Origin of the sequence: Muribacter muris (assembly GCF_004569585.1) — a bacterium.
GTDB lineage: Bacteria > Pseudomonadota > Gammaproteobacteria > Enterobacterales > Pasteurellaceae > Muribacter > Muribacter muris.
Map to the genome: position 1 here is coordinate 57,672 of NZ_SPPA01000006.1, position 57,330 is coordinate 115,001.

Consider the following 57,330-nt stretch of genomic DNA (forward strand, 5'->3'; position numbering starts at 1 on the left):
AATCGCTGCCCAAGGGTCTTGACCTAATTGTTTTAAGCCTAAAGAAACACGGGTGCGATCTTTGTCAAACTTCAATACTTTAACCGTTACTTCATCGCCGACATTCACCACTTCGCTTGGGTGTTTAACACGTTTCCAAGCCATATCCGTGATGTGAAGTAAGCCGTCTACACCGCCTAAATCAACGAATGCACCGTAGTCAGTTAAGTTTTTAACCGTACCTTTAACTTCTGAACCTTCAACTAAGTTCGCTAATACTTCTTCACGATCTTGGCTGTTTTCAGATTCAATTACCGCACGACGAGAAACAACAACGTTGTTACGTTTTTGGTCAAGTTTAATCACCTTAAACTCTAATTCTTTACCTTCAAGGTTGATAGAATCACGCACTGGACGAGTATCAACTAATGAACCCGGTAAGAACGCACGTACACCGTTTAACTCAACAGTGAAGCCACCTTTTACTTTACCGTTTACTAAACCGACTACCGTAGCTTGTTCTTCAAATGCTTTTTCTAATGCAGCCCAAGATTCGTTACGTTTCGCTTTTTCACGGGAAAGTTTAGTCTCACCAAAACCGTCTTCAACAGCGTCAAGTGCTACATCAACAACATCGCCAACTTGAACTTCTAATTCGCCTTGAGCGTTTAAAAATTCTTCAGCTGGAATAGCAGATTCCGATTTTAAACCGGCATCGACTAATACATAGCCTTTTTGAATAGCAACAACAGTGCCTTTAACAATTGAACCTAAACGGGTTTCTTGACCTTTTAGTGATTCTTCAAAGAGTTGAGCAAAAGATTCAGTCATAATAAAAATTTCTTAAATAAATAAAACGTCCACCTAGCATCCGTCTAAATGGGGTTAGTAATAAAAACCTAACAATCCGTTGTTAAGCAATAACATTAACGATATTGACGGATATGATCCAATGCTTTTTGAATCACTTCATCAATCGATAAATAGGTTGAGTCTAAAATCAACGCATCTTTAGCCGGAATAAGCGGCGCAACTTCACGATTTCTGTCGCGAAAATCCCGTTCTTTTATCTCGGCTAAAATCTCGTCAAAGTTAGCATTAAATCCTTTTTCTTGCAACTGTTTTACACGCCTTTTTGCACGTTCTTCTGCACTGGCGTCTAAAAAGAATTTAATTTCCGCTTCCGGAAACACAATTGTACCCATATCTCGCCCGTCGGCAATCAAACCTCGCTCACTGCGGAAATCCCGCTGGCGTTGCAATAGTGCTTTACGCACATTAGGAAAAATAGCAATTTTTGAGGCATTTTGACCCGCTTGCGCCGTGCGAATGAGATCCCCGACATTCTGTCCGTTTAAGATCACCTCAATTTCACTGCCTACCAATTCAAATTTGACATCTAATCGGCGAGCCAACTCGGCAAGCTGTTCTTCATTGTCTAACGCAATATTTTCTTGTTGAGCTGCCAAGGCTAAAATCCGATAAATCGCACCGGAATCTAAAAAATCAAACCCCAATTCTGCGGCTAGTGCGTGGCAAAGTGTACCCTTGCCTGCGCCGCTTGGGCCATCTACGGTTATCACCATATTTGTCATTTTATCACCTGCTATTATATGTCCGGAAATTCACCGATAGTTACTTGAACTTCTCGTGTTTTACCGTCTCTCGAAATAAGCACATTCATTTTTGTCCCTGGAATTGCATCGGCAATTAACTCCATCATTTGTGCAGGACTTTCCGCATCAATATCATTGATACGTAAAATCAAATCACCTGTTTTAATGCCGGCAAGTGCCGCCGGCCCATAGTCGGCTACTCCTGTGATCAGCACACCGTTTTCTCCTAAACCGAGTTGTTTTGCAGAATAAAATAGCGAGCTGTTTACCCCAAAGTAGCCACGGATAACCCGCCCGTCTTTGATAATTTTATTCATCACTTTATTGGCGAGGTTAATCGGTATGGCAAAGTTAAGCCCTTCCGCTAATTCTTCGCTGGTTTTGCCTAATCTCAGCGTATTAATACCGATCAACTCCCCGGCTGAATTGACTAACGCGCCGCCTGAATTACCTTGATTGATCGAGGCATCCGTTTGGATAAAATTTTGTCTGCCGGTTTCTGATAGTGCATTTCGCCCCGTGGCACTCACAATACCCTGTGTAATGCTCTGCCCTAAATTCAACGGGTTGCCGATTGCCAAGACAACATCACCGATATTCGTCAGCCGTTTTTCATTTTGCGGGATCGTCGGTAAATTTTCCGCTTCAATCTTTAAAACCGCCAAATCTGTTAAAGCGTCCGAACCAACCAATACCGCACTATGAATTGCCCCTGATTGCAGCGCAACAATAATCTGATCGGCATTTTGAATAACGTGCTTATTCGTCAAAATATAGCCCGTTGGGGTCATAATCACCCCTGCGCCTAAATTATTGAGCTGCAATTCGCTGGCAATACCGGAACCATTCACATCAAAGGCTTGGTTATACACATTCACAACCGCAGGCGAAGCGGTACGCACAGCATTGTGAAAGCTAATGACATTATCGGTTTCATTACGATATTGCTGATTAAGCCAAGGGGCGACGTAAAGAACCAAGCCGGCACAAAAAAGCCCAAAACCTACCGCTTGCGCAACTTTCTTTATCATTTGTTTATCGCCCATTTCGTTACACTATAACGTTTTTGCCAATTTCTTAAGATAGGATTTGAAATCCTCTCCGCATTTGCTGTGGTTTAAACTGTACTCGACAAAGGCTTCCATATAGCCTAATTTATCGCCACAATCAAAGGTTTTACCCGTCATATGAAATGCTTCAACGTCTTGTTGCTGAATCAGCATATCAATGGCATCGGTTAATTGAATTTCATCGCCCACACCAATCGGTGTTTTTTCTAATAAATCCCAAATCGCAGCAGAGAAGACGTAACGACCGACAACCGCAAAGTTAGACGGCGCTTCTTCAATAGGCGGTTTTTCCACGACATTGACAATCTTTGCCGTGCCCGCTGGGGTAAGTTCTGCCCCTTGACAGTCCACGATACCATAGCTACTGACTTCCTCTTTTGCCACCGGTGCGACCATAATCTGGCTACTCCCAGTCTCTTTAAAGCGTTGAATCATTGCTGAGAGGTTTTCTGTTTTTTGATCGGCACTGAAATCGGCAAGTAACACATCGGGTAACACCACAGCAAAAGGCTCGTTACCAACCAACGCCCGTCCGCATAATACGGCGTGGCCTAAACCTTTTGCCTGACCTTGACGCACGTGCATAATCGTAACATCTTTTGGTACGATAGAACGCACTTCGTCTAATAATTGGCGTTTTACCCGTTTTTCGAGCATCGTTTCCAGCTCAAATGAGGTATCAAAATGGTTTTCGATAGCATTTTTTGAAGAATGAGTAACCAGCACAATCTCTTTAATCCCTGCCGCCACACATTCGTTTACAATGTATTGAATTAAAGGTTTATCCGCAATAGTCAGCATTTCTTTTGGGATAGCTTTGGTAGCAGGTAGCATACGAGTGCCTAAGCCCGCCACAGGAATGATTACTTTCATAAAAAATCCTTAAAATTAAAGAAAGACAAAACCGCCTGCCCTGTGCAAGCGGTCTGTTAAGTTAAAAAATAGGCAAATTACTGACGTAACAGTGCCAACACTTCGTCCGTTTTTTGTTGCATTAACGCTTTATCACCTTTCGTTTCAAGATTTAAGCGAACGACCGGTTCGGTATTTGAACTTCTTAAATTAAACCGCCAGTTGTCAAATTCAACACTAATCCCGTCTAAACGATCCACGGATTTTGCCTGATCTTGATACGCGTTTAAGACGCGATCTAATGCTACTTTGGCATCGGCTAATTTACTGTTGATTTCGCCCGGGGATGGGAATTTCTCTAAACGTTCGCCAACCAGCTCACTTAAAGTTTTACCGGTGGTGCAAAGTAACTCAAGGGTAAGTAGCCACGGAATCATACCGCTGTCGCAGTAGAAGAAATCACGGAAATAATGGTGCGCACTCATTTCGCCGCCATAAATCGCATCAACTTCACGCATTTTCTCTTTAATAAATGAATGGCCTGATTTTGACATTACCGCTTGGCCGCCGGCTTGAGAAACCAATTCTTCCGTATTCCAAATCAAACGTGGATCGTAGATAATTTTTGCCCCCGGATTTTTTTGAAGAAACGCCTGAGAGAGTAAGCCGACAACATAGTAGCCTTCAATAAAGCCGCCTTTTTCATCAAAGAAAAAACAACGGTCGAAATCACCGTCAAAGGCAATCCCCATATCCGCTTTATTGGCAAGCACAGCATCAATCGAATCTTGACGGTTTTCGTGCAGAATCGGATTAGGGATGCCGTTAGGGAAATTACCGTCCGGATTATTATGCACCTTAACAAAGGTTACCGGCACGTTATGGGCTTTAAATTGTGCTTCAATCGCATCAATGACTTTGCCTGCCGCACCGTTACCGGAATTAATCACCAAGGTTTTAGGCGTTAATTTGCTTAAATCAATGTAGGATAATAAGTGGCTAACATAGTCGCCCAATACACTTTTTTGCGTATAAGTTCCACGCTGGGCGATCGGTGGAAACTGATTTTCTTCCGCTAAGCGTTGAATATCCGCCAAGCCTGTATCTGCACTGATCGGGCGTGATCCCGCACGGACTAATTTCATTCCGTTATAATCCATCGGATTATGGCTTGCCGTTACTTCAATACCGCCGTCCGTTTTCAAAAATGATGTTGCAAAATAGACTTCTTCCGTACCGGTTTGACCGAGATCAATCACATCTACGCCAGAGTCCAACAAACCGTTTGTTACCGCACTTTTGAGTTCGTTACTGGTTAAACGGACATCCCCCCCAACAACGATACTTTTAGGTTTTAAAAACTGCCCGAAAGCACGCCCGATACGATACGCAATATCGACATTAAGCTCCGTACCTAATTGACCTCGAATATCATACGCTTTGAAACACGTGAGTTTACTCATAATATTTTCCTTATGTTGTTGAGTTAAATCCTGTATAAAGTGCTACCCTTGTTTTGTCTCTTCCGAGAGTGCTTTGATCCGTTGATAAATTTCTTCTCGATGAACGGAAATCTCTTTGGGGGCTTTTACGCCTAATTTCACTTGACTGCCACGAATACTGAGTACGGTAATTTCAACATCATCACCAATTAACAGGCTTTCGCCAATTTTCCTAGTCAGAATAAGCATTGTCATTTCTCCTTTTATTTTTATTGTAAGTGGTAAGGCATATCCTGCCTTACCTGAATGTCGTCATTATTAGAGTTTTGCCTGAATCCATTTCATCGCAATGTCTAACGCTTGCTCAATGTTTTCCGGCTGCGAACCGCCTGCCATTGCCATATCGGCACGGCCACCACCTTTACCGCCCACTGCTTGAGCCATTACCCCCACTAATTCACCCGCATTTATCGTTTTCGATAATGCAGACGTTACCCCAACAATAAGATTAACTTTATCTTGTGCCGGCACGGCAAAGGCAATCACCGCCGTTTCAAGTTGATTTTTTAGATCATCTACCATTGTTCGCAATGATTTCACTTCCACATTCTCTAAACGCTGTACAAGGACATTCACCCCATTAATTTGTTGCACCTGTTTAGCTAACTCACCGCTTGCTTGCGAAGCCAATTTATCTTTCAGCTGTTGCAGCTCTTTTTCGGTACGTTTGGTTTTCTCTTGTAACTGTTGAATTTTTTCAACTAAATTACTGCTATCCGCTTTCAGCAACTCGCTACTCTGTGCTAAAACTTGCTGTTGTTGGAAGATAAGATCCAGTGCATTCTCACCCGTTACCGCTTCAACACGGCGAACGCCGGCGGCAACTGCCCCTTCGGAAACAAACTTAAATAAGCCAATTTCACCGGTTTGCTTAACGTGTGTACCGCCACAAAGCTCCATTGAGAAATCGGACATACCGACTACTCGCACTTCATCACCGTATTTCTCGCCGAACAGTGCCATTGCACCTTTCTGTTTCGCCGATTCAATATCCATAATATCAGTGGTAACGTTAATATTTTCACGGATTTTACGGTTAATAATACGCTCAATTTCGTCTAATTGAGCTTTTGAAATCGCTTCCGGTTGAGAAAAATCAAATCTCAAGACACTTTCAGACACTAACGACCCTTTTTGTGCAACGTGATTACCCAGCACCTGACGTAATGCGGCGTGTAACAAGTGAGTCGCACTGTGATTTAAGGTAATAGCGTGACGGCGTGCCGTATCAACTTGCGCTGAAACACTGTCGCCGACCGAAAGTGAGCCGGAGACAAGCTGCCCGATATGCCCAAACACGTGGCCGTATTTTTGTGTGTCGGTTACGTTAAAATGGCAAATTTCCGTGCTGATCTGACCGCTATCGCCGATCTGACCGCCCGATTCACCATAAAATGGCGTTTGATCCAACACGACCACAGCATTTTCGCCGGATTGAATCGTATCAACCGCTTTGCCGTTACTGAATAACGCCACAACTTTTGACTCACACTGCGTAACAGTGTAGCCTTTGAAGAGTGTTTCACCCTCTACTTTGATAACATTGTTGTAATCCGTGCCAAACTGACTGCTTGCCTGTGCTCTGGCACGTTGTGCCTGCATTTCACGTTCAAAACCGGCTTCGTCAATGTTAATCTCACGTTCACGGCATACGTCTGCGGTTAAATCCAGTGGGAAGCCGTAAGTATCATACAGTTTGAATGCCACTTCGCCGGAGAGGGTTTCTCCGTCTAATTTTGCCAACGCCTCTTCCAATAGCGCTAAACCCCGTTCGAGTGTACGAGCAAATTGCTCTTCTTCCGCTTTTAGGGTTTTCTCAATGTGGGCTTGTTTTTCGGTTAAAATCTCACCCGCCTGCCCCATTGCTTTGGCAAGGGTCGGCACTAATTTGTAGAAGAATGCCGATTTTGCCCCTAAAATATTTCCGTGGCGAACGGCACGGCGGATAATACGGCGTAAAACATAGCCCCGCCCTTCGTTAGACGGCACAACGCCATCGGCAATTAAATAAGCACAGGAACGAATATGGTCGGCAATCACCCGCAGGGATTTATTGTCTAAATCCGCCACACTTAGTAATGTCGCCACTTCTTTGATGAGGGTTTGGAAAATATCAATTTCGTAGTTTGAATTAACGTGTTGCAATACGGCACTGATCCGCTCTAATCCCATTCCGGTATCCACGGACGGTTTTGGCAATTTTTCCATTGTGCCGTCCGCTTGACGGTTGAATTGCATAAAAACCACGTTCCAAATTTCGATATAGCGGTCGCCGTCTTCTTCCGCTGATCCCGGCGGGCCGCCCCAAATATGATCGCCGTGATCGTAGAAGATCTCGGTACAAGGCCCACAAGGCCCGGTATCACCCATTTGCCAGAAATTATCAGACGCATAAGGCGCACCTTTGTTATCGCCAATACGGATAATGCGTTCTGCCGGCACACCGACCTGTTTATGCCAAATATCGTAGGCTTCATCATCCGTCTCATAAACCGTTACCCACAATCTTTCCGCCGGTAATCCTAACCAGTTCGCCGAAGTTAAAAACTCCCACGCATACGCAATCGCATCTTGTTTGAAATAATCGCCGAAGCTGAAGTTACCCAACATTTCAAAGAAAGTATGGTGGCGCGCGGTATAACCGACATTTTCGAGATCGTTATGTTTACCGCCTGCACGCACGCAACGTTGAGAACTGGTCGCACGGCTGTAATGGCGTTTGTCCAGCCCTAAAAACACATCTTTGAATTGGTTCATTCCTGCATTGGTGAAAAGCAAGGTCGGATCGTTTTCAGGCACAAGGGAGCTACTCGGCACAATCGTGTGCCCTTTGCTTTGGAAAAATTCTAAGAACGATTGTCTAATTTCGGAAGTTGTTTTCATTCAAGTTACTCTAAATACATAAAAAATTGTGGTACGCTACTGTTAATCGGCTTAACAATAAATCCGGCATATTTTACACACTTTTTTAGATACTTTGTAGAGCCTATTATTTGGCGGCTTTATCTCCTTTGCAAATTTTGTCCGAAAAAAGACCGCTTGCATCTCAGCCGACGCAAACGGTTTCTTACTATTCGTCAATACCGAGCGGTACAACCAGCATATCTACCGACACATTGTTCATCACTTGACGGGTTGAAGACATAAACTTGCTCCAAAAGTCTTGGTGATGACCGGTAACCAAGAGATCGATGTGATATTTATCCACCGCTTCTTCCAAGACTTGACTGAAATCCCCGCTGCCGTTGAGGCGTTCTTCGACTGGGTAATCAATCTTTTCCGCCAAATCGGCTAACGCTTTGCCCGTTTCTTCGGAAACGGAATCTTGCACAGAAGACATATTAATATCAATCAATCCGGTATAGAGGTCGGAAAAATTCACATCAACATGAATAATCGACAGCTTCGCTTGGCATTTTGCTGCTAAACTTGCGCCTTTACGCAATAAAATCAAACTTTCCTCAGAAAGATCAACCGCCACTAAAATATGTTTATACATAATGAACTCCTTAGTCACCTATCTAGGATATTCGGATAGTACCACACTCTTTCCTTAGAAAATTTGAACTACTTCTCAATTTTGAACATTGCCCAAAAGAAAATGCGTAACCACCACAAGCAAGCGGTCGGTTAGCTGATAATTTTTGCAATATTACTCATCGAATAAATCGATTATCTTGATAAATCGCATTGGGAGAACAGCAGCAGATATTTGCACTTCTCGATGATTTCTTGCCCTTTAACGTGGAAAAAGGACGCCTTATGGCGTCCCAATAGCTTACATCATTACTCTTTATGAAAAGTGTAATCGACAAATTTTCAATATTATGTAGCAGTTGCACAAAGTTGTTTTTTTATTCTCTTGTAGGGACACACTGCGTGTGTCCGTATTTTAACCTATTGAAATACTTTGATTTTTATAAAGGACACACGCAGTGTGTCCCTACATTCTGTTAAAATGCATAGTACCGCAAATTTTGCTAAAAACCTCTCAAAACTCACCGCTTACTCACGATGACTGATTTTTTCAAATGCCTCAAAAAAGGTTGGAAAGGTTTTAGCGGTACATTGCGGATCTAGAATTGTTACCGGCGTAGGCGATAGCGCCACCAATGCAAAGCACATTGCCATTCGGTGATCGTTATAGGTTGCAATCTCGGCGTGTTGCAAATCGCCGATATTTGCCGGCGGTGTTACTCGGATAAAATCGTCCCCCTCCTCGACATTCACCCCCAATTTTCGCAACTCGGTCGTCATTGCGTTTAAACGATCGGTCTCTTTGACCCGCCAATTATAAATATTGCGGATCACCGTTTCCCCTTTGGCAAACAGTGCGGCGGTCGCAATCGTCATTGCTGCATCGGGGATATGATTCATATCCATATCAATGCCGTGCAACTCTCCTTGCTCCGCTTGGATAAAATCTTCGCCCCAAGTGATATTCGCCCCCATTTTTGCCAGTACATCCGCAAACAAGCGGTCGCCTTGAATAGAATGTTTACCAATCCCTGTTACTTTCACCTTACCTTTGATCGCACCGGCGGCGAGGAAATAAGAGGCAGATGAAGCGTCCCCCTCGACTAAAAACGTCTTGGGCGAAATATAACGCTGCCCGCCTTTAACGAAAAAGGTCTGGTAATTTTGATGACTGACCGCCACGCCAAAGGCTTTCATCATCGCTAAGGTAATATCTATGTAGGGCTTGGAGACCAACTCGCCGATAATGTGAATCGTCATATCCCCCTCCGCAAGCGGTGCTGCCATTAACAGTGCGGTTAAAAATTGGGAGGAAATCGAGCCGTCAATTTGCACGTTTCCGCCCGTTAAACCGCTATTACGGATTGCAATCGGCGGATAGCCTTCATTTTCCAAATATTGAATATCCGCACCCGCTTGACGTAAGGCATCGACCAAATGCTGAATCGGGCGTTCTTTCATTCTCGGTTCACCGGTTAAGATGACCTCCGCACTGCTCTCGCCTTTCAAACATAATGCGGCGGTTAAAGGCCGCATCGCCGTGCCGGCATTACCTAAAAAGAGCGCCAAGCCGTCTTGTCCCTTAAATGCGCCGCCTAAACCGGCTACCGTGCAAACGGTTTTGTCGTCCGATAGTTGATAATCTACGCCCAACGCTTTCAACGCATTGAGCATATGACGCACGTCATCACTATCCAACAGGTTATGAACCTGTGTTGTGCCTTCGGCTAAAGCCGCCAATAATAACGCACGGTTTGAGAGGCTTTTTGAGCCGGGTAGATTGATTTCTCCCTCGACACGAGAAATCGGTTGTAATGTGATTTTTTCCATTTTTACTCTATTTAAATAAATGAGAATGCGATCCCACACGGTATAATTTAATTTGTTTACGTTGCCTATCTCTTTGATATATCAGTAATAAATCGGGTTTTCCGTGGCACTCAAGATAGCCGATATAATCCCCGATTAGCTTATGCTCTTTATAGTGCGGCGGTAAGGGTTCTCCAGTCATTAAAAGATCAATGACATTTAAGATACACTGTTGAGCCGATTTATCATTGTGATAACGTTTGGCATCCTTTTTAAATTGGTTATGGGTAATAAGTTCAAACATTATTCCCACCCTAAATCGCGTTTAAGCTCCTTACTACTTTGATAATAACTGATATTGTTACCGCTTTCTAATTCATAAATAGCTTGCCAAGTCTCCTCTGTCGGTTCAAGTAATCCGGCTGGTAGTTTTGATGTCAAAGCAATATGTTTTAAGAGCATTTGCACAACTGTCGGGAGATCAAAACCCAGTTGTTTCGCATTCTGTTGAGCTAATTGCTTAATCTGATCATCAACTTCGATGGTTAAATGTGTATTCATTTTCTCTCCTGATTGAATTTGCAACGTTTCAATGTATTTTGACCGCTTGTTAAATTGGCAAACCTAATACACGACGTAAAGCCGCTAAACAACGCTCGTTTTCCGCCGGCAAACCAATGCTGATGCGTAGGTGATTTGGCATTCCATAACCGGCGATCGGGCGGACGATAATGCCCTCCCGCAGCAATGCGTCATAAATCGGCTGTGCCGGTCGGTTAAAATCAATGGTAATAAAATTACCCATTGAGGGAATATAGTTTAGCTGATGCTGTTGGCAAAATGCTTCGTAACGTTGCATTTCTCGGCGGTTATTTTCGGCAACGGCGGCAATAAACTGATCGTCTTGGATCACCGCAACGGCTGCCGCCAACGCAAGACTGTTACAGTTGAACGGCTGACGGACACGGTTCAGTAAATCGGCAATTTCCGCATTTGATACCGCATAGCCAATGCGTAACCCTGCCAAGCCGTAGGCTTTCGATAAGGTACGGCAAATAATCAGATTGGCGTGTTTTTGCAAAAGTCCGAACGAATCGACCCGCTTGCTCGGCTCGGTAAATTCAGTATAGGCTTCGTCCAACACCACAATCACCTGCTCCGGTACTTTGGCAAGAAACTCGGCAATCTGTTGGTGGCTTAAAAATGTGCCGGTCGGATTATTCGGGTTGGCGAGATAGATTAACTTCGTTTTGGGTGTGATCGCCTGCAAAAAGCCGTCTAAATCGTGTCCCCACGTATTTGCCGGAATTTCACGGGCAACCGCATTGATCGCCTTAGTAACCAACGGATAGACAATAAACGCATATTGAGAATAGATAATTTCATCTTCCTCACCGGCAAAGGTGTGGGCGAACAATTCTAACAGATCATTTGAGCCGTTACCGAGAGTGATTTGCGTTGGACTTACCCCAAATTTCTGCGAAATTGCTTGCTTAAGTGCAAAACCGTTAGCGTCAGGATAACGGGTGAGATCGTTAAGTTGAGCCAAAATTGCCTGTTTGGCACTGTCGGGCAAACCAAACGGGTTTTCATTCGATGCCAGCTTGACGATATTTGAAATCCCCAGCTCCCGTTCTAATTCCTCGATCGGCTTGCCCGCTTGATAAGGGGATAACGATTTTACCCCTTCGTTTACGATGTTGATGTATTGCATTTTTCATCCTTATTATAGTCCGATAAAGTGATAGTTAATCATATTTAAACAAAATTGGCTAGCTTACCGAGCGTGTTTTGGTCTATGATCACACTTTAAATTGTGTTAAGGATAGCGATGAAAATATATCAAACGGTTATATGTGCGCTGCTGAGAGGAATTTCCCAAATAATGTTGGTCAATTCGGCATTTGTAGGGTTACTGTTTATACTTGGCTTTAGCTATGGTGCGTGGCAAATCGGGCTTGCGGCACTGATTGGCAGTGGCGTGGGCGGACTATTCGCTTATGTTACCAAGCAAGATCCGAACGAGATTGAGCAAGGGCTATACGGCTATAACTCGGCGTTAAGTGCGATTGCCTTTGTAACGTTCTTCAACACACCTTGGTGGATAGCAATGGTTATTGCCGTTGCTCTCATCACTGTGTTGCTACAACAAGGTTTGCAACCACTGTTTCAGCGAACCAAACTGCCTATTCTCACGTTTCCTTTTATTCTTGCTACTTGGTTAATGTTTATTATTCACCCCTATTTACCGATGGTGGACGGTATTATCTTACATAGTACACCGCAAACCGGCACACTTTTAGATGCCTTCTTTTTACCCTTTAATGAAGTCTTTTTAGCGGCAAATAGAGAAGGCAGCCTTTTAATTTCATTAGGATTACTGATAGGGAATTGGCTTTACTTTTTAGCTGCCGTGATAGCACTAAGCTGTGCTTATTTAATGACGTTAGTATCACCGGAAGCACATTATTTAATTGCGGCAGGCATCTATGGCTTTAATGCGATCTTAATCGGCGTGGCTTTTGCTGCCTTTTTCTCTCTTAGACGCCCGCTTGTTTGGTTGGGGCTTATCATTGCTGCAATGCTTTCCACTTGGGTGATTGTCGGGTTAGATCATCTTTTTGCCCCACTCAATTTACCCTCATTAACATTTCCGTTTGTGGTGATTATCTGGGGCGTGTTTTTAGGGAAACGGCTGTGGAAAGCGAACTAAGTTATTAGAATACAATCACTAACAAGCGGTGAGATCCTGTTAATTTTCGGTATTATGTAGCAAATGCACAAAAATAGACATTTTAACGGAATGTAGGGACACACTGCGTGTGTCCTTTATAAAAATCAAATTATTTCAATCCGGACACACGCAGTGTGTCCCTACAAACGAACAAAAAACAACTTTGTTCAACGGCTACATAATATTGTTAATTTTTGACAGGATCTCACCGCTTGTTTTAAGAGACTACCCTCTGTTTTCCGCCTCAAATTTCCGCATAAACGCAATTAACGCTTCGACCCCTTCAATCGGCATTGCGTTGTAGATAGAAGCACGCATTCCGCCCAGCACTTTATGACCTTTTAAGGCTTGTAGGCCGCAAGCGGTCGCTTCAGCGATAAATTTTGCATTTAACTCGTCATTGTCGGTGGTAAAGGTAACGTTCATTAATGAACGATTGGCTTTGGCGACTTTGTTACGGTAAAACCCGCTTTGATCGAGATATTGATAGAGCAAGCCGGCTTTAGCGATATTCCGCTGCTCTACCGCTTTCACTCCGCCCAATGCTAAAAGATGCTTGAAGACGAGCGAACACAAATACCACGCGAATGTCGGCGGTGTGTTGATCATCGAGTCGCTTTTGCTTTGCACCGCATAATTCCAAATAGACGGCGTCGCAGGGCGGGCATTGCCGATTAAATCTTCACGCACAATAACAATCGTGATCCCCGCCGGTCCCAGATTTTTTTGCGCGCCGGCATAAATTAAACCGAATTTGTTGATGTCGATTTCACGGGAGAGAATATTAGACGACATATCCGCCACTAACGGCGTATCGCCCACGTCCGGAATATCAAAGATCTCTACACCACTAATCGTTTCGTTCGGGCAGTAGTGAACATAGTCGTATTGCGTGGCAATGTCACGCAAATCTAAGGCTTTAACTTGCAGTGTTTCGTCCTGTTCTAAAATATCTATTTCATCAATATCGCCGAACAGACGAGCCTCTTTGGCTGCCGTTGCCGACCAATGTCCGCCGTTAAGGTAGAGCGCTTTGCCCTTTTTATTGAGCAAATTCATTGGGATAGCAGCGAATTGTCCCCTTGCTCCACCTTGGAGAAAGAGAATTTTGTAATTATCGGGAATTGCGTAAAGTTGGCGAAAATCCTGTTCGGCTTGGGTGATCATTTCCATAAACAGTTTGCCACGGTGGCTGACTTCCATCACAGAGGTGTGTTGATCTTGCCAGTTAAGTAACTCTTGTTGAGCTTGCTCTAAAACGGCTTTCGGCATCATTGCCGGGCCGGCACTGAAATTAAATACTTGGGTCATTGTGTTTGTCCTTCCATAACATAGAAAAATTTATTCTAACCAAAAAGGCGGAGCGGTTAAAGACGGCTGTCTGCCATTATGGCTTCGATCTCGGCGATCTCTTTCGGGGCTGCTGAGGTTAAATTTTTATTGCCGTATTCGGTGATGAGCAAATTATCTTCAATCCGCACGCCTATCCCTTTATATTGCGGCGGCACATCGGCATCGCTCGGAATATAAAGCCCCGGCTCAACGGTTAACACCATTCCGATTTGTAACGGACGATCCCGCTCTACGCCGTAATCACCGACATCGTGGACATCTAAGCCGAGCCAATGCCCCAGCCCGTGCATATAGAATTGGCGGTAGGCTTTTTCTTCAATCAGCCTATCAACATCGCCGTTTAAAATGCCCAGACGCACTAATCCTTCCGTCATTATCCGTATGGCACAATCGTTCGCCACTTTAATCGAACTGTTTGGCACTAATAATTTCACTGCCGCTTTCATTGCATCTAATACGAGCTGATAAATTTCCCGTTGTGCCGTATTAAATTTGCCGTTAATCGGAATGGTACGGGTAATATCACCGGCATACATTGCAAATTCCGCACCGGCATCAATCAGCAACAAGTCGCCGTCTTTTAAGATTTGATCGTTCTCGTTATAGTGCAAAATACAGGCATTTTCACCGCTGGCGACAATTTGGTTATAGGAAGCGAACCTTGCCCCGAAACGTGAAAATTCATACTGAATTTCCCCTTCAATCTCCATTTCATAGCGGTTCGGGCGGGTAGTTTTCATCGCCCGCAGATGGGCAAGGGCGGAAATTTGGCACGCTTGTTGTAGGAGTGCCACTTCATTTTCGGATTTGATTAAGCGCATTTCCGACAGGATCGGTCGCCAATCAAGCCGCTGGCAATCTCTATTTTGAGCAAGTGTAAAGGCGGCAGACACTATCTTATCCCCCCATTCTTGCATACCTTCGGCAACATAGCAGGCGGTCAGATTTGCCAATTTTTTTGCAAACACTGTTTCAATATCGGCAATATCAAAGGCTTCATTTATCGCTAATGCCGTTGGTGCATTCTCTACGCCCAGTCGGCGACCGTTCCAGGTTTCCATTAGCGGATCTTTCGGGCGTAAAAACAGCAGACTTCGGCACTGCCCTGCCGTTTTGATGAGCAGCAAAGCGGCTTGCGGTTCGCCAAAACCGGTCAGATACCAAAAATAGCTATCGGGGCGGAACAGATAATCGCAGTCGCTATTACGCCGTTTTTCTGTTTCGGTAAACACAATCAAGGCAGTGTTATCTTGCATTTGCTCAAAAAGACGCTGGCGGCGGGCGCTAAATTCAGCTTGCGGGAGTTTTTGTAGGTAGGTTAAATCCATATCAATGATCCGGTTAAGTGAGAGTGGTGAAATTCTAGCACAATAAATTGACAAATTTCATAGACAAGTTCAGCCGACAACGCCAAAATAGGCTTCTTTACATTGAGGGGATAACAATGACAACAATTGACCAATTTCTTGACGTGGTGGCGAAACTGCGTGATCCGAAAACCGGCTGCCCGTGGGATATCCAACAAACCTTTGACTCAATGCTGCCCTGTTTATTGGAAGAAACCTATGAAGTCGCCGAAGCCATTCACACCAACGATCGCCGTGCATTACGGGAAGAACTCGGCGATTTGCTGTTACAAGTGGTATTTCTTAGCCAATTAGCACAAGAGGAGGGAACATTTAGCTTTTATGACGTACTAAGCGATATTCACGATAAGCTGATTTATCGCCATCCGCACGTGTTCGGCGATAAAACCGCCCAAAGCAGTGAAGAGGCCTTGCAAAACTGGGAAGTACAAAAAGCAAATGAGGCGAAACACCGTGAGCAAGAATCTATTCTTGATGATTTGCCCTTTGCACTCCCTGCGCTCACCCGTGCCTATAAATTGCAAAAACGCTGTGCGAAGGTTGGCTTTGATTGGGATAACCCCACCGATGTTTTAGCCAAAGTGGAAGAAGAGTTGCAGGAAGTCAAAGACGAGTTAGCACAATCGCCGATAGTCTCAGCCAAACTGGCAGAAGAATTGGGCGATTTGCTGTTTGCTACGGTGAATTTATGCCGTCATCACAAACTTGACGCAGAAACCGGCTTACGCAATGCCAATGTAAAATTTGAAAACCGTTTCAGACAAATTGAGAAGATCTTGAAATCACAAGGGAAATCACCGCAGGATTGTACGCTTCAAGAACTTGATTTTCTGTGGAATCAAATAAAAAGTATAGAATAAATTGACAAAATTCGGTAAAGTAGCCGAATGGATTTGCTTATGTAAAGATATCTGAGCAAATGTTTAAAAAACAAACGCAGTGGAATAGGAAAAACAGCTATGCCAAAAATTTTATTAGTTGATGATGATGTTGATCTTACCGAGTTACTTGCCGAATTACTTTCTCTCGAAGGCTTTAAAGTGCATACCGTTCATAACGGTCAAGACGCCCTTGAAGAGCTAAAATTACAAAGCTACGATCTGATTTTACTGGACGTAATGATGCCGGTTCTCAACGGGATTGAAACCCTAAAACAGGTGCGTCAAAAATATAACACGCCGGTGTTAATGTTGAGTGCCAGAGACGATGAAATCGATCGGGTACTGGGCTTAGAGCTGGGGGCGGACGATTACCTGCCAAAACCGTTTAATGATCGTGAATTAGTTGCCCGTATTAAAGCGATTCTACGCCGCACCGTCAATTCAGCCAAACCGCTCAATTTAGATACGCTTCCCGAGAGTGTTTACGAAGATCGCAAATTATTGCAATTTGGCGGTGTGCAACTTCACCCCGGTCGTCAGCAGGCAATGTTTGAGGGGCGGGATTTGGATCTCACCGGCACGGAATTTGCACTATTGCAAATGCTAATGCGTCATCCGGGGCAAATTTTATCCCGTGAATTACTTAGCCTTGAAATTCTCGGCAAACGGCTCACCCCTTACGACCGGGCGATTGATATGCATATTTCTAATCTGCGTAAAAAATTACCGGAACGCAACGATAACCTGCCTTGGTTCAAAACCTTGCGGGGTCGTGGTTATTTGTTAGTTACCGAGCAATAATCGGTTTTGTGTAATCCCTCACAGTTGTGGGGGATTTTTTCATTTAACGGGAAGAACAATGCTAAACAAAATCCGAAACTTAAGAAACTATCTTGCCTACCAAATTTTTCTCTCCTTTATGATTATTATCGCCACAGTATTTGCGATTGCCCTCGTTTTGCCGAATTTTGATGCTCGGGTATTTAATCATATTGAGCTTGGCAAACGTCTCTATTTTGAAGAAGAAAGCCGCTATACCGAAGAGCATTACAACCTTGATGATATTTTCCAGAAGAACTTATCCATCTCCACCCCCAATCAATTTGATATTATTCTCTTAGAACAGGGGTCAAACCGTTTGGTTGGCGTGAACAAGCAACATCTCAATGCACTGCAAGCCTTCATCTACAAAGCGAATAGCCCTGCCGAACCGCTCCAACGCCGTTTTGGTAAATTTGAATTTTACGGCCCGTTTTTCATCAAATCGGATACCCACAACTATTACCAATATTTTGTGCAAAAAGTCAGCCCGCAACGTGATTTTATCAACTATATGTTTGACTCGCCGTGGATGATGATTTTGCTGCTCCTGATCGTCAGCACCCCAATTATGCTCTGGCTCTCCCGCCGTATTGCCAAACCGGTGAAAAAATTACGCCTTAGCGCCAACGCTGTGGCAACCGGCAATTTAACCACCAATCCGCAGCTTGAGCAGGAAGGCATTATGGAACTGCGTCAAGTCGGCAAAAGTTTCAACCAAATGATCACCGCCTTACAGCGATTAACCGGCTACCAACAACGGCTGCTTTCGGATATTTCCCACGAGCTGAAAACACCGCTGACCCGAATGCAACTTGCGCTCTCACTGTTACGCCGCCGCAACGGTGAGTCCAGTGAGATCACACGCATTGAAGGGGAAATTCAAAAGCTCGACACAATGATCCACGATCTGCTGATGCTCTCCCGCAACCAAGCCAACCACCACTTAAAACGGGAAATTTTTCCCATTGCTAAAATTTGGGAAGATGTGTTGGCAGATGCCCAATTTGAACTAGAACAAAATGAATTAACCTTGTTTGTGAGCCAACGTATCGCCCACCCGGAACGCTATTTCATTAACGGCAATGTGGCAATGTTAGCCAGTGCGGTAGAAAATGTGATCCGCAATGCGAAAAAATACACGGCGACAACGGTCAAAGTAACGATTTACCTCGACCAAAAAAATCTCTTTATCACCATTGACGACAACGGTGCCGGCGTACCGGACAGCCAATACACCGAAATTTTCCGCCCGTTTTATCGGGTGGAAGAAGATCGAGCCAGACAAACCGGCGGCACGGGCTTAGGCTTGGCAATCGTTGCCAATGCTATCCAACAACATCGGGGCACGGTGTCCGCTGAAAAGAGCGAAGTGGGCGGTTTGAAGGTTAAAATTCAACTGCCGCTTTGGTTAGAATAATGCTTGCAAGCGGTCGGTTTTGTTTGTTTTTTTGCAAAACCGACCGCTTGTTGAACCAACCTTGCCCGTATCTGTCCATCATTCACCCATTTTAATTTTCTCGGAAATAATGAAACTGATTGAAATTTCACAACTGAATAAATGGGTCGGCAGTGCCGAATCGCCGATCCACATTCTCAAAAATATCCGTTTAACCATCGAAAAAGGGGATTTTGTTGCGATTATCGGCGCATCGGGTTCGGGGAAATCGACCTTGATGAATATTCTCGGCTGCCTCGATACCGCCTCGGACGGCTCTTATAAAATCAACGGCACAGAAACGCAACAGCTCTCCGGCAATCAACTTTCCCAACTACGCCGCCAACAATTTGGCTTTATTTTCCAACGCTACAATCTGTTATCCAGCCTCACAGCGTTAGAGAATGTCGCCCTACCGGCGATTTATGCCGGTGTTGAAAAACACAAGCGGTTAGAAAAAGCAAAAATTTTACTGGAAAAACTAGGGCTGGGCGACAAACTGCATCACAAGCCGAACCAACTTTCCGGCGGGCAACAACAGCGGGTCAGCATTGCACGGGCGTTGATGAACGGCGGAGATATTATCCTTGCCGATGAACCGACAGGGGCGTTAGATTCCCACAGCGGCGAAACAGTAATGGCGATCTTACAAAGCCTGCACCAAGAGGGGCATACCTTAATTTTGGTAACTCACGATCCGAATATTGCCGCCCACGCACAACGGGTCATTGAAATTAAAGACGGCGAAATTTTGCGGGACGAACGGCAAAAACCGTTAAACACGCCGCCTGCGACTGCTGACGCACCACACCGTTCACCACGGCTTTGGGATCAACTATACGAATCTTTTAAAATGGCGACCAGTGCGATTATGGCGCATAAGTTGCGTGCCTTGCTGACAATGTTGGGCATTATCATCGGCATAGCGTCCGTCATTTCGGTAGTGGCGTTGGGAAAAGGATCTCAACAGCAGATCTTATCGAATATCAATAGCTTAGGGACAAATACAATGAGTGTTTTTAACGGCACGGGCTTTGGTGATCGGCGGGCGAATTTAACCAAAAATCTCACTATCGGCGATGTCTCGGCGCTCGCCCAACAGCGTTATATCGAAAGCGTTACCCCAAACAGTATGCACAGCGGCACTATTATTACCGGCAATACCGCTGTTACCGGTCAAATCAACGGCGTAGGCGAACAGTATTTTGATGTACGGGGAATTAAATTACGGGACGGGCGATTGTTTAATCCGGACGAAGTACACAGGGCGGCACAGGTGATCGTGATCGACCCGAATACACAAAAAAGCCTTCAGCTCAACCAACCAATCGGCAAGCAAATTTTAATTGATAAGAAGCCCCTTGAGATCATCGGCGTAGCAGAACAGGCAAATAATCCGTCCAGTAACCTCAATCTTTGGACGCCCTACACCACGTTAATGCAACGTATTTCAGGGGCAAAAAACATTGATTCCATTACCGTTAAAATCCGGGATAATGTGGAAAGCCAAACCGCCGAAAAAAGTCTGACGGATTTTCTCACCTATCGCCACGGCAAAAAAGATTTCTTCGTGATGAACACCGACACGATTAAGCAAACCATTGAAAGCACGACCAACACAATGACCCTGCTGATTTCGTCCATTGCCTTGATTTCATTGATAGTCGGCGGCATTGGCGTGATGAACATAATGTTGGTGTCTGTTACCGAACACACCAAAGAAATCGGAGTGAGAATGGCGATCGGCGCAAAACAGGGGAATATCCTGCAACAATTTCTTATTGAAGCGATGTTGATCTGCCTATTGGGCGGGGTCATCGGCATTCTGCTCGCCGTTGGCGTTATCCTCGCCTTTAACATATTGGGAACGGACTTTAAAATGGTACTCTCCGGTTCGTCCGTCATAATCGCCGTCCTCTGCTCTACCCTTATCGGCATTGTATTCGGCTATATTCCCGCCCGCAACGCCTCCCGCCTCAACCCGATTACCGCACTGGCGCAGGAATAGTATTGCAACATAAAAGGACACATTGCGTGTCCTTTTTTCATCTAAAGTATAACTTCGTAGCTCAAAAATCGCTGCATAAAACGGATAATCTCCGGCGTGAAATAATGACGAACTTTCGCCTTATTTTCCGGCGTATAGCTCAAATATTGGTAGCGGTAAGCAATACCATAGTTAATTGCCACAATACGCTGTAAATCCGTCAGCATTTGTTCGTTCACCTGCGCGGCACGCTGTTTTTCATAGAAACTAATGAATAATTGGCTCACTTCAAACAGATTGATTAACTTGGCAATATCGTTTTTCGTGGTCGTCAGACTGTGTGGACGTAGGCGATAATGGTAAAAGACCCGTCCGACTTCAATCACGGTTTTTTCCGGCTCGCAGGTCAGCACTTCCGTCATAAACACGGCATCTTCACCGATTTTTATATCTTCTCGAAACTGCAAACCGTGCCGGCGTAAAAACTCGGTATTAAAAAAGCCAAAGCAGCAACTTGGCAGCCAATCTCGGCTGAGCATATCGTGCAAATGGCGATAGCCCGTCATTATTTCATATTGATTGTTGCCAATATTTTTTGATTCAAACGGGCGAACATAAGGCACTCGCCCCGATCCGTCCTCATAGCTATAAGAAGCCGTCCCTTTAAGTAAAACGGCATTATGCTGATCGGCAATCTCCACCATTTTGTCAAGGTGAGGCTCGACAATCCAATCGTCCGAATCAACAAAATAGACATAACGCCCCTTTGCCAGTTTCAGCCCGGCATTGCGTGCCGCAGAAATGCCCTGATTTTTCTGATTCAGCACAGAAATGCACGCATAACGGGCAAAATAATCTTGTGCCACTGCCAGACTATTATCCGTTGAACCGTCATTGATAATAATGATCTCTTTACTCACCGTTTGGGCAAGCAGGCTGTCTAAGCAAGCAGCAAGGTATTTTTCGACGTTGTAAACAGGAACAATAAAACTTATACTCAATTGATTGATTGATTGATTGATTGATTGATTGATTGATTGATTGATTGATTGATTGATTGGCATCATTATCTTTTCCCATTCCTCTGTACTCAATACCTAATTTTATACCGATACAAGCGGTCGGCTTGTGGCATTTCTTAGCTAATTTGTATGATTCAAGTGTGTGTAACATATACTTTGTAAAAAACGCTAGAACCGAACCGACCGCTTGTGTATTAGAGTTGATCGCCCAAGGTGGCAACCATTACCGCTTTAATAGTATGCATTCGGTTTTCCGCTTCGTCAAACACAATTGAAGCCGGTGACTCAAACACCTCATCCGTAACTTCCAAACCGTTCATTCCGTATTTAGCAGCAATCTCTTTGCCGACCAGAGTTTGATCATCGTGGAATGCCGGTAGGCAGTGCAGGAATTTAACCTGCGGATTACCCGTTGCTTTCAGCAATGCCGTATTCACTTGGTAGGGCTTCATCAATTTAATCCGCTCTTCCCACGCTGATTCCGGCTCGCCCATTGACACCCACACATCTGTGTAGATGAAATCGACATCTTTAACACCGGCGGCAACCTCTTCGATACAGGTAATTTTCGCCCCCGTTTGCGCTGCCATATCCGCAACTTCGTCTAATAAGGCTTGCTCCGGAAAAAATTGTTTTGGCGCAACCAAGCGTAAATCAATGCCCATCAATGCCGCCCCTTCCACAAAAGAATTGCCCATATTGTTGCGGGCATCGCCTAGATAAGAGAGTTTCATTTGGTTGAGCGGTTTATCGCAATGCTCTTGCATTGTCAAAAAATCGGCTAAAATTTGGGTCGGGTGAAATTCATCGGTTAAACCGTTCCATACCGGCACGCCCGCATAGTCGGCAAGGGTTTGCACCAGCGCTTGCCCGTAGCCCCGATATTGAATGCCGTCATACATTCTGCCCAATACCCGTGCCGTATCTTTCATTGATTCTTTATGCCCGATTTGCGAGCCGCTCGGCCCGATATAGCTCACATTCGCCCCTTGGTCAAACGCCCCCACTTCAAAGGCGCAGCGGGTACGGGTCGAGGTTTTTTCAAAAATTAACGCAATGTTTTTGCCTTTCATTGTCTGTTTTTCCGTTCCCGCTTTTTTGTCGGCTTTAAGTTTGGCGGATAACGCAAGCAAATAGTGAATTTCGGCAGGGGTGAAATCCATTAGGCGTAAAAAATGGCGATTTTTTAGATTTGGCACTGACATAATGACCTCATTTAATGAATTTAGATGGGAAATAACCTAAGATTCTACTCAAAATACGGCATTTGTGGTATCTTTTCCGCACTTTATTCTGTCGCACGCGGTCAGATTTTTTCCTTTTTTTGCAAATTGAGGCTTGATTATGTCAAAACACCTTACAGAACAACGGTTTATCGATTTTCCCATTCACGATAACGTCCTTGCTGCCCTCGACAGTAAAGGGTTTGAATTCTGTACGCCTATTCAAGCTAAAACCCTGCCCTACACTTTGGCAGGACAAGATATTGCCGGACAAGCACAAACCGGCACGGGCAAAACGCTGGCATTTTTAGTTGCCACTTTTCACCATTTGCTCAGCCAAGATATTCAAACCAAAGCTAATCAACCTCGCGCCTTAATTCTTGCCCCAACCCGTGAACTTGCCGTGCAAATTGCCTCCGACTCGGATATTCTCACCCGCCATACCGGCTTAAAATTGGCGCTGGCTTATGGGGGGGACGGTTACGAAAAACAACTGCAAGCGATTGAAAAAGGCGTGGATATTTTAGTCGGCACAACCGGCCGGGTAATTGATTATGTCAAACAAAATATTATTGATTTAACCCGTATTCAAGTGGTGGTGTTGGACGAGGCAGACAGAATGTTCGACCTCGGTTTTATCAAAGATATTCGCTATTTAATGCGTAAATGTCCGAAACCGGAAAACCGTCTCACAATGCTGTTCTCTGCCACGCTCTCGCACCGTGTGCGTGAATTGGCGTTTGAAGATATGCACAACGCCGAGTATATTGAGATCGAACCGTTACAACGTACCGGACATCGGATTAAAGAGGAACTGTTCTACCCTTCCAATCAGGACAAAATGGCACTGCTGCTCACCTTAATTGAGGAAGAGTGGCCGGATCGCTGTATCGTATTCGCCAATACGAAGCATAAATGCGAAGAAATTTGGGGCTATTTAAGTGCGGACGGGCATCGGGTCGGGTTACTGACCGGCGATATTCCGCAGAAAAAACGATTAGCTCTGCTGGACAGTTTCACCCAAGGGAATTTGGATATTCTGGTAGCAACCGATGTGGCGGCTCGTGGCTTGCACATTGCCGATGTTACCCACGTTTTTAACTATGATTTGCCCGATGATCGTGAAGATTACGTTCACCGTATCGGGCGTACCGGACGAGCCGGCGAAAGCGGGCATTCTATCAGCTTTGCCTGCGAACGTTACGCGATCAACCTGCCGGCAATTGAAGAATATATCGGACATCTCATTCCGGTCAGCCAATACGATAGTGCCTCGCTGCTGAATTTGCCAAAGCCAAACCGTATCGGTGCAAAAATGCGAACACCGCAAGCGAATAAACGCCGTTAATCTTTTAATCACTTCGGGGACGTTACAAAACGTCCCCAACCATTTAGGAATACAATGAAATTAACTTATCTCTGCGGGCTGCTTGCCTGCGCTATCGGGCTAACGAGCTGTGTAACGACACAGCAACAAGGGGTTGGGGTCGCAAAAGGACACTCACCCGTAGCCACAAATCTTCACCATAAACGGATCAATACGACTGAGTGCAACGATGCGGACGATTGGTATTTAGACGGCTACCGTGTCGGCAAATCATTTGCCCCGCAAAAAACAGAAATGTTTCAACAACGTGTCAATTATTGTCGCTATACTGCCAATAAATTACCCAACGTATTTAAACGCAACTGGGAAAAAGGCTATGCTATCGGCAACAAAGGGGCAGTAACCGCTCAGCTCAAACCGAAAAAACGCCGTTAATTTGAGAAAAACACCCACATTCGACCGCTTCAAGCTAAGGAGAACACAAATGAGCTACACTATCGCACAAACCCATTCAGGCACACCGCTATCCCTGACGGCAAAAATGGCAAACCGGCACGGCTTAATTGCCGGTGCAACGGGTACGGGAAAAACCGTTACCCTACGCAAAATGGCGGAAACATTCAGCAATGACGGTGTACCGGTTTTTTTAGTTGATGTGAAAGGTGATCTTTCCGGCTTGGTGCAAGCGGGTAGTTTTCAAGGCAAAATTGCAGAACGGATTGAGCAGTTCGGCTTAGGTGGTAAGGCCTATTTGGACGGTTTTCCCGTCTCTTTCTGGGATGTCTTCGGCGAAACGGGCATTCCGCTACGCACCACGATTTCGGAAATGGGGCCAATGCTACTCGCCCGCCTGCTGAATTTAAACGATACCCAAGAAGGGTTGCTTAACCTCGTTTTCCGCGTCGCCGATGATAAAGGCTTACTGCTTATTGATCTGAAAGATCTGCGTGCAATGCTCAAATTCGTCGCAGAAAACGCCAAAACCTTTCAAGTGGAATATGGCAACGTCTCTGCTGCAAGTGTCGGGGCAATTCAACGAGCATTGCTCGCACTCGAAAACGAAGGGGTGACCAATTTGTTCGGCGAACCCGCATTAGATCTGCACGATTGGTTTCAAACCCGTAACGGACGAGGTGTGATCAACATTCTCAACTCGGAAAAATTGATCAACTCCCCAAGAATGTACGGTGCGTTTTTACTCTGGTTTATGGCGGAATTATTTGAACAATTACCGGAAGTCGGCGATCCGGATAAACCGAAATTCGTCCTGTTTTTTGATGAAGCTCACCTCTTATTTGACGGCGCACCGAAAGTTTTAGTCGATAAAATCGAGCAAGTCGTACGGCTGATTCGTTCAAAAGGCGTAGGGGTCTATTTTGTTACCCAAAACCCGCTGGATCTGCCGGAATCCGTACTAAGTCAGCTAGGTAACCGTATTCAACACGCCTTACGGGCATTTACCCCGAAAGATCAAAAAGCGGTTAAATCCGCAGCGGAAACTTTCCGTGCCAATCCCTCGGTAAATGTGGTAGAAGCGATTACCCAACTAGGGGTCGGCGAGGCGTTAATTTCCGTCTTAGACGAAAAAGGAATGCCGACACCGGTGGAAATTGCCTACATTTACCCGCCGCAAAGCCAGCTCAAACCGATTAGCGAGGCAGAACGTCTTAACCTCGTCAAACAGGACGATCTTTATCTGCATTACAGCCAATATGTCGATAATGAATCCGCCTTTGAAGTGCTAAATGCCCAAACTCACGCAGCGCAACAAGCCGCCGAAGAAGAAAAAGCACAAGATAACGGCTTCTTAGGCGGAATGTTAGCCTCTATTTTCGGCACGAAGAAAAAAAGCGAACAAAGCGTTGCCGAACAACTGGTCGGCAGCGTTGCTCAATCGGTCGGCAGAAACCTCCGTAACCAAGTTACCAAACAAATTATGCGCGGTATTTTAGGGGCGATTAGTAAGAAATAGCGTATCTGTCTTTATAAAAAGAGGGTGGAGATCATCTACTCTACCCTCACATCTACCCTATTTAAAATGAACGTCCCACCAAATTTGAACTATTCTTCAAACCAAAAACCTTGCAGCAATTCATTTAAAAATAATTTGCCGTGTTGGGTGATTTGCCAATAGTCTGCGGTTTCAGTCAGGTAATTTTGGGTTAAAGCCCAATCGATTGTCGGGCGGACAATATTGTCGTTCAGTCCGGTATAAGCCTCAAATTCGGCTTTTGGGGTGGCTTCCAGCAATCGAAAACGGTTCATAAAAAATTCAAACGGGCGATCCGCTAGGGTAATTTCGTGCTGTTGATAGCGGTATTCCCCCCGCATATAGCCTTTCGGGTGCTTGGTTTTGCTAAATCGGTAGATTTCGCCCGTCGGGTAGCTGATTTTGCCGTGCGCACCGCAGCCAATGGCAAGATAATCGCCAAACCGCCAGTAGTTTAAATTGTGTCGGCATTGGTAGCCTGCCTTAGCATAAGCAGAGGTTTCATACTGCTGATAGCCGGCTTGAATGAGACGTTGATGCCCTTGCTCGAAAATATCCCACAACGCATCGTCATCGGGCAAGGTCGGCTGGCGATAGTAGAACATTGTGTTCGGTTCAATGGTGAGTTGATACCAAGAGAGATGCGGCGGTTGGAGGGCAATCGCCTGTTCCAAATCTGCTAAGGCTTGTGCGACACTTTGATTCGGCAAGCCGTGCATCAAATCCAGATTGAAACTCTTCAGCCCAAATTTTGCGGCATTTTGAGCAAATCCGACCGCTTGTATCGCTTCATTTCGATCGTGAATACGCCCTAATTTGAGCAATTTTTCCGGCTCGAAACTTTGAATGCCCATTGAGATCCGGTTAATGCCCGCTTGGGCATAGCCGATAAACCGTTCTGCTTCCGCCGTACCCGGATTGGCTTCAAGGGTAATTTCGATCTGGTCGGCAAACCCAATCCGTTGTCGGATAGCGGTGAGTAATCGGTGAATGCCGTCCGCTGAAAACAAACTTGGTGTGCCGCCACCGATAAAAATCGAGTGAATCGGGCGATCAGCAATCGCGGTGCGGTATAAACGAAGATCCTGATCTAAATCCGCCAATAAATGCGTAATATAGTCGGCTTCGGGAATGTCGCCTTTTTGTGCGTGCGAATTAAAATCGCAATAAGGGCATTTCTGCACGCACCAAGGGATATGAATATAGAGGCTTAAAGGGGGTAACGTCAGTTTCACAGTTGTGTTTCGGGCTATTTTTCAGCCATTTTCATAAAGAGTTCTTCAAGTCGGTTGGATTTATTACGCAGACTCAGCACTTCAACCTGTTGGGCGGAGAGCTGTTGAAAGAGCCGATTCAGCCCTTGCTTGCGTTTAACCTCCACTTCAAAGGTGGTATCATCCAACCATTTAAACGGATAATCCTGAATGGCAAGCGGTCGGTTTTCGGCTAAATCCAGCAAAAAGGTTTCCGTCTCCAGCTTGGCTAATAGGGCTTTCATTGAGGTATTTTCAATTAAGCGCCCCTGCTGAATGATGCCGATATTGCGGCACAGGGTTTCGGCTTCCTCAAGATAATGGGTGGTTAAAATAATGGTCGTGCCTTGTTGGTTCAGCTCCCGCAGAAAATCCCACAAGCTGCGGCGTAGCTCAATATCTACGCCGGCTGTCGGTTCGTCTAAAATCAACAATTTGGGATTGTGCATCAATGCTCTGGCAATCATTACCCGCCGTTTCATTCCGCCGGAGAGTTCACGGGTAAAATGATGGCGTTTTTCCCACAAATCCAAGCGTTTCAGCCAGTATGCTGCCCGTTCTTGCGCAACGTGGTAAGGTACGCCGTAAAAACCCGCTTGCTGAAGCAAAATATCAAGTACTTTTTCAAATTGATTGAAGTTAAATTCCTGCGGTACAAGCCCGATTTGCTGTTTTAATTGCGTTTTTTGCTGATCCAAATCGTAGCCGAATACGCTCACTGTGCCGCTGGTTTTATTGATTAACGAGCTGATGATGCCGATAGTGGTCGATTTACCTGCACCGTTATGCCCCAGCAGTGCATAAAAATCGCCCTGCTCAACGCTCAAATCTATGCCGTTCACCGCTGTAACGCCTGTGGCATATTGTTTTACTAACTGTTTGATTTCTAAGGCTTTCATTATTCTGCTACCGCTCTAATGGTGGATTCGTCAAGATCGGCTGAAAAAGTCTCACGCAGCAGTGCCAACTTGTTATCTGCCAATAACGCTTCCTTTGCCTCAAGGGTTAATTTTGCAAATAACACACGGCGAAGTTCAAGGGGAGTATGATGTTCACTGCTCTCCCCAATGTGCATTTCGTAGTCCAACCCTTGTTCTTTCAAGGCTTCGCTCAAATTATGGCGGGATTCTTCACTGTCTAGGTGGGTCATTTCGGGCTTTAATACCAACGTCAGCCGATTGCCCGTTCTTTCCGCCAAATAGCTGTTGAGGGCGAGTTGTCGAGAAAATCCGCCCAATTTGAGCTCGTTGGCAATGCGACTCCATTCATCTTGTTCACACGCCAGCTCAATGGTTTTGCGTACTAATTCAGGGGTGCGTTCCTGCAAAATCGCTTGTTTAATTTCGGAGGGTTTAATATTTTCTTGCTGCTGACTTTCCAGCTCCGGATTCAGCCACGTCCAGCGATAATCTTCATCGTTTATCGGCTGCGTCTGCTGAACCGGCTGTATCGGCGATTTGGTTTGCTTCTGATAGACTTTATCCCGAGTCGTGGTCAGTTCGGCAAAACTTTGCGAAAGCGTTGTTTTTCCTTTTGGAACAGCACTTTTCGGCACAATCGGCTTCGCTAACTCAGACTTTTTTTTTTCGTTGTCTTGGCTTTTCGATTTTAGTGCATTACGAGCCTGCAACGCTTGCAGTGCCGGCGAGGCAGACGGTATGTCTGTGGCGTGCGTGGTTTTGCAAGCGGTCGGTTGCACCGGATTATTTGCATTATCTGTAGCAGAACTCACCGCTTGCGCAGGCATTTGAGGCGGCATTGCTTTACGTTGCTGCTCCAATGCTTCACGCATTCGGCTTAAACCGCTCGGTTGCGGTGCAGACTGAACCGGCGTTGGCACGGGCATTGATTCCGGTGAAGTAATATGTTTTGGGTGGAATGCAAGAGCTCTTAATACCGTCATCTCCACGCCGCTGCGTTGTTCGGGGGCGAGGGGTAATTCCTTTTTCCCCGTCAGCATTAGTTGATAGAAAAATTGCACATCTTCCGGCGGCATTTGGCGGGCGAGAAAGTGCAACGTCGTTTCCTGTTCGTGATCGTGGGATAAGAGTTGCAACATTGCAATTTGGTGGAGCGTCTCTGCAATATCATTGAGTAATTGCTGCCAGTCCACGCCCTTTTGCGCCACGTGTTGAATCACCTGCATTGCCTTTTCACCGTCCGCATTGGCAATCGCTTGCACTAATTCAAGCGGCTGATGGTCGTCAATTAAGCCGAGCATTTGGCTCACCACCTCTAACGTAATATGAGCATTACTGGTGGCAATCGCTTGATCGGTCAGGCTTAACGCATCTCGAATACTGCCTTGTGCCGCTTTGGCTAATTTTGCCAAGGCGGGTAATTCATAGGCAATCTGTTCTTGGTTTAGTACATACTCAAGATGATCTTGAATTTGCTGTGGACTTAATGCCCGCAGGTGAAATTGCAGGCAGCGGGATAAAATCGTAATCGGCAGCTTTTGCGGGTCGGTGGTCGCCAGCAAGAATTTGACATACTCCGGCGGTTCTTCCAATGTTTTAAGCAGGGCATTAAAGCTATGGCGGGAAAGCATATGCACTTCGTCAATCAGATAGACCTTAAAACGCCCGACTGTCGGCTTATATTGCACATTGTCAAGCAATTCTCGGGTATCTTCCACTTTGGTGCGAGAGGCGGCATCAATTTCAATCAAATCAATAAAGCGCCCTTCCTCAATCGCTTTACAGTTGGCACATTGACCGCACGGATCGGCGGTAATGCCTGTTTCACAGTTCAAGCCTTTGGCAAAGAGGCGGGCAATCGAGGTTTTACCGACCCCTCTCGTGCCGGAAAATAAGTAGGCGTGATGCAGGCGGTTCTCTCTCAAGCCGTTTTCAAGGGCGGATAAAACGTGCTGCTGCCCAACCACGTCGGCAAAACGTTGTGGTCGCCATTTGCGTGCCAGAACCTGATAACTCATTGTCAATACCCTAAACTGTTACCCGCAAGCCACGGGCGGATTAGTGCCCGTCAAACTCGACTAAGCTGAAAGATGTGATGCCCTGCTGCGCAAGGCGCTCCGCCCCTTTTAATGCCGGCAATTCAATCACAAATGCGGCATTTTCAACCGTGCCACCTAATCGGCGAATCAATTTTACCGTGGCTTCAACCGTACCGCCGGTTGCCAATAAATCGTCAATAATCAAGATATTATCGCCCGCTTGAACGGAATCGCAATGAATTTCCAGCGTATCTTCGCCATATTCTAGCTCATAGCTTTGCGAAATGGTTTGGCGGGGTAATTTGTTCGGTTTACGCACCAACACAAACGGTACGCCTAACGCCAATGCCACCGGTGCGCCAAAAATAAAGCCTCTCGACTCCGTACCAACAATTTTGGTGATGCCCTTCTCTTTAAATTGGGCAACAATCGCATCAACACAGGCTTGAAACGCACTCGGCACTTCAAGTAGCGAGGTAATATCACGGAAAATAATGCCGGCTTTCGGGTAGTCGGGGATCGATTTAATCGCAGATTTGATTAACTCAAGGGATTGGCTCATTTTTAAACCTTTATAAATTCAGAAAAATAACCGCAAGAATTTAGCAAAAATGGCAAGAATTACAAGGAAAAATTGACAACACGCGGTGCGTTATGGCGAAAAATTAGCAATTTTGTGTTGCTATCGCCCGAACTTACAACACCTGTCGTTTGGGCTGCATAATGCCAAAAATACGGCGTTATGTAGCAAATGCACAAAAATAGACATTTTAACAGAATGTAGGGACACACTGCGTGTGTCCCTACAACCTAACAAAAAACAACTTTGTGCAACTGCTACATAATATTGCAAAAATACGCCAAATCTCACCGCTTGTTCAAGGATTATAACCGCACCTCAAACCGTTTCGGTACAATAAAAATTGCCGGCAGGGCAAACACAACCATTAGCCAAAAGCTCATTGTCGGCGAGGATTGATACACAATACCGGCGATAAAGGTAAACAACGCCATTACTACACAACTTGCCAAGCCGAAATAGAGTGCTTGCAGTTTGGCTATCTGTTCGACCGGTTGGGCGGAAATATAGCGGATCATCGCATAATGCCCCATTCCGTAAGTCAGCGCGTGCAACAGTTGCATCCCCGCCAAAATCGCAAAGTCCGTCGTACTTGCCAATAACGTCCAGCGGAGCATTGACGCCAAAGCAGAGATCACAATCAGATGCTGAATTTTCCACGCTTTAAACGCTTTTTTCGAGAAGAAAAAGAACACAATTTCGGCACTCACCGCCAAGCCCCACAATAAGCTCGCCTGTTGGGTGGTAATGTCTGCCGATTGCCAATAGATTGTGCTGTACGCATAGTAGGCGGCGTGAGAGGCTTGAATCAGCGACATCGCCGCCAGCATTTTAAAGGTGGTCGGCTGTTTAAGCAGTTGCCAATAGCTTGAGGTGTTGCGAGCCGCTTCGGTGGTCGGTTTATCGGCAAAGGATAGCCGAGGATTAACACTGATGCCCAACCCTAACATTACCAACCAGCCAATAATAATGCCGATAATCGCACTTTCCCCCAGCCAGCCGATAAAATAACCGGTACTGACCGAGCCGACCACAAATGCAATCGAGCCGAACAAGCGGCTTTTGCCGTAATCCAAGCCGATCTGCTGTTGCCAAGTCGAAGCGATCGTATCGCCAATCGGCATTGCCCCGCCGTTAAAAATATGGAACAACGCAATCGCCGGCAGTAATAACCAAATTGAGCCTGCAGAGCCGATGACGGCAAATAGCACGGCAATACTTGCCCAAGTTAAAAAACGGTTAAGGGGGATCAACTGGCGGGGCTGACGCACCCATTTTGAGAAAATCATTCCGCCGGTAAAACGAAACAGATAGCCCAACGCAATGATTAAGCCGATCAATTCCGTATCATAGCCGTGATAGTTTAACCAAACGGGTAAAAACGGCAGCAATACCCCATAGGCACAATAAAAGCCGAAAAAATTAAATGATGACCACTGAAACGGGCTAGGCTTAATCATAGTGATTTTTCCATTTCTTCGGCACGTTTAATTGCCGCATTCATTGCCTCATCAACCGTTTGGTCTAGCCGATGTTGCTCAAATACCGCTAATGCCTGTGCCGTTGTGCCGCCTTTCGAGGTAACATTCTCCCGCAAAGTTGCCAGAGAGAGTTCGGGGTTAGCCGCCACCATTTTTGCCGCACCGATTGCCACCGACTGCACTAAAACGCGGGCATCTTGTTCGCTAAAGCCCATTTTAACCGCCGATTGCTGCATCGCTTCCATAAATTTAAAGAAATAGGCAGGGCTAGAACCGGTAATAGCAATGATTTGGTTGAGCTGACTTTCCGTTTCTACCCAATAACACTGTCCCACCGCCGACAGTAGCTGCTCGGCAAACTGGCAAGCGGTCGGTTCAACGGTTTTTTTTGCAAATAAGCCGGACATTCCCTCGCCGATCAGTGAGGGCGTATTCGGCATTGTGCGTACAATATTACGAGCGCTCGGCAAAAGCTGTTCAAGCCGTGCCACCGCAATGCCTGCCGCCACTGAAATCACCCATTTATCCGCAAAATCCACCTCGGCAAATTCCGCACAAACCTCCGCCATCATTTGCGGCTTCACCGCCAATATCACAACGTCCGCCCGTTCAACTGCTTCCCGATTGGTTAAATCAACCTGCAACCCCATTTTGCGTAGTTGCTCACGGCGGGCTTGATTGCTTTTGTTGCAGGCGATAATGTTTGCCGCCAGATAACCGCTTTTCACCAAACCGGCAATAATCGCAAACGCCATATTGCCCGCCCCAATAAAAGCTATCGTTTTTTGGTTCATTTTTCTCTCCTTTTGTAAATGATCTGATTAGCGTAAAATAGAGCTATTTTACGCTATCGCAACAGGATTGATAAATGTTTTGGTTTAAAAATGTAATGATTTACCGCTTAACCACCGAGTTAGTGCTTGACAGCCAGACCTTAGAGGCGCAGTTGCAACAAACTAAATTCAGCCCTTGTCAGCAAAGTGATATGAGTAAGTTCGGCTGGTCAAGCCCTTTGCCAACCAGCGAGCTGCTCCATTTCTCGCAAGGTAAACAGTTTCTGCTGCTCTCCCATAAAGAAGATAAATTGCTGCCGGCGCAGGTCGTAAAAAAAGAGACGGAAAACCGCATTGCAACACTGGAGCAAAAAGAGCAACGTGCGTTGAAAAAAACCGAAAAACAGGCGATTAAAGATGACGTCATAGCAACCTTGCTTCCCCGTGCGTTCAGTAAACATCAATTTACGCCGATTTGGCTTGATCTCGATCGTCAAGTTGTCTATGTTGATGCCGGTTCGGCAAAACGGGCGGAAGATACCCTAGCACTATTACGGAAAACCCTCAACTCATTACCGGTTGTACCGCTTTCATTTAATCTTTCACCAAGTGAAATAATGACAAACTGGGTGGCAAAAGGGCATACACCGAGTTGGCTCACCTTGTTGGAAGAAGCGGAATTAAAATCCTTTGAAACAGACAGTGTAATCCGCTGTAAACGACAAGATTTGGAAAGTGAAGAAATTACCCAACATTTGCAAGCGGGTAAATTCATCACCAAACTTGCAATGGAATGGGAGAGCCATTTTACATTTGTACTGAACGAAGATGCGACCCTTAGCCGTATCAAATTTGCCGATGAAGTACGGGAGAAAAATGACGATATTCTCAAAGAAGATATTGCCCAACGCTTTGATGCCGATTTTCTGCTGCTAACCGAAGAACTCCGCCTATTTACCCAAAAACTCACCGATGAATTTGGCGGCATTAAAGAGCGAATTTAAGATGCACATTTATTTAGTCGGCGGAGCGGTGCGAGATGCATTGCTTGGTTTACCTGTCAAAGATCGGGATTGGTTAATCGTGGGCAGTACCCCTGAAAAGCTGTTAGCACAGGGCTATCAGCAGGTAGGCAATGATTTTCCCGTTTTTCTCCACCCTCGTACAAAAGAGGAATATGCTCTCGCCCGCACCGAGCGCAAAAACGGTACAGGCTATTGCGGATTTATATGCGATTTTTCCCCCGATGTCAGCCTTGAGCAAGATTTGATCCGCCGTGATTTGACGATTAACGCCTTGGCTCAGGATCAAGACGGTACGGTTCACGATTTTTATGGCGGGATAGCGGATTTGGAAAACCGCATACTTCGCCACATTTCCCCTGCCTTTGCCGAAGATCCGTTGCGTGTCTTACGGGTTGCCCGTTTCGCCGCTCGCTATCACGCATTAGGCTTTCGGATTGCGCCGGAAACGGTAAATTTAATGGCGGAAATGACCGCTTGCGGTGAACTAAACCATTTAACCGCCGAACGAGTATGGTTGGAAACCCAAAAAGCCTTTGCGACACCAAGCCCGCAAATCTACTTTGAGGTGCTACGTCAAGTCGGTGCATTAGCAGTGCTTTTCCCCGAAGTCGATGCGCTATTCGGCGTACCTCAACCGGAACAACACCACCCCGAAATCGACAGCGGCATTCACACCTTAATGGTGATCGAACAGGCAAACTCATTGGCAACCCAAGCCACCGATCCTGACAGCATACTGTTTGCCGCCCTTTGCCACGATTTAGGCAAGGCATTAACGCCGAAGGATATTTTGCCCCACCATTACGGACACGAAAAAAGGGGCATTCCCCCTACCGCACAGCTGGCAAATCGGCTCAAAATGCCAACCCATTTAAAAGATTTTGCCAAATTAGTGGCAGAGTACCACACTCACAGCCATAAAATAATGGAGCTGCGCCCAAATACCGTGATTAAACTCTTCAATGCACTGGACGTTTGGCGTAAGCCCGCCCGCTTTTTCGATTTCCTGCTCGTATGTGAAGCAGACAGCAAAGGGCGGCTTGGCTTTGAAAATAGAGCGTATCCGCAAGCTGACTACGCGAAACAGCTTTATCGGATTGCCAGTGCGATTGATGTGAAAAGTGTGATCGAAGACGGCTTTCAACACGCTACCATTCGCACAGAATTAGATAAACGGCGAGCCTTCGCCATTAAACAATTTAAACAGGATAGACTAAATGCGCCCACAGACCGTACTTGATTTTTGGTTTACTGAAATTACCCCGGCCGATTGGTTCGACAAAAGCGCTGACTTGGATCAACAAATTCGTACACGCTTTTTAACTCTAACAGAAGCGGCTGTCAAAGGTGAATTATTTGCGTGGCGAAAAACAATCGAAGGACGGTTGGCGGAAATCATCGTTTTAGATCAATTCTCCCGCAACTTATGGCGGGATACACCGCAGGCATTTGCCCAAGATTCAATGGCAATCGCGCTAGCACAAGAAGCGGTAACCCACCCTGATTATGAAAAATTGCCACCGATACAACGTAAATTTATTTTAATGCCGTATATGCACTCGGAATCGGCACTGATTCACCAATATGCCGTGCCGCTGTTCCAAGCGTTGAATGACAATTATACGTTGAATTACGAGCTAAAGCATAAGGTCATCATAGACCGCTTCGGGCATTATCCCCACCGTAACGGGATTTTAGCTAGAACATCAACTGAAGAAGAAATCGCCTTTTTAAACCAGCCCAATTCGTCATTCTAACTCAATACAAGCGGTCGATTATGATCGCTTTACAAAAAGCCGGTATTATGTAGCAAATGCACAAAAATAAACATTTTAACAAGAATGTAGGGATTGTGTCCCGCAGGGCTGAAAACAATATTTATTTCAATACTTTTTATTGTGTTTTATTTATGTTTACATAAACAAAAAGGTGGAAAAACCGCCTTTTTGCACTCTCCTAGTTTTAACAGGAAAGCTCAAGTAATGATAGTATATTTCGTTATGGATTATAATGTGTTATCACTACTTGACTCCCCACGCTTTCAAGCGAGGGGGAATTAAATCTTTTTAAAATTTAACCGAAAATATCGGAATGAGAACTAACTCGTATTAAATATAGTATATTATTTTCAATCTTATAGATAAGAACTAGATCACTGAAGATATGGCAATCTCTATACCCTCTCAAGCTATTCTTCAGGGCATGATCTTTATATTGCACTGGCAACGCTTGCCCTTGACGCAAACAAGAAAACACCTCACCCCATTCTTTCGAGGTGATAATTTCAACCCCTAACTTAGCACAGTCCCTTTTAAAATCTTTTGTCGGAGCTATGCCTTTAATCTCACAACCATTAGCCAAATTTTACTCCTTATCACGATATTGTGATAACAGTTGAACAATATCTGTATCTGCTGACACAGGAATAATTTCAACCTCATCACTTTCAACCTCAGCCATTGCACGCAATGTTTTTTCGTTTGGTTGTAAATAGTCTAGGTTTACAGGTACTGTTTTAGTTTTTGCAATCTCAGTTAAAAACAGATTAAAAACCTGAGAAGGTGTAAATCCATATTGTTCTATAATTCCAAATGCCTCCGTTTTTAAACTTTCAGTCAATCTAAAACTGAAAGATGCGTTATTAATTGTTGCCATATTGTTCTCCTAAACCTCTCTGATGTTAAGCATAGCTCATTAATAGAGAGGATTTCTCCTCTGTTGATACTTAATTCATTCATTGCTTGCTTAACTGAATGTAATTCATTGCAATGACACACATAGTATACACAATTTGTAATTCATTGCAAGACTTTTTTCTGATTTCATTAGGCAAATAAAAATTATCCTTAGAAATAATAAGGTTCAACATAAAACTATGGATGGTCGAGCCAGTTTTGTCCCTTTGGGTACGTATTGATAAAATGTGAATAGCCTGCTGGATAAACAGATTGCCCTGCGTTAGTTCGCTCACCGTAGGCTCGCCCCGAAAAAATTTAGCTAGTTTTTTTCGGTTAAAAGCCCGCTATCGCATTTTATTTTTAGGTTCGTTTCCAATCCTAAAAAGCCCCGCCTTTGCCCTGCGATAGACTAAAATCATATAAGGTAATCCGTATCAGTCCGCTAATGCGTTTTCTCATTCCTCATACTTACAAGGGACACACTGCGTGTGTCCCTTCTAAAAATCAAGTTATTTCAATAGGTTAAAATCCGAACACACGCAATGTGTCCCTACAAACGAACAAAAAACAACTTTGCGCAACGGCTACATAATCAGATATTATGCACAGAAAAGATTAGCGGATATTTAAATTTCAAACCAAACAACAATATCGCTTGTACGTTACACCACTATTATAAAACGCCATTAAACTAAACTATCGAGGATATAATAATGCCAAACCAACCAACCAACCAACCAACCAACCAACCAACCAACCAACCAACCAAATTAGTATAAGTTTTGTTGTCCCCGTTTACAACGTAGAAAAATACCTTGCCGAATGCTTAGATAGCCTTGTCTCCCAAACGATAGATAAAGAAATCATTATCATCAATGACGGCTCAACGGACGGTAGCCTTGCGATTGCGGAAGATTACTTTTCCCGTTACCCCTTTATCACACTCGTCAATCAACATAACAGAGGCTTATCCGCTTCTCGCAATGTCGGCTTAAAAATGGCACGAGGAAAATATATCTATTTCATTGACTCCGATGATTACCTGATTGAACGAGATTTCGAACTTTTACTCAATTTAGCGGAGCAACACCAAGTCGATGTACTCAACGGCTTACGCAGACATTACCACGATAATGATCAATCAAGTTACGTTCGCCCGCCCGAATCACCTCATCTTACTCAGCATAATCAAGGTGATCTCACCGACGGCGCAACCCATTTGCATCGAATGTTAAGCAGAGATTGGGCGCCCGGCGTGCATTACAGCATTTTCCGAACAGCATTTCTCATCGAAAACAGCATTGATTTTCCAGAAGGATTAACCGCTGAAGATGCACTGTTTACAGTGGACGTTTATACCACCAAACCGGACGTCAAAGTAATGGAAGTCAGCCGAGAGTTTTACTGTTATCGCCAACGGGAGAATAGCATTACCACTACCCTAACACACGCCAAATTCTTCACCGATATTTTCGCAATTTGTCAGCATTTATTCCGCCGTGTTGAAAAATACGATAACAAGATTACCCAAGCACAAACTAACCTTGATGATGAACAAGTCTCTAAATTACAACAAATCAAACTGGACATTATCCGTGTTATTGCGATTAGTTACGGCATAGCCTATCGCTATCAATACTTAAAATTTTCGCCTGAACTACAACAACACGTCCGCCATTACTTTACCCCGCAAATCACCCAATTTATGCAACAGTTTTTGGGGTATGAGGTGAGTTTGTAAGCTTTTCTTAGATATAAAAAAGGACACTTTCGTGTCCTTTTCTTTACTCATACTCTTCCAACCAAATGGTTAAAATTGCTTCGAGAATATGTTCGTTAGAACCTTCCGGATCATCGTCAAAATCTTCCATTTCGATGATCCATTTGTGCATATCGGTAAAACGTACGGTGGTCGGGTCTAAATCCGGATTCATATCGTACAGGTTTTCCGCAATCATTCGGGTGTCAGTCCATTTCATTAGTGTGCCGCCTCATTTGCGTGGTTAAGGTTATATTTCGGAATTTCAACAACAAGGTCTTCTTCGCCGACGATACATTGACAAGACAGACGACTGTCGATCTCTAAGCCCCACGCTTTGTCTAACATATCTTCCTCTTGATCGGAGGTGTCGTTGAGGGAATCAAACCCTTCACGAATCACCACGTGGCAGGTGGTACAGGCACAGGAACAATCGCAGGCGTGATGGATTTCCACACCGGCATTGTGCGCCACTTCCAATAAGTTATCACCCGTTTGGGCTTCCACAACCATACCCTCAGGGCAAAATTCTTCGTGCGGAAGAAAAACAATTTTTGGCATAATATCCTCTTTTATGTGAATCACTCAAGCGGTCGGATTCGGTGGAAAATTTGCAAAAATTTTGCCGTTTCAAACCGCTTGTCTTTTAAATAATCTCATCAACGGCTTTGCCCGCTAAGGCTTTTTGAATGGATAAGTTCATCCGTCTTGCCGCAAATACTTGGGTGGCATTGTCGAGGGTTTTAATCCCCTGCTGAATGGCAAAGCGATCCGTGCCTTGCTTCAAGTTAATCAAGTTTTGCAACTCGGCTTCAATCTGCTTAAATTCGTCTAACGATAACAGTGCCTCGCCGTCTTCTCTCAAGGCAATAATCACGCTGTCAATCACTCTGTCGGCTTCAACACGTTGCTCGGCAAGCTGACGGGCTTCCATATCCTGCTTGGCATTGGTCATTGACGAGCGGATCATTTCGGTAACTTCATCATCGGTTAAACCGTAAGACGGCTTAATTTGAATCGAGGCTTGCACTTTGGTCGATTTCTCCATCGCCGTAACGCTCAATAGCCCGTCCGCATCGACTTGATAAGTAACCCGAATATGGGCAGCCCCTGCGACCATCGGCGGAATACCCCGTAAGGTAAAGCGACCGAGTGAACGGCAATCTTCCACCAATTCACGCTCACCCTGTACAACGTGTACGCTCATTGCCGTTTGCCCGTCTTTAAAGGTGGTAAATTCCTGCGCTTTAGCAACGGGGATAGTGGTATTGCGTGGAATAATTTTCTCTACCAAACCACCCATTGTTTCAATCCCAAGGGATAACGGCACAACATCAAGCAATAACATCTCCGCATCAGGCTTATTGCCGACCAAAATATCCGCTTGAATTGCAGCACCGAGTGCAACTACTTTGTCCGGATCGATCGAAACCAGTGGCTCACGCCCGAAAAATTCGCCCACTTGCTCTCGCACATAAGGCACACGGGTTGCACCGCCGACCATCACCACCTGTTGCACCTCATCGGCAGCTACCCCCGCATCTTTCAATGCTCGGCGGCAGGTCAGCAACGATCGTTTCACAAGCGGTTGGATCAGCGTATTAAATTGCGAACGGCTCAGTTCACCCTGCCAGTTTGCAAATGTCAGTGGATAACTGACCACTTGCGATAGTGCCACTTTGGCTTGATTGGCAAGGGTTAACAGTTCACGCTGTTCACTGGCGGTTTGAGGCTGTACCCCCGATTGTTCACTGATCCAACGGGCAATCAGATGATCGAAATCATCGCCGCCTAACGCCGTGTCTCCGCCGGTCGCTAACACTTCAAATACGCCTTTACTCAAACGTAAAATGGAAATATCAAATGTGCCGCCGCCTAAATCATAAACGGCAATTACCCCCTCTTGCCCGCTGTCTAAGCCGTAGGCAATTGCTGCGGCGGTCGGTTCGTTCAGCAAACGTAACACATTCAATCCGGCTAAACGTGCCGCATCTTTGGTACTTTGGCGTTGGGCATCATCAAAATATGCCGGCACGGTAATCACTACGCCGGACAATTCACCAGCTAAATGCTGTTCTGCAAGCCGATTCAATGCCATTAAAATATCGGCGGAGATTTCAATCGGGCTTTTATTGCCTTGTGCCGTTTGAATCAGCGGTAAGCCGTTTTCACTGGCGATAAACCGGTAAGGTAAATCGGGATAGCGTTGTTGCACATCTTCAAGGCTACGCCCGATCAAACGTTTCACCGAAATCACGGTATTTTGCGGATCACTGCTTGCGTTAGCAAAGGCGTTGCGCCCTACGCTTTTCTCACTTACACCGTAATGCACCACCGAAGGCACAAGCGCATTTTGTTGTTCATCAAGCAATACCTGTGCTTGCCCGCTGCGCACTGTCGCCACTAAGGAATTGGTTGTGCCTAAATCAATCCCCACCGCTAATTTTGCTTGATGCGGTGCCGGGCTTTGATTCGGTTCGGAAATTTGAAGTAGTGCCATTTATCTTATCTCTTTGTCTAATTTACCGCATAGCCCATATCGTCAGGAGCAAATGTGGCTTGGTAATGTCGTTCTATCGGCTGTGTTTGTTTTGTTTCAGGGTGAATAACTTGGCTGCCGTTAAGATTAGCGATATCCTGCTGCCAGCTTTGCCAACGTAAGCCGTGGTAAAAACCGGCTAAATCTGCCGTTAATGCCCAGCCGAGAAATTGGGAATAATTTAAGCCGATGCTTTCCCACGCGTGTTTTTTCGGGGAATAGTAGTAAATCATTCCGATTTTGTCCCCTAAACCGCCACCGTTTACGGCGAAATAACCGCCGATAGCATCATCGGCAACCAATAAATAGAGCGGGCGTTCGCCGGCAGATTCAAAGGTTTTGCCGAAATTCCACTCAAACAGTCCTCGTGGTAGTTTTTCACTGCCAGAGCCGATTAAACGTAACCAGCCGTGATCCACTAAGATCCCGCCGGTTTCATAGACCACTGCCCCCAAAGGCATTTTGGTGGAAAGTTGCATTCCGACCAATTCCTTGCCGGCATTTTCAACATCTTTCGGCAAAATTTGATAATGATTATTCGCCTGCTTAAACCAACCCTGAATAATCGCCCAAACGCTATTCTCTTTATCAATCAGTTGCTCTAGATCTTTCATCGTTAATCTAATAATTGTTCTTCGATACGTTCAATTTCCGCCATTAACTTTTTAATAAAACGGAGTTTATCGGCGATTTCGGCCGCTTTCTGCCACTGTTGCGCATTGAGAGCTTGTTCCATTTCAGCAAGTAACCGTTGGTTTTCTTTGTAGATTTCGCTGCTGAAAGCAGTGAGTTTCACCTCATTTTTTGCAATTTCAATGCTTTCAAGCTGCTCCCGCCATTCCAGTTGCTGCATCAAAAATGCCATATCTTTTTGGCTTTTTTGCTCTAAATCCTGTACTTCACCTGTGTGAATGCGGATAATCGCTTCCGCCCGTAAAATCGGATCTTTTAAAATGTGCAACGCATCGTTGATTTCCGCCGATTTTTGCATTGCCAACCGCTGTTCTTGCGCGGAATGCGCCGCAAAATTATCGGGGTGTAGCGATTTTTGTAGGCTTAAATAACGGGCAGATAATTGCGATTTATCCAATGAAAAGGCAACCGGCAAATCAAAAAGTGCAAACGGGTTCATATTTTCCTCTACACATTGAAACTTTCGCCACAACCGCATTCGTTTTTAACATTCGGGTTGCTGTATTTAAAGCCTTCGTTCAAGCCCTCTTTAACGTAATCCAACTCCGTGCCGGCGAGGTAAACCAGACTTTTTTCATCGACAATCACTTTTACGCCGTGTTGTTCGAAGACTTGATCGTCCTCGTTAAGTACATCAACAAATTCAAGCACATAAGCTAGCCCTGAACAACCTGACGTTTTTACCCCAAGGCGTAAGCCAATCCCTTTTCCTCGATTTTCTAAGAATGTTTTTACCCGATTAGCTGCGGTTTCTGTTAATGTTATTGACATATTTTCTCCTAAAACATATTAAAGAACCATTAGTAAGAATGGCAATCCAAACCCAATCAACGTCAGTCCTGACGATAAAGCAATGATCCAAAATGGCTTTTTAATACATTCTTGTTTCAATAATAAATAACCAATGCCGGATGTTATAAATGCTCCAATACTATTTATGGGATAAAAGATTAACCAAAGCCCGATTTGTTCGTCTTTATCCAAATTTGCAATAAATAGGTGAAAACCAAAATAAATAACTAAAACAGTCAATCCTGCACCCGTTACTGCATTTTGACTAATCCCAGCATAGAGAATACAGGCAAAGAATACCGGAACGCTCAAAACTAAAACCGAAAATACATCTAATTCACGGCTTAAATAAAAGGAATGCAATACTGGAATGAATACAGCAAAAACTACGCTCAAAATTGCAATATATTTTTCTGATTTCATCGGTATTACCTAATATTTAGATGCTAATAAATTTAATACTCCCGATAAACACTATGATTATCTATATTAACCGTATAAAACAATCGTAAAACAGATAGACTAAAGGGGTAATAAAGAATAATAAAATTACCCCTTATTTATCTATGACCTATTTTGCAAAAAACAGGTCATATCTCACCGCTTGTTGCGGTTATTTTGCGTTTTTCTCTTTATAATCGGCAATCGCTGCTTTAATTGCATCTTCTGCAAGGATTGAGCAGTGCACTTTTACCGGCGGTAATTCAAGTTCTTCTGCAATATCACTATTTTTGATTTGCGCCGCTTCGTCTAATGATTTGCCTTTTACCCATTCGGTAATCAATGAGCTTGATGCAATTGCAGAGCCGCAGCCGTACGCTTTAAAGCGCGCATCTTCAATAATACCGGCATCATTCACTTTGATTTGTAAACGTAAAATATCGCCACACGCCGGTGCGCCGACCATACCGGTACCGATATCTGCCGCTTCTTTATCGAATGTGCCTACATTGCGTGGGTTTTCATAGTGATCGATCACTTTATCGCTATATGCCATTTTAAAATTCCTCTTAATTTGAATATGGACGCAGGCTGTGCGTCCCAACTTTTATCGCTAAAATTAGTGGTGATTCCACTCGATTGCGTCTAAATCTACGCCGTCTTTAAACATTTCCCATAATGGTGAAAGTTCACGCAATTTCACCACTGCTTTCTTCACAATTTCAATTGTGTGGTCGATCTCTTCTTCCGTTGTCCAACGACCGAGAGAGAAACGCAGAGAGCTGTGCGCCAATTCATCATCACGACCGATTGCACGCAATACATAAGACGGCTCAAGGCTGGCAGATGTACAAGCAGAGCCCGATGAAACCGCAATATCTTTAAGGGACATCATCATTGACTCGCCTTCAACAAAGTTAAAACTAATGTTGAGGTTACTGTCCACACGTTTACCCGCTTCCATTGAACCGTTCACATAGACTTCTTCCATATCTTTGAAGCCGTTGTAAAGACGATCACGTAACACTTTAATGCGTGCCATTTCGCTTGCCATTTCTTCTTTCGCAATACGATAGGCTTCACCCATTCCCACAATTTGATGAACCGGCAATGTACCTGAACGCATACCACGTTCGTGGCCGCCGCCGTGGATAATCGCTTCTAAACGGACACGTGGTTTACGGCAAACATATAAACCGCCGATCCCTTTCGGCCCGTAAAGTTTATGGCTTGAGAAGGACATTAAATCTACATTTAATGCGTGTACGTCCACCGGAATTTTACCGACACTTTGCGTCGCATCAACGTGGAAAATGATTTTCTTGGCACGGCAGATCTGACCAATCTCGGCGATCGGCTGAATCACGCCGATTTCGTTATTAACGTGCATAATGGAGACTAAAATCGTATCCGGACGAATTGCCGCTTCAAATTTAGCCAGATCAATTAAACCGTCTTCTTCCGGTTCTAAGTAGGTTACTTCAAACCCTTCACGCTCAAGCTGACGGCAAGTGTCTAACACCGCTTTATGCTCGGTTTTGCAGGTAATGATATGTTTACCTTTTGTTTGATAAAAGTGTGCCGCACCTTTAATCGCTAAGTTGTCCGACTCCGTTGCACCGGAGGTAAACACGATTTCACGGGAATCGGCATTGATTAACTCGGCAATTTGATTACGAGCCACATCAACCGCTTCTTCCGCTTCCCAACCGAACTTGTGTGAGCGAGAGGCTGGATTACCGAAGATACCTTCTTTGGTCATATAATCCATCATTTTTTTCGCTACACGCTCGTCCACCGGACAGGTTGCAGCATAATCCAAATAAATTGGCAATTTCATTTTAACTCCTAACTAAACAATAGGTTTTTTAATAAATCAATCGATATGGTGGCGAGAATGACAATGGGATTGCTCACAATCGTGATCCCGATTTTCTTCTACCAACTCGGCAAGGGTGATCGTATGTAGAAACTGCTCAATTTGCGTTTCTAACCGCTCCCACAATGAATGGGTTAAACAACGGCTGTTATTGCTGCAATTTCCACTGCCTTTGCATTTTGAAACATCAACACTTTCGTTTACGGCGGTAATAATCATTCCTACGGTGATCTCTTGCGGCGATTTACCCAACTGATAACCACCGCCCGGTCCTCTCACGCTCTGCACCAACCCTTCTCGGCGCAGTTGTGCGAACAGTTGTTCTAAATAAGAAAGGGAAATTGCCTGACGTTCGGAAATATCCGCTAGGCTTACCGGAAATGTTTGTCCGTGTAATGCAATATCTAAGATTGCAGTTACCGCATAACGACCTCTTGACGTTAATTTCATCTTTGTGCCTTCGTTCAAGAAAGTGAATGTTATTGATCAGAATTCTATATACCCTACTAATTTAGTCAAGAATTTTAGCAAGGTTTTTGAAAGGTTTTATAAATAAATTAGATAGTTTTCATTACTAAAAACTATCTAAGTACTGCCGAGCACTTAGCGGGTCGATAATTGAAAAATCATCGTTTCCGCTTGGCAGCTAAAATCAAAACGGGCAACCAGTTCATAACCGCCCTCAACCGCTTTAATTTCACTGCTGATCTCGCACGGTTCGGACTCCGCCGCTCTGGCTTTTTCGGTTAAATATGCAAGAGCCGCTTCGGCATCGGCTTGGCTGGCATAGACTTGGCTGAAATCGACCGCACATTCGCTGTTATCGATAATCGTGCCGACATCAACACAACAGCAAGCGGGCGTTTCATTTAATTTGCATTCAGTCATTTTGTACCTCGTAATGTGTTAAAAATTAAACGGGGCTTATTTTACTCCCCTCTGCCGCTAAGTTCAAATTATCCCTAAAACTTTTCTGTCTAACTGGTCGGAACACTGCCGGTTTCGGCGGATTTTCATTGATTTCTGAGGCTAGCCCCGTAGAATGCCGCCCGTTTATCTTAAACGCTAAAGCGGTTTTGCATACTTTGCCGAGCAACTAACCGCTTACATTATCTAAGAGGATTACCTAATGACCAAATTTACCAAAACCCTCCTTGCCTCTCTTGTTAGCTTGAGTGCCGCCGGCGCAAACGCCGCAGCATTCCAGTTAGCTGAAGTCTCTACATCAGGCTTAGGGGCGGCATACGCAGGGAATGCGGCAGTGGCAAACGATGCGTCTGTTATTGCAACCAATCCCGCACTAATGACCCAATTCAAACAAACGGAAATTTCCGTTGGCGGCGTATTAGTTGATGGCAAAGTCGATGTTACCGGCACAATGGGAACAACCGTAAACGGCAACTATGTCGCCCTTGCCGATGCGTCTCACAAAAATGTCATTCCTCGTGGCTTTATTCCTAACCTCTATGTCGTTGCACCGATTAACGAGCGTTTTGCCATCGGGGGCGGAATGAACGTCAATTACGGCTTAAAGTCAAAATATAATCCAGATTACAATGCAGGTATTTTCGGGGGTAACACTGAATTAAAAGCAATCAACTTGAATTTAAGCGGCGCTTACAATTTAGGCTACGGCTTTAGTCTTGGTGCAGGCTTAAATGCAATCTATTCACAGGCAGAAGTCATTCGTCATTTAGGCTTTTCCGGTAAGGCCTTGGCACAACGTCTTAATACTGCCGCTCAAAACCCACGTCTTGCCCCGCTTGCCGCACAACTTAATACCGCTGCTGCAACCCTTGCACAAATGCAAAACGGCACAGAAATTTCCCGTTTAAGCGGTGATGAATGGAGCTTTGGGTGGAACGCCGGATTAAGCTACGACATCAATGAAAGAAACCGTATCGGTGTGGCTTATCACTCTGCGGTGAATGTGAAATTTAAAGGCGACTATTCTAATGCGTTCCCAACGCAATTTAACCCGTTAATCAACCAACTGTCTGCAATGGGCGTTGCCTTACCGCTTAGCCAAGCAACAGGCGGCGAACGCATTCCGGGGCGTTTAACCTTACATTTGCCGGCGTACTGGGAAATTTCTACTTACCACAAATTAACCGACAAATTCGCAATGCAATTTAGCTATAAACGCACCGAGTGGTCAAAATTCAAGAAATTAGAAGCGTACGGTCAATCGGGCAATGTGCTATTCAGTAAAGCGGAAAATTACAGCGACTCATCACGTATTGCAATTGGTGCGTCTTATGATGTCAGCGAAGCATTAACCTTGCGTGCCGGCTTGGCGCACGATGAAAATGCGAGTATCAACAACCCGTCCATCTCCATTCCGGATACGGATCGCACTTGGTACTCTCTCGGTGCAACTTATCGCTTTACGCCAAGCCTATCGACCGACATCGGTTTCGCCCATCTAAGAGGCTCGAAAAACCGCTTCAACGAAGATGGCCGCGGCGTGTTTGAAGTCAAATCGAAAGCAAACCTCTACGGATTGAATATCAATTATAAATTCTAATCATCATTAGCGGACGCCAATATGGCGTCCGTTTATTTATGGTTTTGAACGATTGCATATTATATAGAAATTTTAACAGAATGTAGGGACACACTGCGTGTGTCCTTTATACAAATCAAATTATTTCAATAGGTTAAAATCCGGACACACTCAGTGTGTCCCTACAAGCAAACAAAAAACAACTTTGTGCAACGGCTACATAATATTGCAAATTTCCCTGCCAAACTCACCGCGTGTTATAGATCCGCTTGATGCTTTTTCACTAACCCTTCAAAAAAGGCAATCGCCGCTTTCACTTTGGGTGAAAGATAACGGCGGTTCGGGTACAGTAAACTAATATCCAAAGGCGACTGTTGGCTATGGGGCAAAAACGGCACTAACGCCCCGCTTGCCAGTTCATCTTTCACGAGAAATTTCGGAATTAAAATCACGCCTAAACCGTTTTTTGCCATTTGCACCAACGCATAGCCGTTATTACTCACTACTTTGCCCGGCGGCTTAAATTTTACGCTGTGTCCGTTTTCATTAAAATGCCATACCGTTTGGCTTTCATAAAGTAAGCACTGATGTTGCTGCAACGCCAACGCCGTTTGTGGCGTACCGAATTTGGCGAGATAATCGGGGGCAGCCACAATAATATGTTCGGACACCCCAATCCGCTTGGCGATAATCGAACTATCCTGCAATTTGCCGATGCGTAACACCAAATCGTAGCCTGCCGAAATCAGATCCACATAGCGATCGGAAAAATCCAACTGTAATTGCAACTGCGGGTGTTGTGCCAAAAATTCATTGAGATGCGGCGCAATAAAGCGAGAACCGAAATCCAACGGCACGGAAATCGTGAGTTTGCCTTGCAAATGAGTGGTTAAATCGTGCATACAATCCTCAGTTTCCGCCAGCTCGGCGAGAATTGGCAAGCAACGTTGATAATAAAACATCCCTGCTTCGGTTGGGGTAATTTTGCGCGTGGTACGTTGCAACAGCCGCACGTTCAAATGCGCCTCCAACTGTGCGACTAATTTACTCGCCATTGCCAGCGACATTTGGCTCTGCTCGGCGGCTTTAGTAAAACTTTGCTGCTCAATCACCTTGCAAAAAATTTGAATTGCGTTGAGTTTATCCATATCTGCTCCCTATTCACAATGTCTATTAGTTTAACATAAGCGCATTTTGCTTGGGAAAAACGGCTGATGCCGTGTATCACCTTAAATCTCACGCTATGATAAAGATGTTCGGTTACTTAAATATGAAAACGCCCATCGTTTTTGGCTCATTGCAGAAAAACAAGAAAAACCGACCGCTTGTCATACCCGCCGGATAAAATTATGTACAGTTGCACGATTTTCCCGCCCTCGATATTGTTTTTTTAGAATCCCTTGCTATTATCTATTAGATTTTATCTTTCTTTTTAAAATGCGCATAAAAATCATACAAATGCGACTTTTTCATCTTCATTAGGGACTACTCAATGGGAAAATCATTAGTAATTGTGGAATCGCCGGCCAAAGCCAAAACAATTAACAAGTATCTCGGCAGCGATTTTGTGGTGAAATCCAGTGTCGGTCATATTCGGGATTTGCCGACCGGCAGTAGCGGCGAAAAAACCGAAAAAGCCAAGCCGATCTCGACCAAAGGTTTAAGCGCCGAGCAAAAAGCCGAACTTAAAGCACAAAAAGAACGCACCGCATTGGTTAAACGAATGGGGATCGACCCCTACCACGATTGGCAAGCCACTTACCAAATCCTCCCTGGTAAAGAAAAAGTCGTTTCAGAACTCAAATCCCTCGCCAAAAAAGCCGACCATATCTATCTGGCAACCGATTTGGATAGAGAGGGAGAAGCAATTGCGTGGCATTTGCGGGAAGTGATCGGCGGCGAGGACGACCGTTTCAGCCGTGTGGTGTTTAACGAAATCACCAAAAATGCGATCACCCAAGCGTTTGAAAAACCGGAACATCTTAATATGGATCGGGTAAACGCCCAGCAAACCCGCCGCTTTTTAGACCGTGTGGTCGGCTTTATGGTCTCACCACTGCTGTGGAAAAAAGTGGCCCGCGGCTTATCTGCTGGACGGGTACAATCTGTCGCCGTCAAATTATTGGTGGAGCGGGAACGGGAAATCAAAGCCTTTCAGCCGGAAGAATTTTGGGAAATTTTTGCTCAAGCCAACGCTGCCGCAGGGGCGTTAAACCTTGAACTGACCCACGCCAAAGGTAAAAAATTCCACGCTAAAAATCAAAAACAGGCACAACAGGCGGTCGAAGCCCTGCAACAATCGCCTTTTATTGTCAGTGATATTGAACAAAAACCAACATCATCGAAGGCAAAACCGCCGTTTATCACCTCAACCCTGCAACAAGCCGCCAGTACCCGCTTAGGGTTTAGCGTGAAAAAAACGATGATGTTGGCGCAACGTCTCTACGAAGCCGGCTACATCACCTATATGCGTACCGATTCAACCAATCTTAGCCAAGATGCACTGACAATGGCTCGCCACTATATTCAAACCCAATTTGGCGAAAAATACTTACCGGCAAAACCGAATTTCTACGCCAGCAAAGAGAAAGCGCAAGAAGCGCACGAAGCGATCCGCCCGTCTGATGTGAATCTGAAATCCGGTGATTTAAGCGGAATGGAAAAAGATGCGGAACGGCTCTACGATTTGATTTGGCGACAATTCCTCGCCTGCCAAATGCCGCCGGCACAGTACGATTCCACTAGCGTTACCGTTACCGCCGGCGATTACGAATTAAAAACCAAAGGACGTGTACTGCGTTTTGACGGCTGGACGAAAGTATTAGCCATTCAAGGCAAAACCGCCGAAGATCAAGTATTACCTCCCCTTAGTCTCCACGAAGAATTAGCCTTGCAAGCGGTCAATCCGAGCCAACATTTTACCAAACCGCCGGCACGTTACAGCGAAGCGGCATTGGTTAAAGAGCTGGAAAAACGGGGCATCGGCCGCCCTTCTACCTACGCCGCCATTATTTCCACCATTCAAGAACGTGGCTATGTGCGGGTGGAAAACCGCCGCTTCTATGCAGAAAAAATGGGCGAAATCGTAACCGATCGCCTCAATGAATCCTTTAGCGATTTAATGAACTACGATTTCACCGCCAATATGGAAGATACCCTCGACCAAATCGCCTCCGGCAACAGTAATTGGAAAGCCGAGCTTAACCGCTTTTTTGCCGATTTTTCCGAAAAACTGACCACCGCCGAGCTGAACGAATTGGAAGGCGGAATGAAGCCGAATCATTTAGTCGAAACGGACATACATTGCCCAACCTGCCAACGCCCGATGGCGATCCGCACCGCCAGCACCGGTGTATTTCTCGGCTGTACCGGCTATGCCCTACCGCCGAAAGAACGCTGCAAAACCACAATGAATTTAATCGCCGAAGCAGAATTGCATAATGTACTGGACGAAGATTCCGAAACCAACGCCCTAATGCAACGCAAACGCTGCCCGAAATGCGATACCGCAATGGACAGTTATGTGCTTGATCCGCAACGCAAAATTCACATCTGCGGAAACAACCCGAACTGCGAGGGCTATTTGGTCGAAGAAGGCAGCTTCAAAATCAAAGGCTATGACGGCCCGATTGTCGAATGCGATAAATGCGGGGCGGATATGCACCTCAAACTCGGACGATTCGGCAAATATATGGGCTGCACAAATTGCGATAACACCCGCAAAATCCTCAAAAACGGCGAAGTTGCACCGCCACGGGAAGAACCGGTGCATTTCCCCGAACTCAAGTGCGAAAAATCCGATGCCTACTTTGTGCTACGAGACGGCGCAAGCGGTGTATTTATGTCGGCACATAACTTCCCGAAATCCAGAGAAAGCCGAGCGCCGAAAGTGGCTGAACTGGCACAATTCCGTGATCGTCTGCCGGAAAAGTTACGCTATTTAGCCGATGCCCCACAGTACGATCCGGAAGGCAACGACGCAATCGTCCGCTTTAACCGTAAAGAAAAACGCCAATACGTTACCGCCGAAAAAGACGGCAAAGCAAGCAAATGGCTTGTGGATTATCTGGACGGAAATTGGGTGGAACGTAAAAAATAACCGTTTCATAAAACGAATAAAGGCGTTCTGGATTTCTCGCTTACAGATACTGCCTACATCCAAAATTCAGCACCACGATATACTATCGCAAAGGGCACACGCAGTGTGCCCCTACTGTGGTATAAAATGCCGGTTCATAAAGCAGCCAAAGAAATGCCAAATGTATCACTTGTAGGGGCGCACTGCGTACGCCTAAAATCCATATTCACAAGTACCGTATTTTTACGATCGTTGATATAAAAGGAAAAACGTTATAATGCCAACAGCCAACAGCCAACAGCCAACAGCCAACAGCCAACAGCCAACAAAAATGTTGAAATTTTAGCCACTCAACAAGCCTTTCTTAACGAGCTAGACTCTCGCCTTTGGAAAGCCGCCGATAAATTGCGTCAGCAACTGGACGCAGCCAACTACAAACACATCGTTTTAGGCTTTATCTTCCTCAAATACGTTTCCGACAGTTTCCTTGAACAACGCCAAAAACTCACCGCCCTATTTGCCGATCCGCAATCAGAACTCTACCTCGACCCAGCCATTTATAGCGAGGACGACCTCAAAAATGAACTGGAAGAACGGGACTACTACGCCCAAGATAACATCTTCTGGGTACCCGAAGCGGCACGTTGGGATAACATCAAAGCCGTTGCACAATATAATATCGGCGATGAACTGCCGTGGGGCGCAAAATTTGGCGGTGTCGCCAATTTGATTGATGCTGCCTTTGAAGCGATTGAGCAAGACAACCCAAAACTCAAAGGCAAAATTCAACGTATCGCCGGCTATAAAGTCCAAGCGGATACCCTAATCGGCTTGGTCGATCTCTTTTCCGATACTCACTTTAGCCAACCGACCTTTGACGGCAAACCAGTGCATCTCGCCGCCAAAGATATTCTTGGCCACGTTTACGAATATTTTCTTGGACAATTTGCTCTCGCCGAAGGCAAGAAAGGCGGGCAATACTTCACCCCAAAATCCATCGTTACTCTGATTGTCGAAATGCTTGAACCTTACGAGGGCAGAATTTACGACCCTGCAATGGGGTCGGGCGGCTTCTTTGTGCAAACGGAACGTTTTATCGAAAGCCACCAAGGCAAAACCCCGCACGGTAGCCGCAATAAAAATATTGCTATCTACGGGCAAGAATATAATCCGACCACTTGGCAGCTTGCGGCAATGAATATGGCGATCCGTGGGATTGAGTTTGACTTCGGCAACCAAAACGCCGACACCTTCACCAACCCGCAACATCTCGACAAGAAAATGGATTTTATAATGGCAAACCCGCCGTTTAATATGAAAGAATGGTGGAGTGAAAGCCTCGCCCAAGATCCCCGTTGGCAATACGGCACACCGCCGGCGGGCAATGCTAACTTTGCGTGGCTGCAACATATGATCTACCACCTCTCGCCTAAAGGTAGAATGGCACTATTGCTTGCTAACGGCTCAATGTCGAGTAACACCAATAACGAGGGCGAAATCCGCAAAAATATTCTGCGAGCGGATTTGGTCGAAACAATGGTTGCCTTGCCCTCTCAACTGTTTACTAACACCCAAATCCCTGCGTGTATCTGGATTTTAAACAAAGCCAAAGCCCGCAAAGGCGAAGTACTCTTTATTGACGCCCGCCAAATCGGCTATATGAAAGACCGTGTCTTGCGGGATTTCACCCCTGACGATATTGCCAAAGTCGCCCAAACCTACCACAGTTGGCAAAAAGCGGACGGCTACCAAAACCAAGCCGCCTACTGCTACTCGGCAACCTTGGACGACATCGCCAAAAACGATTACGTTCTCACCCCCGGCCGCTATGTCGGCACCGCCGAACAAGAAGACGACGGCATACCTTTTGCAGAAAAGGTGCAACAACTGACCGCTCTTTTAAATGAACAATTTAAACAAAGTGCGGAATTAGAAGCGAAGATTAAGGCGAATTTAGGAGGATTGGGGTATGAGTAAATTAACAGAAATTGCAGAATTAAATCCTAAAAGATCTTTGGCTAAAGGAACATTAGCTCCGTTTATTGAAATGGCATATCTCCAAACAAATGCAAGGGATCTGTCTAAAATTAGCATCAAAAAATTTAACGGAGGAGGAAGCAAATTTCAAAATGGGGATACCTTATTTGCAAGAATAACACCTTGTTTAGAGAATGGAAAAACGGCAAAAGTGTCAGGCATTGAAAATGATAGAGTTGCTCACGGTTCGACAGAGTTCATTGTTATTTCAGCAAAAGAACCTGAATATGATGAAGATTATTTATACTATTTGGCAAGATTACCCGAATTTCGTAAATATGCGGAAAAAAGAATGGAAGGAACATCGGGGCGACAACGTGTTTCTTGGCAATCTTTAGCCGAATTTAATTACAATTTCCCTCCAAAAGAAATGAGGAAATTAGCTGGTGAAATTCTCAAAGTATTTGATGATAAAATCCAACTCAACACCCAAATCAACCAAACCCTAGAAAATATCGCCCAAGCGATCTTTAAAAGCTGTTTTATTGATTTCGACCCTGTGCGAGCGAAAGCCACTGCCCTTGCGGACGGCTTAACGCCCGCACAGGCAGAACGTGCCGCAATGAGCGTGATTTCCGGCAAAAATCCCGCCGAACTTGACCGCTTGCAAGCCGACCACCCCGAGCAATACCAGCAACTTCTAGCACTCGCCCAAGCCTTCCCAAGCGAGTTTGAAGAAATTGAAGGATTTGGGGACGTGCCGAGGGGGTGGGGAGTGAAAAAAATTGAAGATGTCATCAAGAAAATCCCAGTAGGTAAAAAATATAGCCAAAAAACAACTTTTTCTGAAGGTCTAGTTCCTGTTTTAGACCAAGGGAAATCGGGCATTATTGGCTATCACAACGATAAAGCAGGGGTAAGAGCGAGTATTGAGAACCCTGTCATTGTTTTTGCTAATCATACTTGCTATATGAGATTAATTAGCTATGACTTCAGTGCTATTCAAAATGTTTTTGCTTTTAGAGGGGAAGAAACAGATATTTATTGGACTTATTTAGCCACATACGGAAAACAAGAATTTACTGAATATAAAGGGCATTTTCCTGATTTTTTAATTAAAGAAATTGTTGTTCCAAATGTAGAGCTAACAGAATTATTTGGACAGATAGTAAAAGAGAGTTTTTCTAAAATTGCTATGAATGATATAGAAAATTCTTTTTTAACTAAAATTAGAGATAAATTACTACCTAAGTTACTGAATGGGGAGATTAAGGTATGAATAATGAAAAATTAGTAAAAGAGATCTATAGTAATTGGCAAGCATGTCAATCTGATCTTTTAAGAATAAAAAGAAATTTCAATAAAGCTTTTGAGAAAAGATGTGCAGAGATTAATAGAGGGTTTCTTATAGCATTTTTATCAAAAATACCTGAGAAAGATTTAAAGACAATAAATAATATTCTAATCGAAATCAGAAAAATTTATGGTTCTAGCCCATTCTGGGTGAATAGTGATGAGTTTGACCTAGATGATGATAAAATCAATGACATAGAAAATAAACTATTAGAAATGATGATAAAATCAATGACATAGAAAATAAACTATTAGAAATAGAGAAAATATTCTATCAAAATGGCTTTTCAGTAATTAAAGATTTAATTATAGAAACTGATAATATTTTTAATGAATTAAAAGAATCTTATAAAAATAAATATCAAGAACTAATAACATATCTAAAAAATCAAGATCTTGAAAATGAATTATATAAAACTTTCCAAAAGGAAAAATGCAAAGCAACTTGTTATCAAATAACATATATATTTTTATTTTTTATAGTTATTATCTTTATGTTCTTTATTGGATTAAGCTTTTTATATAAAGATTTACTCGGTCTTTTTCTAGAAAAAATAATTTGTAATTTTACCACAAGTAAACATATATTATTAACTAGTATAGATTTTAATAAAGAACCATATGTTGCGTTTCTTTCAAAAATGATATTATTTTTCCCATTAACCTGGTTGGCTATTTTTCTCTCAAAAAGAATATCAGAAACCACAAAAATTAAGCAGACATATCTACATAAAGAGGTTGTATCAAAATCGTATGTTAACCATCTAAATTTTATAACTAAACATTATAGCCCTGAGAATGAAGAAATTAAACAAAGTTTAACATCTGTTGCTATTTCTGCATTAGGGTTTAACCCTGCCTTATTATTAGAAAAATCAACTTCAGAAAAAATTCCTATGGAGGAATTATTATTAAAAATAATAGATAATGCAAAATTAAATAACTCCTCTATAAAAACTGATAAGGAATAGTTATAACGGACGCCAGCATGGCATCCCTACACACAATGGGAAATAATATAACGATGAGAAATAAATCATATTTTAAATAGTCAGAAAAACGTTTTATTTGTAACACTGATATGTAGGGACGCCACGCTGGCGTCCGTACAAAATCATTCGTAAGAATAAACTGTTTAGGTATATATTTAATAAAAATAATCTTTATCCAAATTTATTACATTATTTTCGATATGTTGATAAATGTTTTGGGCACACACAGTGTGCCCCTACGGCATTATAAGATTAAATTTGATATTCAATCTATATATTTATGGCTAGGTTAAAGAGCTTACACATTAAACAAACCCAATAACGAAGTATTTGTAGGGGCACACTGCGTGTGCCCAATATGATAAATAGTGAGAAATATAAAAAATTAAAAGAAACGATCTTGTTGCCAATTTATAACGTTATTTTCAATATAATCATAAATTTTTTGGAAGGATTTTTCATCACGGATAATATGTTCATAATAGCTACGCTGCCATTTAAATACGATATTTTTATGTTTAGCATAGCTTGATAATGCACATTTTATCCCACGAATAATGGACGATAAATTTTTACGTTGAGCACCAAAATAATGCTGATGTCTGTCAATATCCGAATTTAATATAATAATACAATGGAAATGATTAGGCATTATGATGAAAATTGGAATATCAATATAACTATCGGGGCGAACAAGCGGTGTGTTTTGGATAATTTTTTGTAACGTAAAACCCAATGGGGATAAATACATTGTTTGATGGCGTATTTCGCCGAAATAATGCGTTTTATTTTTTGTGCATACAGTAACGAAATAACAACCGTTTTGGTATGAATTCCAAGTTACCCGATTTGTTTTGCGGTTTGATGTTTTCATCATTTATCCTTTTATTTGAATGGGGTTGATCAATGGGCGCACGCAGTGAGCCCCTACGGCACGATGAAATAAAATTAAATATTAGATATTTATATAAAATTAAATAATTTATATTCAATAAAACCAATATCAACGTATTTGTAGGGGCGCACTGCGTGCACCCACAGCACGATGAAATAAAATCAAATATTAGATATTTATATAAAATTAAATAATTTATATTCAATAAAACCAATATCAACGTATTTATAC

The 57,330-nt window shown here is 44.4% G+C and carries 55 protein-coding genes (1 of these 55 cut by a window edge); 18 read left to right on the top strand and 37 right to left on the bottom strand.

Annotated features, from left to right (window positions below; all coding sequences use genetic code 11):
- The 12 genes from rpsA to hisC form a co-directional block, all read right to left on the bottom strand.
- A protein-coding gene (rpsA, locus tag E4T80_RS03935; RefSeq protein ID WP_135055145.1) for a 30S ribosomal protein S1 crosses the window boundary here: on the bottom strand, positions 1-810 show its 5' portion. The gene continues 858 nt to the left of window position 1, outside the view; 810 of the gene's 1,668 nt are visible here — the first part of the coding sequence; it begins with the start codon at positions 808-810; its stop codon lies off the left edge, out of view.
- Positions 811-905: 95 nt separating this feature from the next.
- Entirely contained in the window at positions 906-1,574 is a 669-nt protein-coding gene (gene cmk / locus E4T80_RS03940) for a (d)CMP kinase (RefSeq protein ID WP_047976552.1), read from the bottom strand.
- A gap of 14 nt (positions 1,575-1,588) precedes the next feature.
- Complete coding sequence (gene degS / locus E4T80_RS03945) at positions 1,589-2,626, bottom strand: outer membrane-stress sensor serine endopeptidase DegS (protein ID WP_135055147.1); 1,038 nt, start codon at positions 2,624-2,626, stop codon at positions 1,589-1,591.
- Positions 2,627-2,650: 24 nt separating this feature from the next.
- Positions 2,651-3,538 (bottom strand): UTP--glucose-1-phosphate uridylyltransferase GalU, encoded by an 888-nt coding sequence (galU, locus tag E4T80_RS03950; RefSeq protein ID WP_135055149.1) that lies wholly within the window; start codon positions 3,536-3,538, stop codon positions 2,651-2,653.
- A 77-nt stretch (positions 3,539-3,615) separates the two neighbouring features.
- A complete protein-coding gene (locus E4T80_RS03955) occupies positions 3,616-4,980 on the bottom strand; it encodes a phosphohexomutase domain-containing protein (protein WP_135055151.1) in 1,365 nt (454 codons plus the stop codon).
- A gap of 42 nt (positions 4,981-5,022) precedes the next feature.
- Positions 5,023-5,208: a carbon storage regulator CsrA gene (gene csrA / locus E4T80_RS03960; RefSeq protein WP_047976549.1), complete on the bottom strand. Its 186-nt coding sequence runs from the start codon at positions 5,206-5,208 to the stop codon at positions 5,023-5,025.
- A gap of 69 nt (positions 5,209-5,277) precedes the next feature.
- Positions 5,278-7,902, bottom strand: coding sequence for an alanine--tRNA ligase (alaS, locus tag E4T80_RS03965; protein WP_135055153.1), 2,625 nt, complete (start codon positions 7,900-7,902; stop codon positions 5,278-5,280).
- A 187-nt stretch (positions 7,903-8,089) separates the two neighbouring features.
- Positions 8,090-8,518, bottom strand: coding sequence for a universal stress protein (locus E4T80_RS03970; RefSeq protein WP_135055155.1), 429 nt, complete (start codon positions 8,516-8,518; stop codon positions 8,090-8,092).
- Positions 8,519-9,024: 506 nt separating this feature from the next.
- Positions 9,025-10,326, bottom strand: a complete 1,302-nt coding sequence (gene aroA, locus E4T80_RS03975) for a 3-phosphoshikimate 1-carboxyvinyltransferase (protein WP_135055157.1) — start codon at positions 10,324-10,326, stop codon at positions 9,025-9,027.
- Between the two features lie 7 nt (positions 10,327-10,333).
- Positions 10,334-10,609 carry a type II toxin-antitoxin system RelE/ParE family toxin gene (locus tag E4T80_RS03980; protein WP_135055159.1) on the bottom strand — a complete coding sequence of 92 codons (276 nt, stop codon included), beginning with the start codon at positions 10,607-10,609 and terminating at the stop codon, positions 10,334-10,336.
- Positions 10,609-10,866 (bottom strand): type II toxin-antitoxin system RelB/DinJ family antitoxin, encoded by a 258-nt coding sequence (locus E4T80_RS03985; RefSeq protein WP_135055161.1) that lies wholly within the window; start codon positions 10,864-10,866, stop codon positions 10,609-10,611. Before E4T80_RS03985 ends, E4T80_RS03980 begins: the two co-directional genes overlap by 1 nt.
- Before the next feature lie 49 nt (positions 10,867-10,915).
- Positions 10,916-12,019, bottom strand: coding sequence for a histidinol-phosphate transaminase (hisC, locus tag E4T80_RS03990; RefSeq protein ID WP_135055163.1), 1,104 nt, complete (start codon positions 12,017-12,019; stop codon positions 10,916-10,918).
- A gap of 117 nt (positions 12,020-12,136) precedes the next feature.
- Between hisC and E4T80_RS03995 the strand changes: the two genes are divergently transcribed.
- The gene (locus E4T80_RS03995; RefSeq protein ID WP_135055164.1) at positions 12,137-13,018 is read left to right on the top strand and encodes an urea transporter; all 882 of its coding nucleotides are present in this window, start codon (positions 12,137-12,139) and stop codon (positions 13,016-13,018) included.
- Positions 13,019-13,264: 246 nt separating this feature from the next.
- Here the strand turns inward: E4T80_RS03995 and serC are convergent, their stop codons facing one another.
- Positions 13,265-14,350, bottom strand: a complete 1,086-nt coding sequence (gene serC, locus E4T80_RS04000; protein WP_135055165.1) for a 3-phosphoserine/phosphohydroxythreonine transaminase — start codon at positions 14,348-14,350, stop codon at positions 13,265-13,267.
- Positions 14,351-14,406: 56 nt separating this feature from the next.
- Positions 14,407-15,720 carry a Xaa-Pro aminopeptidase gene (gene pepP / locus E4T80_RS04005; RefSeq protein WP_135055167.1) on the bottom strand — a complete coding sequence of 438 codons (1,314 nt, stop codon included), beginning with the start codon at positions 15,718-15,720 and terminating at the stop codon, positions 14,407-14,409.
- A gap of 116 nt (positions 15,721-15,836) precedes the next feature.
- On the opposite strand from pepP, the gene mazG reads away from it, so the two are divergent.
- The 4 genes from mazG (at position 15,837) to E4T80_RS04025 (ending at position 20,905) form a co-directional block, all read left to right on the top strand.
- Positions 15,837-16,619 (top strand): nucleoside triphosphate pyrophosphohydrolase, encoded by a 783-nt coding sequence (gene mazG / locus E4T80_RS04010; protein WP_135055169.1) that lies wholly within the window; start codon positions 15,837-15,839, stop codon positions 16,617-16,619.
- 99 nt (positions 16,620-16,718) lie between these two features.
- Positions 16,719-17,441 (top strand): response regulator, encoded by a 723-nt coding sequence (locus E4T80_RS04015; protein WP_135055171.1) that lies wholly within the window; start codon positions 16,719-16,721, stop codon positions 17,439-17,441.
- Between the two features lie 58 nt (positions 17,442-17,499).
- Entirely contained in the window at positions 17,500-18,879 is a 1,380-nt protein-coding gene (cpxA, locus tag E4T80_RS04020) for an envelope stress sensor histidine kinase CpxA (protein WP_135055173.1), read from the top strand.
- 109 nt (positions 18,880-18,988) lie between these two features.
- A complete protein-coding gene (locus tag E4T80_RS04025; protein ID WP_135055175.1) occupies positions 18,989-20,905 on the top strand; it encodes a MacB family efflux pump subunit in 1,917 nt (638 codons plus the stop codon).
- 41 nt (positions 20,906-20,946) lie between these two features.
- Here E4T80_RS04025 and E4T80_RS04030 read toward each other — a convergent pair whose 3' ends face one another.
- Together E4T80_RS04030 and argF are read right to left on the bottom strand one after the other, a co-directional pair.
- Positions 20,947-21,951, bottom strand: a complete 1,005-nt coding sequence (locus tag E4T80_RS04030) for a glycosyltransferase (protein ID WP_135055177.1) — start codon at positions 21,949-21,951, stop codon at positions 20,947-20,949.
- A gap of 149 nt (positions 21,952-22,100) precedes the next feature.
- On the bottom strand, positions 22,101-23,111 hold the full coding sequence (argF, locus tag E4T80_RS04035; RefSeq protein ID WP_135055179.1) for an ornithine carbamoyltransferase: 1,011 nt from the start codon (positions 23,109-23,111) through the stop codon (positions 22,101-22,103).
- A 139-nt stretch (positions 23,112-23,250) separates the two neighbouring features.
- Here argF and rhlB point away from each other — a divergent pair, with 139 nt between their 5' ends.
- Genes rhlB through E4T80_RS04050 form a run of 3 tightly spaced genes read left to right on the top strand, consistent with a single transcriptional unit; the run spans position 23,251 to position 26,428 of the window.
- Positions 23,251-24,477 carry an ATP-dependent RNA helicase RhlB gene (gene rhlB / locus E4T80_RS04040; protein ID WP_135055181.1) on the top strand — a complete coding sequence of 409 codons (1,227 nt, stop codon included), beginning with the start codon at positions 23,251-23,253 and terminating at the stop codon, positions 24,475-24,477.
- Positions 24,478-24,531: 54 nt separating this feature from the next.
- Positions 24,532-24,891 carry a hypothetical protein gene (locus E4T80_RS04045; RefSeq protein WP_135055183.1) on the top strand — a complete coding sequence of 120 codons (360 nt, stop codon included), beginning with the start codon at positions 24,532-24,534 and terminating at the stop codon, positions 24,889-24,891.
- 49 nt (positions 24,892-24,940) lie between these two features.
- Entirely contained in the window at positions 24,941-26,428 is a 1,488-nt protein-coding gene (locus tag E4T80_RS04050) for a helicase HerA-like C-terminal domain-containing protein (RefSeq protein ID WP_135055185.1), read from the top strand.
- 89 nt (positions 26,429-26,517) lie between these two features.
- On the opposite strand, the gene hemW is transcribed toward E4T80_RS04050, so the two are convergent.
- The 6 genes from hemW to proC all read right to left on the bottom strand — a co-directional run bounded on the left by hemW (position 26,518) and on the right by proC (position 33,513).
- Complete coding sequence (gene hemW, locus E4T80_RS04055) at positions 26,518-27,681, bottom strand: radical SAM family heme chaperone HemW (protein WP_135055187.1); 1,164 nt, start codon at positions 27,679-27,681, stop codon at positions 26,518-26,520.
- 14 nt (positions 27,682-27,695) lie between these two features.
- Complete coding sequence (locus tag E4T80_RS04060; protein ID WP_135055189.1) at positions 27,696-28,598, bottom strand: ABC transporter ATP-binding protein; 903 nt, start codon at positions 28,596-28,598, stop codon at positions 27,696-27,698.
- Positions 28,598-30,637: a DNA polymerase III subunit gamma/tau gene (gene dnaX, locus E4T80_RS04065; protein WP_135055191.1), complete on the bottom strand. Its 2,040-nt coding sequence runs from the start codon at positions 30,635-30,637 to the stop codon at positions 28,598-28,600. The genes E4T80_RS04060 and dnaX overlap by 1 nt, the downstream gene beginning before the upstream one ends.
- 40 nt (positions 30,638-30,677) lie before the next feature.
- On the bottom strand, positions 30,678-31,220 hold the full coding sequence (gene apt, locus E4T80_RS04070) for an adenine phosphoribosyltransferase (protein WP_135055193.1): 543 nt from the start codon (positions 31,218-31,220) through the stop codon (positions 30,678-30,680).
- Between the two features lie 323 nt (positions 31,221-31,543).
- Positions 31,544-32,698 (bottom strand): 3-phenylpropionate MFS transporter, encoded by a 1,155-nt coding sequence (locus tag E4T80_RS04075; protein ID WP_135055195.1) that lies wholly within the window; start codon positions 32,696-32,698, stop codon positions 31,544-31,546.
- The gene (gene proC, locus E4T80_RS04080; RefSeq protein ID WP_135055197.1) at positions 32,695-33,513 is read right to left on the bottom strand and encodes a pyrroline-5-carboxylate reductase; all 819 of its coding nucleotides are present in this window, start codon (positions 33,511-33,513) and stop codon (positions 32,695-32,697) included. The genes E4T80_RS04075 and proC overlap by 4 nt, the downstream gene beginning before the upstream one ends.
- 74 nt (positions 33,514-33,587) lie before the next feature.
- Between proC and rdgC the strand changes: the two genes are divergently transcribed.
- Genes rdgC through E4T80_RS04095 form a run of 3 tightly spaced genes read left to right on the top strand, consistent with a single transcriptional unit; the run spans position 33,588 to position 36,274 of the window.
- Positions 33,588-34,496, top strand: a complete 909-nt coding sequence (gene rdgC / locus E4T80_RS04085; RefSeq protein WP_135055199.1) for a recombination-associated protein RdgC — start codon at positions 33,588-33,590, stop codon at positions 34,494-34,496.
- Between the two features lies 1 nt (position 34,497).
- A complete protein-coding gene (locus tag E4T80_RS04090; RefSeq protein ID WP_135055234.1) occupies positions 34,498-35,757 on the top strand; it encodes a multifunctional CCA addition/repair protein in 1,260 nt (419 codons plus the stop codon).
- Positions 35,735-36,274, top strand: coding sequence for a DUF924 family protein (locus tag E4T80_RS04095; RefSeq protein ID WP_135055201.1), 540 nt, complete (start codon positions 35,735-35,737; stop codon positions 36,272-36,274). Before E4T80_RS04090 ends, E4T80_RS04095 begins: the two co-directional genes overlap by 23 nt.
- A 316-nt stretch (positions 36,275-36,590) precedes the next feature.
- On the opposite strand, the gene E4T80_RS04100 is transcribed toward E4T80_RS04095, so the two are convergent.
- The gene (locus tag E4T80_RS04100; RefSeq protein WP_228064882.1) at positions 36,591-36,878 is read right to left on the bottom strand and encodes a type II toxin-antitoxin system YafQ family toxin; all 288 of its coding nucleotides are present in this window, start codon (positions 36,876-36,878) and stop codon (positions 36,591-36,593) included.
- Between the two features lie 3 nt (positions 36,879-36,881).
- On the bottom strand, positions 36,882-37,172 hold the full coding sequence (locus E4T80_RS04105; RefSeq protein ID WP_135055203.1) for a type II toxin-antitoxin system RelB/DinJ family antitoxin: 291 nt from the start codon (positions 37,170-37,172) through the stop codon (positions 36,882-36,884).
- 798 nt (positions 37,173-37,970) lie between these two features.
- Between E4T80_RS04105 and E4T80_RS04110 the strand changes: the two genes are divergently transcribed.
- Entirely contained in the window at positions 37,971-38,936 is a 966-nt protein-coding gene (locus E4T80_RS04110) for a glycosyltransferase (RefSeq protein ID WP_233437160.1), read from the top strand.
- Between the two features lie 43 nt (positions 38,937-38,979).
- On the opposite strand, the gene iscX is transcribed toward E4T80_RS04110, so the two are convergent.
- From iscX to E4T80_RS04165, 11 genes are all read right to left on the bottom strand, one after another.
- Positions 38,980-39,174: a Fe-S cluster assembly protein IscX gene (gene iscX, locus E4T80_RS04115; protein WP_047976159.1), complete on the bottom strand. Its 195-nt coding sequence runs from the start codon at positions 39,172-39,174 to the stop codon at positions 38,980-38,982.
- The gene (gene fdx, locus E4T80_RS04120) at positions 39,174-39,515 is read right to left on the bottom strand and encodes an ISC system 2Fe-2S type ferredoxin (protein WP_047976158.1); all 342 of its coding nucleotides are present in this window, start codon (positions 39,513-39,515) and stop codon (positions 39,174-39,176) included. Before fdx ends, iscX begins: the two co-directional genes overlap by 1 nt.
- An 85-nt stretch (positions 39,516-39,600) precedes the next feature.
- Positions 39,601-41,454: a Fe-S protein assembly chaperone HscA gene (hscA, locus tag E4T80_RS04125; RefSeq protein WP_135055207.1), complete on the bottom strand. Its 1,854-nt coding sequence runs from the start codon at positions 41,452-41,454 to the stop codon at positions 39,601-39,603.
- A gap of 17 nt (positions 41,455-41,471) precedes the next feature.
- Positions 41,472-42,107, bottom strand: a complete 636-nt coding sequence (locus E4T80_RS04130; RefSeq protein ID WP_135055209.1) for a DUF2625 family protein — start codon at positions 42,105-42,107, stop codon at positions 41,472-41,474.
- A 2-nt stretch (positions 42,108-42,109) separates the two neighbouring features.
- On the bottom strand, positions 42,110-42,625 hold the full coding sequence (gene hscB / locus E4T80_RS04135) for a Fe-S protein assembly co-chaperone HscB (RefSeq protein ID WP_135055211.1): 516 nt from the start codon (positions 42,623-42,625) through the stop codon (positions 42,110-42,112).
- An 8-nt stretch (positions 42,626-42,633) separates the two neighbouring features.
- Positions 42,634-42,957 (bottom strand): iron-sulfur cluster assembly protein IscA, encoded by a 324-nt coding sequence (gene iscA / locus E4T80_RS04140; protein ID WP_047976153.1) that lies wholly within the window; start codon positions 42,955-42,957, stop codon positions 42,634-42,636.
- A gap of 18 nt (positions 42,958-42,975) precedes the next feature.
- On the bottom strand, positions 42,976-43,401 hold the full coding sequence (locus tag E4T80_RS04145; RefSeq protein ID WP_135055213.1) for a hypothetical protein: 426 nt from the start codon (positions 43,399-43,401) through the stop codon (positions 42,976-42,978).
- Between the two features lie 190 nt (positions 43,402-43,591).
- Positions 43,592-43,975, bottom strand: coding sequence for a Fe-S cluster assembly scaffold IscU (gene iscU, locus E4T80_RS04150; protein WP_047976151.1), 384 nt, complete (start codon positions 43,973-43,975; stop codon positions 43,592-43,594).
- Between the two features lie 63 nt (positions 43,976-44,038).
- A complete protein-coding gene (locus tag E4T80_RS04155) occupies positions 44,039-45,259 on the bottom strand; it encodes an IscS subfamily cysteine desulfurase (protein WP_047976150.1) in 1,221 nt (406 codons plus the stop codon).
- Positions 45,260-45,295: 36 nt separating this feature from the next.
- Positions 45,296-45,748, bottom strand: coding sequence for an Rrf2 family transcriptional regulator (locus tag E4T80_RS04160; RefSeq protein ID WP_047976149.1), 453 nt, complete (start codon positions 45,746-45,748; stop codon positions 45,296-45,298).
- Between the two features lie 153 nt (positions 45,749-45,901).
- Entirely contained in the window at positions 45,902-46,186 is a 285-nt protein-coding gene (locus tag E4T80_RS04165; protein WP_135055215.1) for a YfcZ/YiiS family protein, read from the bottom strand.
- 241 nt (positions 46,187-46,427) lie between these two features.
- On the opposite strand from E4T80_RS04165, the gene E4T80_RS04170 reads away from it, so the two are divergent.
- On the top strand, positions 46,428-47,825 hold the full coding sequence (locus E4T80_RS04170; RefSeq protein WP_135055217.1) for a porin: 1,398 nt from the start codon (positions 46,428-46,430) through the stop codon (positions 47,823-47,825).
- A gap of 236 nt (positions 47,826-48,061) precedes the next feature.
- Here the strand turns inward: E4T80_RS04170 and E4T80_RS04175 are convergent, their stop codons facing one another.
- Complete coding sequence (locus E4T80_RS04175) at positions 48,062-48,952, bottom strand: LysR family transcriptional regulator (protein ID WP_135055219.1); 891 nt, start codon at positions 48,950-48,952, stop codon at positions 48,062-48,064.
- 344 nt (positions 48,953-49,296) lie between these two features.
- Here E4T80_RS04175 and topA point away from each other — a divergent pair, with 344 nt between their 5' ends.
- From topA to E4T80_RS04200, 5 genes are all read left to right on the top strand, one after another.
- Positions 49,297-51,903: a type I DNA topoisomerase gene (gene topA, locus E4T80_RS04180; protein WP_135055221.1), complete on the top strand. Its 2,607-nt coding sequence runs from the start codon at positions 49,297-49,299 to the stop codon at positions 51,901-51,903.
- A 318-nt stretch (positions 51,904-52,221) separates the two neighbouring features.
- Positions 52,222-53,859 (top strand): class I SAM-dependent DNA methyltransferase, encoded by a 1,638-nt coding sequence (locus E4T80_RS04185; RefSeq protein ID WP_135055223.1) that lies wholly within the window; start codon positions 52,222-52,224, stop codon positions 53,857-53,859.
- Positions 53,852-55,138, top strand: coding sequence for a restriction endonuclease subunit S (locus E4T80_RS04190; protein WP_135055225.1), 1,287 nt, complete (start codon positions 53,852-53,854; stop codon positions 55,136-55,138). Before E4T80_RS04185 ends, E4T80_RS04190 begins: the two co-directional genes overlap by 8 nt.
- The gene (locus tag E4T80_RS04195; protein ID WP_135055227.1) at positions 55,135-55,452 is read left to right on the top strand and encodes a hypothetical protein; all 318 of its coding nucleotides are present in this window, start codon (positions 55,135-55,137) and stop codon (positions 55,450-55,452) included. The genes E4T80_RS04190 and E4T80_RS04195 overlap by 4 nt, the downstream gene beginning before the upstream one ends.
- Positions 55,453-55,706: 254 nt before the next feature.
- Positions 55,707-56,183, top strand: coding sequence for a hypothetical protein (locus E4T80_RS04200; protein ID WP_135055228.1), 477 nt, complete (start codon positions 55,707-55,709; stop codon positions 56,181-56,183).
- 406 nt (positions 56,184-56,589) lie between these two features.
- Here E4T80_RS04200 and E4T80_RS04205 read toward each other — a convergent pair whose 3' ends face one another.
- Complete coding sequence (locus E4T80_RS04205) at positions 56,590-57,078, bottom strand: transposase (protein WP_135055230.1); 489 nt, start codon at positions 57,076-57,078, stop codon at positions 56,590-56,592.
- Between the last annotated feature and the right edge of the window lie 252 nt (positions 57,079-57,330).

Bases quoted from the DNA above. Each gene is read 5' to 3' on its own strand.
- cmk (WP_047976552.1), bottom strand. From the start codon at position 1,574: ATGACAAATATGGTGATAACCGTAGATGGCCCAAGCGGCGCAGGCAAG.
- degS (WP_135055147.1), bottom strand. From the start codon at position 2,626: ATGATAAAGAAAGTTGCGCAAGCGGTAGGTTTTGGGCTTTTTTGTGCC.
- galU (WP_135055149.1), bottom strand. From the start codon at position 3,538: ATGAAAGTAATCATTCCTGTGGCGGGCTTAGGCACTCGTATGCTACCT.
- E4T80_RS03955 (WP_135055151.1), bottom strand. From the start codon at position 4,980: ATGAGTAAACTCACGTGTTTCAAAGCGTATGATATTCGAGGTCAATTA.
- csrA (WP_047976549.1), bottom strand. From the start codon at position 5,208: ATGCTTATTCTGACTAGGAAAATTGGCGAAAGCCTGTTAATTGGTGAT.
- alaS (WP_135055153.1), bottom strand. From the start codon at position 7,902: ATGAAAACAACTTCCGAAATTAGACAATCGTTCTTAGAATTTTTCCAA.
- E4T80_RS03970 (WP_135055155.1), bottom strand. From the start codon at position 8,518: ATGTATAAACATATTTTAGTGGCGGTTGATCTTTCTGAGGAAAGTTTG.
- aroA (WP_135055157.1), bottom strand. From the start codon at position 10,326: ATGGAAAAAATCACATTACAACCGATTTCTCGTGTCGAGGGAGAAATC.
- E4T80_RS03980 (WP_135055159.1), bottom strand. From the start codon at position 10,609: ATGTTTGAACTTATTACCCATAACCAATTTAAAAAGGATGCCAAACGT.
- E4T80_RS03985 (WP_135055161.1), bottom strand. From the start codon at position 10,866: ATGAATACACATTTAACCATCGAAGTTGATGATCAGATTAAGCAATTA.
- hisC (WP_135055163.1), bottom strand. From the start codon at position 12,019: ATGCAATACATCAACATCGTAAACGAAGGGGTAAAATCGTTATCCCCT.
- E4T80_RS03995 (WP_135055164.1), top strand. From the start codon at position 12,137: ATGAAAATATATCAAACGGTTATATGTGCGCTGCTGAGAGGAATTTCC.
- serC (WP_135055165.1), bottom strand. From the start codon at position 14,350: ATGACCCAAGTATTTAATTTCAGTGCCGGCCCGGCAATGATGCCGAAA.
- pepP (WP_135055167.1), bottom strand. From the start codon at position 15,720: ATGGATTTAACCTACCTACAAAAACTCCCGCAAGCTGAATTTAGCGCC.
- mazG (WP_135055169.1), top strand. From the start codon at position 15,837: ATGACAACAATTGACCAATTTCTTGACGTGGTGGCGAAACTGCGTGAT.
- E4T80_RS04015 (WP_135055171.1), top strand. From the start codon at position 16,719: ATGCCAAAAATTTTATTAGTTGATGATGATGTTGATCTTACCGAGTTA.
- cpxA (WP_135055173.1), top strand. From the start codon at position 17,500: ATGCTAAACAAAATCCGAAACTTAAGAAACTATCTTGCCTACCAAATT.
- E4T80_RS04025 (WP_135055175.1), top strand. From the start codon at position 18,989: ATGAAACTGATTGAAATTTCACAACTGAATAAATGGGTCGGCAGTGCC.
- E4T80_RS04030 (WP_135055177.1), bottom strand. From the start codon at position 21,951: ATGATGCCAATCAATCAATCAATCAATCAATCAATCAATCAATCAATC.
- argF (WP_135055179.1), bottom strand. From the start codon at position 23,111: ATGTCAGTGCCAAATCTAAAAAATCGCCATTTTTTACGCCTAATGGAT.
- rhlB (WP_135055181.1), top strand. From the start codon at position 23,251: ATGTCAAAACACCTTACAGAACAACGGTTTATCGATTTTCCCATTCAC.
- E4T80_RS04045 (WP_135055183.1), top strand. From the start codon at position 24,532: ATGAAATTAACTTATCTCTGCGGGCTGCTTGCCTGCGCTATCGGGCTA.
- E4T80_RS04050 (WP_135055185.1), top strand. From the start codon at position 24,941: ATGAGCTACACTATCGCACAAACCCATTCAGGCACACCGCTATCCCTG.
- E4T80_RS04060 (WP_135055189.1), bottom strand. From the start codon at position 28,598: ATGAAAGCCTTAGAAATCAAACAGTTAGTAAAACAATATGCCACAGGC.
- dnaX (WP_135055191.1), bottom strand. From the start codon at position 30,637: ATGAGTTATCAGGTTCTGGCACGCAAATGGCGACCACAACGTTTTGCC.
- apt (WP_135055193.1), bottom strand. From the start codon at position 31,220: ATGAGCCAATCCCTTGAGTTAATCAAATCTGCGATTAAATCGATCCCC.
- E4T80_RS04075 (WP_135055195.1), bottom strand. From the start codon at position 32,698: ATGATTAAGCCTAGCCCGTTTCAGTGGTCATCATTTAATTTTTTCGGC.
- proC (WP_135055197.1), bottom strand. From the start codon at position 33,513: ATGAACCAAAAAACGATAGCTTTTATTGGGGCGGGCAATATGGCGTTT.
- rdgC (WP_135055199.1), top strand. From the start codon at position 33,588: ATGTTTTGGTTTAAAAATGTAATGATTTACCGCTTAACCACCGAGTTA.
- E4T80_RS04090 (WP_135055234.1), top strand. From the start codon at position 34,498: ATGCACATTTATTTAGTCGGCGGAGCGGTGCGAGATGCATTGCTTGGT.
- E4T80_RS04095 (WP_135055201.1), top strand. From the start codon at position 35,735: ATGCGCCCACAGACCGTACTTGATTTTTGGTTTACTGAAATTACCCCG.
- E4T80_RS04105 (WP_135055203.1), bottom strand. From the start codon at position 37,172: ATGGCAACAATTAATAACGCATCTTTCAGTTTTAGATTGACTGAAAGT.
- iscX (WP_047976159.1), bottom strand. From the start codon at position 39,174: ATGAAATGGACTGACACCCGAATGATTGCGGAAAACCTGTACGATATG.
- fdx (WP_047976158.1), bottom strand. From the start codon at position 39,515: ATGCCAAAAATTGTTTTTCTTCCGCACGAAGAATTTTGCCCTGAGGGT.
- hscA (WP_135055207.1), bottom strand. From the start codon at position 41,454: ATGGCACTACTTCAAATTTCCGAACCGAATCAAAGCCCGGCACCGCAT.
- E4T80_RS04130 (WP_135055209.1), bottom strand. From the start codon at position 42,107: ATGAAAGATCTAGAGCAACTGATTGATAAAGAGAATAGCGTTTGGGCG.
- hscB (WP_135055211.1), bottom strand. From the start codon at position 42,625: ATGAACCCGTTTGCACTTTTTGATTTGCCGGTTGCCTTTTCATTGGAT.
- iscA (WP_047976153.1), bottom strand. From the start codon at position 42,957: ATGTCAATAACATTAACAGAAACCGCAGCTAATCGGGTAAAAACATTC.
- E4T80_RS04145 (WP_135055213.1), bottom strand. From the start codon at position 43,401: ATGAAATCAGAAAAATATATTGCAATTTTGAGCGTAGTTTTTGCTGTA.
- iscU (WP_047976151.1), bottom strand. From the start codon at position 43,975: ATGGCATATAGCGATAAAGTGATCGATCACTATGAAAACCCACGCAAT.
- E4T80_RS04155 (WP_047976150.1), bottom strand. From the start codon at position 45,259: ATGAAATTGCCAATTTATTTGGATTATGCTGCAACCTGTCCGGTGGAC.
- E4T80_RS04160 (WP_047976149.1), bottom strand. From the start codon at position 45,748: ATGAAATTAACGTCAAGAGGTCGTTATGCGGTAACTGCAATCTTAGAT.
- E4T80_RS04165 (WP_135055215.1), bottom strand. From the start codon at position 46,186: ATGACTGAATGCAAATTAAATGAAACGCCCGCTTGCTGTTGTGTTGAT.
- E4T80_RS04170 (WP_135055217.1), top strand. From the start codon at position 46,428: ATGACCAAATTTACCAAAACCCTCCTTGCCTCTCTTGTTAGCTTGAGT.
- E4T80_RS04175 (WP_135055219.1), bottom strand. From the start codon at position 48,952: ATGGATAAACTCAACGCAATTCAAATTTTTTGCAAGGTGATTGAGCAG.
- topA (WP_135055221.1), top strand. From the start codon at position 49,297: ATGGGAAAATCATTAGTAATTGTGGAATCGCCGGCCAAAGCCAAAACA.
- E4T80_RS04190 (WP_135055225.1), top strand. From the start codon at position 53,852: ATGAGTAAATTAACAGAAATTGCAGAATTAAATCCTAAAAGATCTTTG.
- E4T80_RS04195 (WP_135055227.1), top strand. From the start codon at position 55,135: ATGAATAATGAAAAATTAGTAAAAGAGATCTATAGTAATTGGCAAGCA.
- E4T80_RS04200 (WP_135055228.1), top strand. From the start codon at position 55,707: ATGTTCTTTATTGGATTAAGCTTTTTATATAAAGATTTACTCGGTCTT.
- E4T80_RS04205 (WP_135055230.1), bottom strand. From the start codon at position 57,078: ATGAAAACATCAAACCGCAAAACAAATCGGGTAACTTGGAATTCATAC.